We start from the raw sequence: 57,093 nt of genomic DNA on the forward strand, positions 1-57,093 counted from the left end.
AGGCTTTTCATCTTCGTCAACCCCTCGTGAAGAGGAAGTTGCCGCCGCTGCACCTCAATCTGCCGAAGCATCTTTCCGTGTAGCGAGCCGCCCATCATAGCCGGCTTTTTCGTTTCGTCAACACCTTGTGATGTTTCCGATTCGCCCCGTTCGTTGTTGCGGTGCTTCGAGAAGCGCCGCCGTCCTGAGCGAGGCCGCGCAGTTTATCGAGACTGTGCAGAAGTGCAAGCACTTTTTGACACTGGCATGACAGGGACCTTGTTGCGCCCAAGCGCGGCCCTGGTTTCACGTGCCATGCGGTGTATCGGATCTGCTCCCTCTATCCGGGACATGGCACCGGATTGACGCGATTGAGCCGCGCGGCACTTTCCATGCAGGACGAAAAACACCGTCGATAGAGCAACCACGCAAGCTGCCGCGGTATCGATCATCGGCGCGCTCGGTGAAAATGCGGGCACCAGAGATAGAGAGCTCACGATGCCTCCTTCCCGCAGCCTGCTTCGCGATCTGTCCCTGCCTGCGATTGCCGCGGGCTTTGTCACGGTACTGGTGGGCTTTGCCAGTTCTGCGGTGATCGTGTTCGAGGCGGCACGTCACCTGGGGGCGGACCAGGCGCAGATCGCCTCGTGGATGTGGGCACTCGGGATCGGCATGGGTGTGACCTGCATCGGCCTGTCGCTGCGTTACCGGGTGCCGGTGGTGACGGCCTGGTCCACGCCGGGCGCAGCGATGTTGATCGGCAGTGCGGCCGGGGTGCCGTTGCGCGAGGCGATCGGGGCGTTTGTGGTGGCGGCGGTGCTTGGCATGCTGGCCGGCTTTTCGGGGTTATTTGAGAAGGCAATCCGGCGCATTCCGATCTCGCTGGCCTCGGGCATGCTGGCCGGGGTGTTGTTGCGCTTCGGGCTGGACCTGTTCGTGGCGATGCAGAGCCAGGCGTTGCTGGCACTGGCGATGCTGGCGGCCTATCTGGCCGGGCGGCGCTGGTTTGCGCGCTATGCGGTGATTGCGACCTTGCTGGTCGGCGTGGCGATTGCGGCCGGTAGCGGGTTGATGCAGTGGAAGACCGTGCAGCTTGAACTGGCCCACCCGGTGCTGGTGGTGCCGTCATTGTCGTGGGCGGCGTTGTTCGGGCTGGCGATTCCATTGTTCGTGGTCACCATGGCCTCGCAGAACGTGCCGGGCGTGGCGGTGATCCACGCCTCCGGCTATACGGTGCCGATCTCGCCGACGATCGGCTGGATCGGGGTGGTCAATACGCTGCTGGCGCCGTTCGGTGGCTATGCCTTGAACCTGGCGGCCATCACCGCGGCGATCTGCATGGGCCGCGAGGCGCACGAGGATCCGGCGCGGCGTTACACCGCTGCGGTAAGCGCGGGCGTGTTCTATGTGCTGATCGGCGTGTTCGGCGCGACCGTGGCGGCGGTGTTTGCGGCCTTCCCGCGCGAGCTGGTGATGGCGATCGCCGGGATTGCCCTGCTGGGCACGATCGGCAACAGCCTGGCGGCGGCCCTGCAGCAGGACAGCGAGCGCGAAGCGGCCTTGATCACCTTCCTGGTGACCGCATCGGGGCTGACGCTGGGCGGGATCGGCGCCTCGTTCTGGGGCCTGGTGGCCGGAACGGTCACCTTGTTGGTGTTGCGGCGGCGGGCTTAGCGCGCCTGTCAAAACACCTGCGCCCATCGCCGGGCGGGCACGGCCGGTGCGCGGAATCGGCAGGAGGTGCCGCGCGTACACGGCGTCCTGCGCGCCGTCCGCACCACCTGGCGACTGCTCGCCACGATTTGTCAGCTGCCGTCGGCAGCGGCAGACCATACCGCCGTCAGCCGCGCCTATTCGGGGTCGCGTAGCTGCAGCAGCCAGTGGGCAGTGACGCCGTTGGGGCTGGGCAGGGGTTCGAGATGGAACTGACGGTAGACCGGCGCGCTGTCCTGCGAGCGCAGCGGCAGGGTGACGTATGCGGCGCGGCCTTGGCGCAATGCCTCCTCGAGCAGTTCCACCTGGGGCGGGGCGGCGTCGCTGGCCAGCAGGGACAGGATGTCGCAGCCGATCAGGTCGGCCACTTCGGTCTGGCTGAGTTCCGCAAAGGCCGGGTTGACGAACATCAGCCGGTGCGCGGCCGTGGTGCCACGCTCGATGATGGCCACGCCATCGCGCAGGCGTGAGAGCGAGGCCTCGAGCAGGGTGAAATCCTGCTGGAAGCGCTTGCGCTCCATCAGTTCGATCAGCACGCGCAGGCTGCGCGCCGATTCCAGGTGCAGCGGCGACCAGCGCCGCGCGCGACCGCGCACGGTCTCCTGCCAGAGGTCGAAGCTCTTGCGTGGCGACAACCGTGAGTTGGGGATGTCCGCCAGCTTGGCCAGCTGTGGATTGCCGGCCCATTTGACCTGCTGCACCTGCTCGCGGCGGGTCCACAGCAAGGCGCTGCGGGATTGCGGCATCAGCGGCACGAAGATGAAGCCGGCGGCCAGCGGAGCAAGGTCGGCCAGCTCGGGGAACACCTCGCCGATTGCATCCACATGCAGCGCGCCGACCGCGTCTTCGCGCAGGGCGTCGTGGTGTTCGGATTCGATGTGGTCGCGGATGCGGCGCAACGCGGCCGCGTCCGGGGTGCTGCCATGCCGGCTGATCTCGCCGCCGTGGAAGATCGCCACCCCATCGGCGTCGACCACGTCCATCAGGTCCGGCGCCATGTCGGCGAGCATTTCCACGGTCATCTGGTCGGCGTCGTTGAAGTCGGTGATCAACTTCTCGCGCACGGTGAGCAGCACCGATTCCATGTGCGCGCGCGCCACCGCCTGCAATCCGCCGATACGCCCGGCCAGCGCGCGGGTCACCGCATCGGTGGCATCGCGCATGGCATGGCTGGTGAAGTGCGGGCTGTAGTGGTGGCAGGAGATCAGCCCCCATAGCGCATCGTTGACGACGATCGACGACACCAGCGTGGCGGTCACGCCCATGTTGGCCAGGTATTCCAGGTGCACCGGCGAGACGCTGCGCAGGCTGACATCGCTCAAATCCACCGGGGTGCCCAGACGCGGATGCAGCGTGGGCTCGATCGGCGAGGCCCGATAGCCGACATCGGCGATCTGGCGGACGCGGTTGCGCAGGTACAGCGCGCGCGCCTGGGCCGGGATGTCGGTGGCCGGGTAATGCAGGCCGAGATAGGCGTCCAGCTCGGGCTGGCGCGCTTCGGCGATGACGTCGCCGTTCCACTCTTCATCGAAGCGATACACCATCACCCGGTCGAAGCCGATCATGCTGCGCAGCCCCTTGGCGGCGCGCACGGCGGCTTCGGCGATGCCGGGATCGCGCTCGATACTGCGCAACAACGGCAGTGCTTCGCGCAGGGTGACATCCATCAGGCGTGCGTCGCGCGGCTCGATCTCGACCAGCCATTGCTCCGGATACAGATGCCAGGCGGCCACCCACGGGTGGTCGGTGGCGGCCGCGCGCAGGGGGAAGCGCACGTCGGCATGCAGCAGATGCTGCGCTTGGTCCTCGACCACGAACGGCTGCTCGCCGGGCAGTTCCAGCACCTGGGTGTAGGTCATGCCCAGCAGCTCGGCCAGCGGCACGCCGAGCAGGTCGGCGGCGGTGGTGCTGGCCTGCACGATGCGACCATCGGCCGGCTCGATCACCAGCAAAACGCCGTACGGCTGGATCAGGCCGGGGATATGGATCGGCTCACGCGCACAGACATCCATGTCCAGGGGTTCGGTAGGCTGATTCACGCGCGCGGCTCCGCTGCAAGACAGGTGTGGAAGTGGGCAAACATGCGCTGCGCACCGTCGATGGCGGCCTCGCACGCGGATGCAGTGTCCAGGCGTTGGTCGAGCACCGCCTGGAAACGGCGCCAGCCGGCCGGATCGTCGTTGGCCAGTTCGAAATACCGCAAGGCGTCGGCCAGCGCCGGCTGCTGCTTGCGCAAGATGCGCGCGATCATCCGCCCACCCAGTTGCGAGCCTTCGATGACGTAGAGCATGCCCCAGCGCGCGGCATCGCTGCCGGCGGCGGGCGCTGCGATGGCCGTCTGCGGTTGCTGACCCAGCGTGTGCAGGTCCTCGCGCAAGGCCGGTACGCGGCGGCGATACGGCCAGCCACTGCAGGTCAGGGTGCTGAGCCAGTCGCTCAATTGCACTTCGAAGCCGGCCAGCAAGGCATGGTGCCGGCGCAGGATCAGCGCGTACGCGGCGCGATCGACCTGCCCCTGCCCCAGCGCCTGCATCAGCGGAACCATTTCGACCAGGCGATGGGTGTCCTGCGTGGCATGGCGCAACGCGAGCGCGGCCGAGGGCGGAACAGCCAGGGTGTCAGGACACATAGGGAGTCGAAGCGGTGCTGCGGTACGGAGTGCATCAGCCTAGCAGCGACTGCGCAAATCAGATAAAGCGGGCGCGAGCACAAGCTGAATAGGTTGGCATCAGCCTTGGACGGCGGGGGCCACGCCGGCGCCCCGCCCTGCCCGCTTCCAGGCCATGACCCAGCCTGCGGCCAGCAGGAGACCCGCCAGCAACCACGGGGCGCCAGGCAGATGCAGCGGTGCGCCGCGGCCGATGAACCAGGCGAACACATTGGCAAACAGCAACGGACCGGCGATGCCGGCCAGGCTGACCAGGCTGGTCAGCGCGCCTTGCACGCGGCCCTGCGCATCGGCGCCGACTTCGCGGGTGATCAGGGCCTGCGCGGCCGGTGCGGCGATCGCCCAGAACGCGCTGATCGGCACGCCGACCAGGAACGCGGCGCCGCTGTCGGCCAGCCCGTAGATGACGAAACCGACCACCCCGCAGCCCAGGCCCAGCAGCAGCGCACGGCGTTCGCCCAGCCAACGCACCAGCCGGCCGACCAGCAGCGCATTGACGATGATGCTGCACACGCCGACGCCGGCCAGCACCCAGCTCACCTCGCGCGGGCCCCAGTGATACTGATACCCGGCGAACAGCACGAAGATGCTGGGATAGACGTAGTGCGCCAGGTTGGCCAGGAACACCACCGAGGCCAGGCCGAGTACCTGCGGATAACGGCGCAGCAACTTGAGCGCGCCCAGCGGGTTGGCATGGGACCAGTCCAGGCGTGGCGTGCGGCGTTCGGCAGGCAACGATTCGGGTAGTACGAACCAGCCATACAGCACGTTCAACAGCGCCAGCCCGGCGGCAAACCAGAACGGCCAGCGCAGGCCGATGCTGCCCAGCCAGCCACCGATCAACGGACCGGCGACAAACCCGATACCGAATGCCGCGCCAAGCATGCCGAACGCGCCGGCGCGTTTGTCGGCCGGGGTGACGTCGGCGATGTAGGCATTGGCGGTGGAGAAGCTGGCCGAGCACACCCCGGAGATCACCCGCGCCAGCAGCAGCATCGGCAGGGAATGGGCGACCGCCATCAGGATGAAATCCAGGCCCAGCCCCAGGCACGAGAGCAGGATCACCGGGCGGCGGCCGTAGCGGTCGGACAGGGTGCCCTGCAGCGGCGAGCAGACGAACTGGATGGCGGCGAACAGGAAACCGAACCAGCCGATCCAGCCGGCCGCGACGGCGTAGTCGCCCCCGGTGAACTGGCGCACCAGATCCGGCAGCACCGGAATGATCACGCCGAAGGACAGCACGTCGATCAGCACGGTGATGAAGATGAAGATCAGCGCGGCGCGGCGCCGGCCCGTGGCGGGAGCGGAATCGGCGGAGGGAGACATCGCGCAGCCCAGGGTAGCGAGGCGGGAAGTGTAGCTGCGGATGGAGATCGGTTGCCCCGGGGGGCACTGATGGAGTGCGGACCCAAGCGCCGCCTGGCGGCTGATGCTGAGTGCCTGGATGGCCGCTGGCCCTCATCCGCCCTTCGGGCACCTTCTCCCGCGAGCGGGAGAAGGAATGACGTGGTGCCGGTGATCGGTTATTCGACGCTGATGGTCTGGCCCAGCGTGTGGCTGGCGCCGGGGGCGAATTCGATCACGTCCGGGCCGGCATTGGCTGCTGCCAGGGCCGGCATCTTCTTCCGCGAGCGGGAGAAGGGGTGGCGTGGTGCCGGTGATCGGTTACTCGACGCTGATGGTCTGGCTCGGCGTGTGATGGCGCCGGGGGCGAATTCGATCACGTCCGGGCCGGCATTGGCTGCTGCCAGGGCCGGCATCTTCTTCCGCGAGCGGGAGAAGGAGTGACGTGGTGCCGGTGATCGGTTATTCGACGCTGATGGTCTGGCTCAGCGTGTGATGGCGCCGGGGGCGAATTCGATCACGTCCGGGCCAGCATTGGCTGCTGCCAGGGCCGGCATCTTCTCCCGCGAGCGGGAGAAGGAATGGCATGGTGCCGGTGATCGGTTACTCGACGCTGATGGTCTGGCCCAGCGTGTGGCTGGCGCCGGGGGCCAGTTCGATCACGTCCGGGCCGGCATTGGCCGCTTCCAGGCAGACGTAGTCGCGCCAGCCATCGCCCACGTCGGCCATCTTGGCGGCGGCCTCTTCGCCCGGGTTCCAGGCCACCAGCGAGCGGCTGCCCTGGGTGGCGATGACGATGCGGCGGCCGAGCACCGGGTCGGTCAGGGTGTAGCGGCCGCCGGCGTTGGTGTAGATGCGGTCGCTGCGGCCGGGGTCGCGCGGATCGCGCAGGCTCCAGTCGCCTTGCTGGCGGTGGGCGGTGGCGTAGTTCTCGTACTTGTCCAGGTAGTCCAGCCCGTCCAGGCCCTGCACGCTGACGGTGAGCGCGTCGCCGACCCGGAAATAGTTGTGCAGCGCCTGGGTGAAGCGCACCGGGGCCGGGCTGGTGTTTTCGGTGATCAGGCGTTGTTCGAGGGTGCGGCCGATGCGCAGGGTCATGCGCAGGCGCAGCGCCAGGTCATCGAAACTGGGCGGGGTCAGCGTGAGCACCAGCGTGCCGTCGTCCTCGCGCCGGCTCTCGGTGAGCTGCCAGGGCACGGTGCGCACGAAGCCGTGCGCGGGGACCTCGCCGGTCTGGTCCTGGCGGCCGAAGTATGGCCAGCACACCGGGGCGCCGCCGCGGATCGGGGTGGGCGGCTGCTTGGCGGTGGGCGACAGCCACATCACGTCCTGCCCGCCCTTGGGCACGAACGACAGCAGCTGGCCGCCGAACAGGCTGATGGCCGCGGTGGAGAACGGGGTGTCGATCAACAGCGAGGGGAAACCGTGGAAATCGCCTGTGCGCAGGCCGGTGAGGTCGGACATGGGAGGTGCCTTCTGGACGATGGGGGATTGGGCAAATGCGGGATACGCGGCCGGCAGCGTGAACGCGGTGGCGCGGACAGCAGCCGCGCCGGTCGCCGGCGGGACGGCGCGCAGGGCGGTGAGGATACGTTGGCCGGGGCGGCCGTCGGCCGGCTGCAGGCCCAGGCGGGTCTGTTCGACCTGGATGGCGCGCCGGCTGGCGGTGCCGATCATGCCGTCGGCCTCGCCGATCAGGTGGCCGCGGGCCAGCAGCAATTGCTGCAGTTCGCGCCGTTCGGGGCGGCCCAGGCCGGGGTCGTCGGTGGGCCAGGCGGCGACCAGGCCGGGGCCGCCGCGCAGGCGGTCGGCGAGCAAGGCGATCGACAGCGCGTAGCTTTCGGCGGCGTTGTAGGCGTAGATCGCGTCGTAGTTGCGGAACACCAGGAATGCCGGGCCGGTGGCGCCGGCCGGCAGCAACAGGGCGGCCGGGGCATCGGCGGGCAGGCCGCTCGGCGCCAGGGCCTTGCCGTCGCTGCCGAGCAGCCCTGCGTTCTGCCAGGCCTGCAGCGGCTGGCGCCGGGTGCGGCCGGCCTTGCTGGCGTCGAAGCCGGTCGGCAGGCGCACTTCCATGCCCCAGGGACGGGCGCGCTCCCAGCCGGCCTTGACCAGGTAGTTGGCGGTGGAGGCCAGCGCGTCGGGAATGCTGGCGACCAGGTCGCGGCGGCCGTCGCCGTCGCCATCCACCGCGATGCGGGCATAGGTCGAGGGCATGAACTGGGTCTGCCCGAAGGCACCGGCCCAGGAGCCGGTCAAGCCATCCGGCGACAGGTCGCCTTGCTGCAGCAGGCCGAGCAAGGCGAGAAATTCGCCACGGAAAAACGGCTGGCGGCGGCCGGCGCACGACAGCGTGGCAAGCGAGACCAGCAGCGGGCGCTTGCCGGTGACGCGGCCGTAGTCGCTCTCCACGCCCCAGACCGCCACGATGGTGGCCGGATCGACGCCGGTCCGTTCGGACAGACGCGTGAGCAGGTCGCGATGGGTGACCAGCATCGCCCGGCCGTCGGCCACACGCTGGCTGTCGACCAGGCTGGCGAGGTAGTCCCAGATCGGGGTGGTGAATTCGGGCTGGGCATCGAGCAGCGGCAACACGCTGGGATCGGGCGCCAGGCCGCCGGTGAAACGCTGGAAGTCGGCGGCCTGCACGCCCTTGGCGGCGGCCTGGGTCTGCAGGCCGGCCAGGCAGCGGTCGAACGCCGGATCGGCGCAGGCGATCAGCGGCAGCAGCGCCAACAGCGCGGGCAGGACGCGCCGGGACGGCGTCACGGCGCGGTGGCCGGCGTGTGGACGGAGGTCATGCGGTGGAGCGCTCCTGCGGCAAGTCGAGCCGAGGAGGATAGCCAACCTGGCTGGTTGCAGGCGTGCAGGCGTGCAGGTGGCAATTGTCGCGGTGTCGCCGCGTCAGCGTGCGCTGCGCTCGCTGGTGGCAACGTGCCGGGGTGAGGGTGCGGCGCATGCTTTCCAGGCCGAGGCGCGCCACCAAGCCGCTGGAATGACCGGATGAGGTGATGACCTTCCAGCGAGCGATGTCGCGTGCCGAGGCGAGATGCCGAACCGGCGCGCCTGGTGGATGCGCTGCGCCAGCCCAGCGGCGTCGATCGCCGCGCCTAGCTGCCGTCGCCGGTGATGCCGGTCAGCAGCGACAAGGCCGGGCTGGAGGGGCCGGCGTCGGACACACGACGGGCACGGGCCCTGCGCGGGGCGTCGTGGCGGGGACCGAACCAGATCAGTGCAGTGGCCAGGCAGGCCGGCAGCACGATCGCAAACACCACGATGGCCGCAAGCACCCACTGCCAGAGATTGAAGGTTGCCATGATCGTGTCTGCCCCGCGGCGCGCTCCGCCGAGGCGGCAAGCTTCCGGGATCGGCTGCGAACGTGGCGTCGACAAAGCATGCCGGTCCGTGCCGTTCGTCGGGCTGAACGGCTTCACGGCCTGCGGCCAGGGCGTAAGACGCATCCAGGCCTGCGCCTGCTCAGCGCGCGTCGAGGTAATACCACTGGCCGTCTTCGCGCACGAAGCGGCTGTGTTCGGTCATGCGCACCGCGCTGCCGCCGCCGACACGGTAGCGGGCCAGAAACGCCACCTCGGCCGTGTCGGCGCCGGTGACGAGGGCGCGTTGCACGGTCAGGCCAAGCCAGGTGGTGCGGCCGCCCTCGTCCAGCGACAACGCGGGTGGGCGCGTGGACGGATGCCAGCTGGCGAGCAGGTACGCCACATCACGGCGGACGTAGGCGCTGTAGCGCGCACGCATCAGGGTCTCGGCGTCGGGTGCGGCGGCGCCGGCGTGGTATTGCCCGCAGCACTGCGCGTAGGTGGCGGCGCGGCCGCAGGGACAGGGATCGGTGGGTGTGGAGGTCGGCATCGGGCGATTGTGCGGGAATTGGGAATTGGGAATTGGGAATTGGGAAGTGGAAGTGGAAGTGGAAGTAGGGAAGTGAGAAGTGGGGAACCGGGTTTCTGCGCGTTTATGCTGTCGCCCCCGTCGTGCGGAGCGCCGCCTTGCTGGACCTGATTCCCACCGAGTTGCCGTGGCTGCTGTGCATCGCCTTCGTCGCCGGGCTGGTGGATGCGGCGGTCGGCGGCGGTGGCTTGATCCAGCTGCCGGGATTGTTTGCGACCCTGCCGCAGCAGGCGCCGTCGCTGATTCTGGGCACCAACAAGTTCAGTGCGATGTTCGGCACCGCTGCATCGGCCTGGCGCTATGCGCGCAACGTGCGCTTTCCGTGGCGGCCGGTGCTGTACGCCACGGTGGCGGCGTTCACGTTCTCGTTTCTCGGCGCGACCGCAGTCAGCCTGATGCCCAGGCAGGCGGTGCGGCCGCTGATCCTGGCGCTGCTGATCGCGATGCTGATCTACACGCTGATCAAGAAGGACTTCGGTGCGCTGCATCGCCCACGCCAGATCGGCCGGCGCGAACTGGCAACTGCATTGGTGATGGGCGCGGCGATCGGGTTCTACGACGGGTTCTTCGGCCCCGGCACCGGCAGTTTCCTGATCTTCCTGTTCATCCGCTTTTTCGGGCTGGACTTTCTGCGCGCCTCGGCCGCGGCCAAGGTGGTGAACCTGGCCACCAACCTGGCGGCACTGTCGTTCTTCCTGCCCAGCGGCCAGGTGATGCTGGCGATCGGCATTCCGATGGCGGTGGCCAACGTGGCCGGTGCGGTCGCCGGCACACGGATGGCACTACGCGGTGGCACGCCGCTGATCCGCACCTTGTTCCTGGTGCTGGTGATCGTGCTGATCGGCAAGATGGGCTGGGATCTGCTGCACGGCGTTTAGAAATCCACGCTCAGCGTCGCCGACAAGGTGCGCGGCGCGCCTGGATAGTTGGTGGTCTGCGTCACCGGCTGCTCGATGTAGAACCGGTTGGCGACATTGCGCAGCATCAGCGCCAGTTGGTAACGGCCGCCAAAGCGGTACGCCGCCGACGCATCGAAACGCGTGTAGCCGGCAATGCGGTAACTGTTGGCGAGATTGCCTTCGCGCTCGCCCACATGCACCGCGCCGGCGCCCAGGGTCAGGCCATACAGCGGCCCGCTGGCGACGTGGTAGGTGCTCCATAGGCTGGCACTGACGCGCGGCACGCCGCGCAGGCGGTTGCTGACCGGGATGACGGTGTCGCGGGTGACCTGCGCGTCCAGATAGCCGGCGCCCAGGATCAGGCGCCAGTTCTGGGTGAGCTCGCCGGTGATGTCCAGCTCCAGCCCGCGCACGCGTTGCTGACCGGTGACCAGCACGAAGCCGCTGTTGTCCGGATCGTTGCTGGCGACGTTGTCCTTGGTGATCTGGAACGCGGCGGCGGTGGCAAGCACCCGGTTGTCCAACAGCGCGCCCTTCAGGCCGACCTCGTACTGGCGGCCGGTCTCCGGTGGCGCGCTGCCGCCGGAAAACAGCGTGGCGCTGCGCGGGCGAAACGAGGTGGAGGTGTTGGCGTACAGCGACAACTGCGGCGCCGCCTTCCACACCACCCCGATGCGCGGCGAGGCGCGTCGGCCGTCCTCGCGGGTGCGCGCGCCGTTGTCGATGGTGGTCTGCTGCACATCGTCCCAGCGCACGCCGGCCAGCACGTCCCAGCGCTCGCCGATGCTGATCTGGTCCTGCAGGTAAAGCGCGGCATAGCGCGCATCGACGTCGATGTCGCGGGCCGGCACATAGGTGCCCGGCAAGGCGCCCTGCACCGGAGTGCGCACGCTGATGCGGGCCAGCGGCGCGCGCGCTTCGTCGGTGTGGCGATGCGCATCGACGTACTCGGCACCGGCCAGCACCTGATGGCGCAGCGGGCCGGTGGCAAAACGCGCCAGCGCTTCGGTCTGCGAGGTCGTGGCGCGCACCTGCTGGTCCTGGCGCACGGCGCGGCGCTGCAAAAAGGCGCGGTCGGCGCTGAAGCCGGTGAAGTCGGCCACGTTGCGGCCGCTGTCGCCGTCCTGGTGATTGAGGATCTGGCGCAGCGTCAGCCAGTCGGTGGCGTCGTACTCGATGCGGCCGCGTGCCGTGGTCGCGCTGCCGTGATTGCGCGACCACGGCTCGCCGAAGCTGCGCTGTGCCGGCCCACGCACCACCCCGTCGATGGCGACCAGGCCGCGATCGCCCGGGCTGGTCTGGCGGGTGTATTCCAGATCCAGGTCGGCCCGCAGCTGCGCGGACGGCCGCCACGCCAACGAGGGCGAGACGAACACGCGATCGCCATCGGCCTGCGCGTGCCGGAAGCTGCCGGTCTCCTGCGCGGCGGCGCTGAGCCGTGCCGACACGGTCGGGCCCAGCGGGCCGGTGACGCTGGACTGCACGCGGCGCAGGCCGTGTTCGGCCACCTGCACCGATGCATTGCCGCCGAACACCGCGTCCGGGCGCAGCGTGACCAGATTGATCACCCCGCCGGGTTCGCCGCGCCCGTACAGCACCGCCGCCGGGCCCTTGAGCACTTCCACCTGGGCGACATTGGCCAGATCGCGCACGGTCTCGGTGAAGTTCTGCGCCGGGTTGAGCAGGATGCCGTCGACCGCATACGAAGACGCCTCGAAACCGCGGATGACGAAGGTTTCCGAGCGATTGCCCTGGGTGCCGCCGGGCTGCACGTTGGAGACATTGGCCACCACATCCACCAGCCGGGTGAGTTGCTGTTCGTCGATCACCGAGCGCGGCACCACCTGGATCGCCTGCGGAATGCGCTCCACCGGCGTCTGCGTGCGGGTGGCGCCGGCGGCCTTTTCCGGCCGGTACAGGGCGCGCTTTTCGCTGACCACGATGGCATCGAGCAGGCTGGCCTCCTGGGCGGAGGCCGGCAATGCAGCAAACAGGGACACGAACAACAAATGGCGAGGCGCAGGCAGTGGGGTCATCGGGATCTTCAGCGGGGCGATGCGCACATTGGCGAGCACATCCGGACCGTTAATGATAACGATTCTTATCTGCATGTGCCGTCTTGCGATGCGCCTGCCCCGCGACGCCTGCGACCGCAGTGCGGCGACGCAGGCATCCAGGTGTTGCGCTCAGCGTTTTCCGCGCGGCTTGCCTGCAGACCCGCGCGTTGGCGCAGGGCGCGCCTTGGCCACTGCCGTTTTGGCTGGCGCGGGCCTGGCGGCGCCGCGCGCCGCGGTTGCCTTGGTTGCACCACGCAGCCCCGTGCTGGCGCGTTTGCTCGCTACCGCGGGCCTCGAAGCAGGCGTCTTCGGCGCTGCCGTGGGCGTCGCGGTTTTCCCAGGCTTGGTGGTCGGCTGGACGGACGTGCTCGTGCGCCGGGAGGCCGCCCTGGTGGTTGCCGGCGTCTTGGCGGCTTTGGTCGGGGTTGCCGGCTTGCGCGGCGTGCTCGCGGCAGGCGAGGCACGCCGGGCTGATGCAGGTTTGGCTGATGCAGGTTTGGCTGAGGCGGCCTTGGCCGCTGCGGTCTTTGCAGATGCCGACCGGGGTGATCCCGCACGTTCGCTGGACGCCACAGTTTTCGAAGACGTCGGCGCGGCTTGCACCGCCGGCGCCGATGCCGGCGTGACCTTGCTGGCGCGTTTGCTCGCCTTGGCGGCCAGGTCGTCCTGCGCAGGGGCTTCCTGAAGTGGCACACCCGCATCGCCAGAATCCGCACCGGAGCCGCCCACCTGCGCCTGGCCCTGCGTCGCATGCGCTGCATCCTCGCGCTGCGTAACGCTTGCAGCCTGCTCCTCGCTTGCAGGACCAGCCTCGTCCCCACGCGAGCGCTCGGGCAACTGGAGTCGCTGCGCCTGCGCGTCGTATTCGATCAACAGCACGCCGGAGTTGTGCCGGCCACTGATCTCCACGAAGCAAGCACCGCCGATAAAGGGCTCCAGCGTCATCACCGATTTCAGCGGTGTGGCCACCACCATCTGGAACCCGAAGTTCTCGAAGATGTTCATTGCCAGCGCAGTGAATTCGTTGTCGGCCTTGTCGAAGGCCTCGTCCAGCACCACGGCGCAGTAGCGCGGCAGCTCGCCGTCTTCGCCACCGAGCTGGTAGCGCAACGCAGCGGCCAGGCAGGTGGTTGCCAGCTTCTGGCGTTGACCGCCGGATTTGCCGGCGCCGCTGCGGTAGATCTCCACCTGCGCGCGGGTCTGTGCGTCCAGTTCGACACCGATGAATTCCACATGCAGGCGCACGTCCAGCACCTGCTCGCGCCAGCGGCGTGCGTCCGGTTCCTGCGCGCCCAGGCGTGCCACCAATGCGCGCAAGGTGGAAAACTGCGCTTCGGCCAGTGCGCGGTCTTCGGTCTGTTGATGCGACAGCACCGCACGCAGCTGTTGCTGGAAGTCCTGCACTTCGCTCAGGCGACGGTCGCTGACCTCGATGGTCAGCAGCGTGCCGCGATTGAACGGCACCTGCTCCAGGCTGGCGTTGACCTCGTCCATGCGCTGCTTGATGCCCTTGTGGGCCTCGGCGGTGTGGCGCTGCAGGGCGAGCAGATTGTTCTTGCTCTGGGTCTGCAGCAGGTCGAAGAAGCGGTGCTCGTGGCGCGGCAGGCCATCGCTTTCCAGCCGGTCCAGCCGCGCGAGGAAATCGTCGGCACTGGCCAGGCTCACGGTGAAATCGCCGCTGTCTTCCGGCCACTGCTGGCAGTACTTGCGGAAGCAATCGAGCAGCTGCGCGCTGAGCCGGCTGTCGCGGCCCTGGCTCTCGGCCAGTTGCTCGGCCAGGCCACGCTCGACCACCCGGAAATGCGCTTCCAGGTTGTCCAGCGACAGCGGGGCCAGCGCCGCCAGGCGTTCGCGCAGGCCCTGCAGCTGGGTGGGCGTGAGCGCGGCGGTGCCGGCACGGCTGGCGCAGGCGGCGTGCTGCTGTTCGAGCCGGACCCGCTCGCGCGCCAGCTGCGCGCGCTCCAGCCGCACGTCCTCGTAGGTGCGCTTGGCCTGGTCGCGCAGGGTGCGTGCGGTCTCGATCGCCTGGCCGAGTGCGCGCAGGCCGCTGTTGCCTTCGCGCAGCTGCTGCAGCTGTTCGTCGATATCGCTCAGGCGCTGCAGCTTGGGGCCGACATCGATCTCGTCCCAGTCGCGCTCCACCAGCGTGTGCGCGGCCAGCTGCCGTTCCTGGTCCTGCTCGCGTTGCCTGCGCAGCGCGGCCACGTCGGCATCGCAACCGGCGATGCGCTGGGCCAGCGTCTGCGCTTCGCGCTCGAACACCTTGAGCTTGTCGCGGTTGTCGTGACCCAGCAACCAGCGCTTGCGGTCGTTGACCGCGTGGCGGTCGTCCTTCTCATAGCGATCGCCCGGATGCTTGACCTGCCCTTCGCGAGTGATGGCGCGGTCGGCATTGCGCAACGCGGCGGCGTTGTCGACGCATTCGTAGTCGAAGCGGCGCATCAGCTCGTTGCGCAGCCACTCGGTGAAGGCATGCTCGCGCAGCTGCAGCTTGCCAGGCAATGCACGTGCATCCGGCGCGCGCACATGCAGCGCATCGTTGCGACGCACCCGGAAGTACACCAAGCGCGTGCCGATGTGGGTGCGGTTGACCCACTCGCTGACCTGCGCGTAATGCCGGTCATCCACCAGCAGCGACTGCGCGAAACCGCTCAGCACGCGCTCGATCGCACCGCGCCAGGCTGCCTGATCCTCGCGCACCTGCACCAGTTCGCCGACGAACGGCAGCGCGGCTTCGGCAATACCGGTGTCCTCGCACAGGCGCGCCCGCAAGGCCTGCATCGGTGCCGGCATGCTCGACGGCGCGCGCTTCAACGCCTCCAGTTCGGCGCGGATCTCGGCAAAGCGCCGCTCGTCGTCGCGGCGCGCACCCATGCGCTCGGCAATCGCCTCGTCCAGCGCGCTGGCGTCGTGCTTGCCGTTCTCGAGCACGGTCTGGGCATGCTCTACCTGGGCGGCAAAGCCGCTGGCGCCTGCGGCCAGGGCCGTGCCGAGCTGGCGGCAGGCCTGCTCGATCTGCGCGCGCCGCCGCAGACGCTCGTCGCGCTCGCGTTCGACCCGTGCGCGCTCGCGCTCCAGTTCCTCGATCTGCTCGCCACCGGCGGCGCGTTGTTCGCGTTCCAGCCCGGCCAGCTTCTGTTCGTGATTGTCCAGCGATTCGCGCCGCTGGCCTTCCTCGCCGGCTAATCCGCGGTCCTGGCTGTCGAGCTCCTGCAGGCGCGTCTCCAGCAAGGCCAGACGCTGCTGTTCGCGATAGCTGTCCACACCCAGCTGCAGCTCGCGCAGCTCGCCGACGCTGTGGCGCAAGGCCATCAGCGCCGCATGGTGTTCGCGTGCCGGGCTCAGCGTTTCCACCTGGCGCCGTGCGGTGACCACCGCATGATGGGCGCCATCGAGTTCGGCGAAGTCTTCCACTAGCCGGTCGGCGGCCTCGAACGTGCGCGGCTCGTCCAGCATGAAGCCGCGCAGGAACACGTTGAGATCGCCCAGGTTCTTGGCCGATTGGGTCTTGTGCAGCAACCGCAACGCCATCTCGTTGCCGATGCCCAGCACATGCCGGAAACGCTCCGCGTAGCCGGCGAAGCCGTCGAAATGCGCAACCTCCTCGCCCAGACGCGCCTTGAGCTTGCGCAGGTCCAGGTCGAAGCCATCCAGCTCGCTGGCCACATCGAAGCTGCGCGGCGCCACCATGTAATGACGGCGCACATCGGCCGCGGCATTGCCGCTGCCGGCGATCCAGAACAGGCGAATCAGGCTGACCGTCTCGCCATGCGCGTTGCGGTACTCCAGCACCAGCGCAGACCAGGTGGCGCCCTTGCGCAGGTACTGGGTGGCGATTTCGCCCGAGGCGCTGTCCTGCTGATCGGCCCAGGCACCACGCACATACGACACCAGGCTGCGATCGCGCCCACTGCGCTCGGCCTCGCGTGCGGCGGCGTTGAAGTCGACGATGCTGGGCGGGGTCAGCAGTGCCGACATCGCATCCAGCAGGGTCGACTTGCCCGACCCGGAACGCCCGACGAACAGGAAGCCCTTCTCGGCGATCGGTACCTCGGTCAAGCCATTGAACGTGCCCCAGTTGTGCACCTGCAAGCGCCGCATGCGGAACTGCTGCGCGCGCTGCTCGGCAAGCGAATCAGTGAACAGGGACGCGCCCGGCTGCGCCGGCGACAGGTTGGACTGGGAATTCATGGCTCACTCACCAAAACGGGATGACGGGTAACGCTGAAGACGAATCACATCACGCATGTTTGAAGCGGGGTGTTGCTGGACAAGCATGGACTGCGGCGGCTGACGGTGATCGGGTACGTCCCTTCGCGGCCTGGCCGCTCCTACGCGGCGCGGTGATCTGGATGGACACGGATGCGTGACGAGAGCGGGTGCTGACCGATGCGCGGGAAGCTGATGGCTCCGTGCCGCCCATGAAGAAAGTCACTTGCGCTGGACGGGGCGTGAGAGCTGACTTTCATCGCGCCATGCATGACGCACGGCTACACACACACTCCAGAAGTCACATCCAGGCATCGCGATCGGCCGTCCCCTCATCCGCCCTTCGGGCACCTTCTCCCGGCGGGAGAAGCGATGGCCGTGCGGGGTGCAGACGCCATCACTCCAACGCAACCTCCCCCTCTCGCAACTCCCGATACGCCACCACCAGGGCCTGCACGTCCTCGGCCGAGAACAACAGCTTCAGCACCGGCGAAACCTCGTAGCGCTCCTCGCTGCCGCGCAGGCGCGACAGCAACTGGTTGTCGCGCATCTTGCCGATCGCCGTCATCACCCGTCGCGCGAATCCCGCGCGGTCGGTGGACACGTTCTTCTCGTAGACCGACAAGGCCTCCACCAGCTGTGCCTCGTCCACCACTGCACGCTCGCCACGCGTATCGGCCTCGGCCAGTTGCTGGCGCAGGAACAGCAGCAGCACCGACTCGATAAAGGTCAGCGGCGCGCTGCGCAGCAGGGTCGGCGATTCCAGCTCGGCGGTATCGGCCTGGCGGGTGAAGGCCACCCCGCCCTCGCGGTCCAGCACCAGTTCCAGGAACAGCTCGCACAACACCTGGCGGATCGGCGCTTCGTTGCGCAACAGCGCAGGCCACAACGCACCGTGGCGTTGCGCGTCGATGCTGGGGCCGGCCAGCAGCTGGCACAGCGCGCGCCGCGCGTCGAACGGCAGCGTGCCGGTGTCGCCCAGGAACAGCTCGCCTTGCGGCTGTGCAGGCGCTGTCTCCGTCAGCGGCGTGCGGCCGGCATCGGCCGACGCGCCCGTGTCCTCGTCCGCATCCAGGCGGGTGTCCTCAGACCAGTTCATTGCGTTTCTCCCGGGTGAACCACACCAGCGGAATGCGTGCGCGCCGCAGCGCGCCGTCGCCGCCTTCCCATTGCACCGTTTCCATCTGTCCGTCGATCACCACGCCGTGGCGGGTGCCCAGCGACAGGTAGCCGATCACGCTGCCCAGGCCCTGCACGGCCGGGCGCTGCTGCAGCGCATCGCCGATGGTCAGGCGCGGGCGTTGACCGAGCAGCTCGTGCAGATCGCGGCGCAGGCTGCGCACGTCGATCTCCGATTGCGCGACCAGGTCGCCCACGCTGTCGAGCGAGATGTCCGCCGCATCGGCGGCCTGCACGCGGCCATCGACCTGGGTCAGGCGCGGGTCGTGCAGGCGCCATTGCGACAGCGACCGCAGGCGGGCAGCGCTCAACGCCTGCGTGTAGCCGGTGGCGGCGGTGGCGTGCAGGCTGTCGCGCAGCTGCAGGGCTTCGCCCTGCGCCTGTCTGAGCAATTGATTGAGCCGGCGCTGTTCCAGATAGCCGCGGCTCTGCACGAAACCGCGCAGGCTGCGCGCGAAGTGCTGCATCACCGTGTGCACCTCGCCGCCGCGCTCCAGCAGCGTGCCGGTCAAGCCGCGCAGGAAGGCGCGCTCGCGCCGGTCCAGCTTGCGGGCGAAGCCGCGTGCCAGCAGCGCATCCAGCGCCTGATCGAGCTGGCTGCTTTGCTGGGTGTCGTTGAGCAGGCTCCAGAACGCCTCGAAGGTGCGCCCGGCCTCGCTCTCGGCGATCACGTCCACGCCGTTGAACAGCTGCTCCAGCACATCGCCGCGCGCGCCTTCGTCGTCGATGATGCGCTCGCGGAACTGGCGGTTGAGCTGTTCGAAATCGTCGCGGACGCGATGGAAATCCTCGGCCAGCTCGTCGGACAGATGGATCAGGTCGCGGGCGCGCTCTAGCGCGCGCTTGCCGTCGAGTGCGGCCACGCGGCCCGACGCCACGCGTTCGATCTCGGCATCGATGCGCGCACGTTCGTCGCGCAGGGCGGCCAGGCGCAGCTCCGGATCGGCTTCGGTCTGCCCAGCCAGCTGCACCAGCTGCTGGATCACCAGCGACAGGCGGCTTTCGGTGGCGCTGCTGCTGCTCTCGCGCAGGCCGACGATGAAGCGGATGGCCTGGGTGGCCGCGCGCGACAGCTCGTATTCTTCTTCGGCTGCGCCTTCGGGCAGGCGGCGTTCCAGCCAGCCCTGTGCCAGCCAATGCGCCAGATAGGCCTGCGCGGTGCGCGGCAACTCGCGCGAGAGTTCGTCGGCGCGCAGCACGTCGAGCTGGCGCTGCAGGCGCTCGTGCAGCACGCCCGCGGGCAGGCGGCGTTCGCCGTCCAGCAACACCGTCTGCAGCAGGCCGATCAGCTCCGGCGCGTGGTCGGCGGCCAGCAGTTTCCACACCGGCTGCTCGCGCAATTGGCGATAGCCGGCGATACGTGCCTGGTGCTTCATGGCGACGGCAACGGCTGCCTCAACGCTTGCCGCCCACTTCGATGAACTGCAGGAATTCGGCGCGGGTACGCGCGTCTTCGCGGAAGCTGCCCAGCATCTTGGAGGTCACCATGCTGACGCCGCGCTTGTGGATGCCGCGGGTGGTCATGCACTCGTGCGCGCCTTCCACCACCACGCCGACGCCGCGCGGCTGCAGCACGTCCTGGATGCACTGGGCGATCTGCGCGGTCATCTTTTCCTGCACCTGGAAGCGCCGCGCATAGCTTTCCACCACGCGCGCCAGCTTGCTGATGCCGACCACCTTGCCGCGCGGCAGATAGCCCACGTGCACCTTGCCGATGATCGGCGCCATGTGGTGCTCGCAGTGGCTTTCGTAGGAGATGTCGCGCAGCACGATCAGCTCGTCGTAGCCGGCCACCTCTTCGAAGGTGCGTTCCAGGTATTCGCGCGGTTCCTCGCGGTAGCCGCTGAACCAGTCGCCATAGGCCTCGGCAACCCGGCGCGGGGTATCCAGCAGGCCTTCGCGGGCCGGGTCTTCGCCGGCCCAGCGCAGCAGGGTGCGCACGGCATCTTCGGCCTGGGCCTGGGTGACGGGGGAATCGGGCTGGTCGGACTGGCTCATGCGCAGGTGCACCCAAAGGGGGCGAGCATGGTACCCGAGGACGGGCCGGCCACCCCAGTGGCGGTTGCGCCGGCGTGCGCGGGCTTTAGTGACTATTGATTCATTGTTGAATTGATAGCATCCTATCTATTATGACGAACAGCGTTCTCTCCTCCCGTGCCCAGCTCAGTTCCGGTCTGCTGGTCGCCGCCCGCCAATGGCAGCGGCTGGCCGACCAGGCATTTGCCGACTTCGGGCTGTCCAGCGCCTGCACCGGGCCGTTGCTGATGATCGGCCGCTCCGGCGGCGGTATCCGCCAGGTGGCGCTGGCCCAGCAACTGGGCATGGAAGGCCCCTCCCTGGTGCGGCTGCTGGACAAGCTGTGCGCGCAGGCATTGGTACGCCGGCAGGCCGACAGCAGCGACCGCCGCGCCAACCAGCTGTGGCTCACCGACGCAGGCCAGGCGTTGGTCGGGCGCATCGAGATCCGCCTGGATGCGCTGCGTGCGGAGGTGTTCGGCACGCTCAGCGAAGCGCAGGTGCAGGTGGTGCTGACCCTGTGGGAGCAGATCGCGCAGGCGCATGCGCGGCTGAGTGGGTCCGACTGAGTCAGTTGTAGGGCGTCGTGCTGCGACGCGTGTAGTGCCTTGCCGATGTCCTGGCGCGCGCGGCGCCGGGGCGTCGTTGTTTTCCTTACCCAGGATGTGCCCGATGTACGGCGAATTCAGTCTCTACGGTGTGTTCGTTCCCACCTTGCTGGCGTTGATGACGCTGGCCTACCTGCTCAACAGCGCCATCGGTGCGCTGCTGACCCGGGCCGGCGCCTACCGGCACATCTGGCACCCGGCGCTGTTCAACCTGGCGCTGTACATCGCGCTGCTGGGTGGCCTGTTTTCCCTGACCCGTTGGATGCAATCGTGAAAAAGCTGATCAAGACCGCGGGGCCGGCGCTGCTGACCCTGGCGATGGTGGTGGTGGCCGCGGTGGTGCTGCAGCACCTGTGGCGTTATTACATGGAGGCGCCGTGGACGCGCGATGCGCACGTGGGCGCCGATGTGGTGCAGGTGGCGCCGGATGTGTCCGGGCTGGTAGAGCAGGTGGCGGTGGCCGACAACCAGGCGGTGACGCGCGGGCAGTTGCTGTTCGTGGTGGACCGTGCGCGCTATGCGATCGCGCTGGAACAGGCGCGCGCCGCGCTGGCCGAGCGCCAGGCCACCTTGAACCAGTTGCGCCGCGAGATCGCGCGTGACCGCAGCCTGCAGGACCTGGTCGCCGCCGAAGATGCCGAGGTGCGCCGCTCCAATGTGCAAAAGGCGCAGGCGGCGGTGGCCACTGCGCAAGCGGCGGTGGACCTGGCCCAGCTCAATCTGGACCGCACCCAGGTGCGCAGCCCCGCCGACGGCCACATCAGCGACCGCACCGTGCGCGTGGGCGATTACGTCAGTGCCGGGCGCCCGGTGGTGGCGGTGCTGGATACCGGCTCGTTCCGCGTCGATGGCTATTTCGAGGAGACCCGCCTGCAGGGCGTGCATGCCGGCCAGCGCGTGGACGTGCACCTGATGGGTGAGCCGGCCACCTTGCACGGGCATGTGCAGAGCATCGCCGCCGGGATCGAGGACCGTTACCGCAGCGGCAGCGCCGGCGCCTTGCCCAACGTCACCCCGGCGTTCGACTGGGTGCGGCTGGCGCAGCGCATCCCGGTACGCATCGTGCTGGACCAGGTGCCGGCGCATGTGCAGCTGATCGCCGGGCGCACCGCCACCGTGAGCATCCTGCCGGACGCCGTGCGTGACGCTGCCGCCAGCGCGCCTGCCCGCGTGCAGGCCAAGGCCGCGCCATGAACCGCAGCGTCTTGCGTCCTGTGGGATTGGCCGCAGTGCTGAGCGCCCTGAGCGCTTGCAGCACGGTCGGCCCGAACTACGCCGTGCCGGACGATTCGGCCTACCAGCGTCCGGCCGCCAACGCGGCGTTTGTCGACACCGGCAACGCCCAGGTGCAGGCCGGCGCGCCGCTGCCGGCACGCTGGTGGGCGCTGTATCAGGACCCGATGCTGGACCGCCTGATCGAACAGGCCTTGCGCGACAACGTCGAGTTGAAGGTGGCCGGTGCCAACCTGCGCCGCGCCGCCGCGGTGTACGAACAGGCGCTGGACGCGGGCGGTTTCGATTACGAGGTGGACGCCGGCGTCAGCCGCGCGCAGGTCTCGGCCGAGGCGTTCCTGCAGCAGGAAAAGCTGCCGGTGTTCAACCTGGCCGATGGCAAGCTCGGGGTGTCGTATCAGTTCGATCTGTTCGGCAAGCTGCAACGCGGCGCCGAGGCCGCGCAGGCCGATACGCAGGTCGCCCAGGCCGCGATCGATCTGGCGCGCGTCAACGTGGCCGCGCAGGTCGCCGGCAGTTACGTGGAGATCTGCCACGCCAACCACGAGCTGCACGTGGCCGAGCATTCGCTGCAATTGCAGCAGCGCAGCCGCGACATCACCCAGCGCCTGATCGCTGCCGGCCGTGGCACCCCGCCCGATCTGGCACGCGCCACCGCACAGGTGGCGATGCTGGAAGCGGCGCTGCCGCCGCTACGCGCGCGCCGCCAGGCCGCCGGGTATCAACTGGCCGCGCTGCTCGGCAAGACGCCCGGCGAGGTGCCGGCCGGCGTGGACGGCTGTGCGCACGCGCCGGCCTTGCAGCGCCCGATTCCGATCGGCGACGGCCGCGCGCTGCTGGCGCGTCGCCCGGATGTGCGCCAGGCCGAACGCCGGCTGGCGGCGGCCACCGCGCGCATCGGCGTGGCCACCGCCGAGCTGTATCCGGAGATCCGCCTGGGCGGCTCGATCGGTGCCACCGGCCTGCTGGCCGATGTCGGCGAGCCGGCCACGCATGCCTGGTCATTCGGCCCGCTGATCTCCTGGACGCTGCCCTCCAGCGGTGCGCGTGCGCGCGTGCGCGCCACCGAGGCCGGCGCCGACGCGGCGCTGGCGCAGTTCGACCACACCGTGCTGCAGGCGCTGCGCGAAGTGCAGACCAGCTTGTCGCGCTATGCGCAGGACCTGGACCGCCTGCACCTGCTGGAGCAGGCGCAGCAACAGGCCGAGCTGGCGTCGGCGCAGAACCGGCGCCTGTATCAGGGCGGGCGCACGCCGTATCTGTCCAGCCTGGATGCCGAGCGCACGCTGGCCACCGCCGACATGACGCTGGCCAATGCGCAGGCGCAGGTCTCGCAGGATCAACTGCAGCTGTTCCTGGCGCTGGGCGGCGGTTGGGAAGCGACCGCCGGCCGCACCGACGCCACGGCCGCACGATGAGTGCGCTGCTGCGCGATCGCCAGGCCTGGCTGTTTTCGGCCAAGACCTTCGCCGCCTCGATCGCGGCGTTGTACGTGGGGCTGGCCGGCAATCTGTCGCGGCCGTACTGGGCGATGGCCACGGTCTACATCGTCTCCCAGCCGCTGCTCGGCCCCACCCGCGCCAAGGGCGTGTACCGCGTGCTCGGCACCTTGCTGGCCGGCGCGGCGACCCTGGTGATGCTGCCGAACCTGGTGGAGACGCCGCTGCTGCTCAGTGCGGCGATGGCGCTGTGGCTGTCGGCCTGCCTGTTCCTGGCGCTGCTCAATCGCGGCCCGCGCGGCTATGCGTTTCTGCTGGCCGGCTACACCACCGCCTTCATCGGCTTCCCGGCGGTGACCGCGCCGGAAGGCATCTTCGACACCGTGGTGGCGCGCAGCGAGGAGATCATCCTGGGCACGGTGATGGCGGTGCTGTTCGCCGCGCTGGTGTTCCCCGCCTCGGTCAAGCCGATGCTGACCGGGCGCATCGGCAACTGGATGCGCGACGCCGCGCAATGGTGCCGGCAGGTGCTGCAGCGCGGCCCAGCGCAGGCACCGCGCAACCGGCTGGCCGCCGATCTGGTGCAGTTCGAGGCGCTGATCGCCTTCGTGCGCCACGACGACCCGCGCCATGCCGGCACCGCCCCCACACTGGAGCAACTGCGCGCACGCATGCTGATGCTGCTGCCGGTGCTGTCGTCGGTGGCCGACCGGCTGGATGCATTGCAGCGCGATGGGTCGGCGTTGCCGCCCGAGACGGCAACGCTGCTGGAGGATGTCGCGGCCTGGGTGGACCAGGGCGAGGACGCCCGCAGCGATGCGGACGTGGACGCCTTGCGTGCACGCATCGCCGCCCTGCGCCCGGTGGTGGATCAGGACATCGAACATCTGCTGCTGGCGAGCCTGCTGTTGCGGCTGGAAGAGCTGCTCGACCTGTGGCAGGACTGCCGCGCGCTGCAGCAGGCAGTGGTGCACGGCACCGCGATGCCGGTACTGCGGGCCATGCCGGGGACTGCGCGACAGCCTGCAACGGCCCAATCACCCGGGCAAGCCGCGGCGGTGCAGGGCGTACCCGCCACGCGTTCGCGCATGCAAGCGTCATTGCGACAGCGCCTGGGTTGGTCACGATCCGACACACCCGTACCTGCCAGCAGCAGCCGCCATATCGATTTCGGCATGGTCGCGTTTTCCGCCCTGAGCGCGGGCGTCGCGCTGATGGCGTACTGCGTGCTGTGGATCGGCATCGGCTGGGAAGGCGGCGGCAACGGCGCGATGATGGCCGCGGTGACCGCCGCATTCTTCGCCGCGCAGGACGACCCGGCGCCGAGCATGCTGTCGTTCCTGGCCTGGGCGGTGGTGGCCAGCGTGGTTGCCGGCATCTATCTGTTCGGCATCTTCCCGGCCATCCACGATTTCCCGATGCTGGTACTGGTGCTGGCGGCGGTGTTCCTGCCGATCGGCGCATTGCTGCACCGCCCCAAGACCATGCTGATCGCGCTGCCGCTGGTGGTGAACCTCACCGCGCTGTTGAGCCTGCAGAACACCTACAACGCCAATATCCAGAGCTTCGTCAACGCGGCGGTGGCGATGGTGCTGGGCATTGGATTTGCGGTGGTGCTGACGCGGCTGTTCCGCTCGGTGGGTGCCGAATGGAGCGCGCGCCGGCTGGTGCGCCAGGGCTGGCGCACGCTGGCCGAGGCCGCCGACGGCCGCGGCGCACAGGACCGGCAGCACTTTGCCGCCCGCATGCTGGACCTGCTTGGCCTGCTCGCACCACGGCTGGCCCTGACGCCGGAAGGCAGCGACCTGGCCTCGGTGGACATGCTCAACGAAGTGCGCGTGGGCTTGAACATCCTGCAACTGCGCAGCGCGCGGCACGGTTTGCCGCAGCCGAGCATCGAGGCGGTGAACGCGATCCTGGTCGATGTTGCCGCGCACTACCGGCAACAGATCGCGCACAAGCGCCCGCTGCCTGCGCCGGATGCCTTGCGTGCGCGGCTGGATGCCTCGCTGGCGCACGTCGGCAAGGTGCCGGCGGGTGCGCATCGCGATGAAGCGCTGCTGGGGTTGATCGGGCTGCGTTACAGCTTGTTTGCGCAGACGGCGCCGCACACCCAGAGAAACACCGGTACCGCGCCGCCATTGGCCCCTCTCCCTGCGGGGCGATAAGGCACTGCCTGCGCGCCACGGGTGCGCGTGCCCTGGAGCGCCCGCGCGGCTGGCGCGGGCCGGGGCGCGGGGGTTGCGGTGAGGGGACGAGGCGAAGCCACTCGCGGTAGGTAAATGACACGAGGCGTCGCACGTCCCCTCATCCGCCCTTCGGGCACCTTCTCCCGCAGGGAGAAGGAAGCTCAACTCCAGCAGGGAGAAGGGCGCTCAACGCCCGACGGGAGAAGGGCAGAGCATCAGCGCTTGCGCTGATGCATCGCCGCTTCATCGTCCAGCCAGTTGCTGCCCTTGTTGGTCAGGAAGAACATGTACACCACCAACGACACCGCGATCACCGCCGTCGCGTAGATCACGAACTCGCTGACGTGGCCGGTCTTCAACGAGGCCTGGTACAGCAACGGCGCGGTGCCGCCAAAGGCGGAGTTGGCCAGCGCATAGCCCAGGCCCACGCCCAGCGCGCGCACATGGGTGGGGAACAGTTCGGCCTTCACCACCGCATTGATCGAGGTGTAGCCGGTCAGGATCACAAAGCCCACGGTGAGGATCGCGAACGCGGTCAGCCAGTCGGTCTGCTTGGGCAGTTCCATCACCAGGAACCAGGTGTAGAGCACCCCGCCGATACCGAAGAACACCAGCAGGCTCTTGCGCCCGACGATGTCCGACAGCCAGCCGCCCACCGGCTGCATCAGCATCAGCACCGTCAGCGCGACCAGGTTGATGATGGTGCCGGCCATCACGTCGCCACCGGCGAACGCGGTCTGGATCATCTTCGGCCCGGTGACCGAATAGGTGTAGAACGCGATGGTGCCGCCGGCGGTGATCAGGAAGCACAGCAGCAACGGGCGCCATTGGTTGACGAACAGCTCGCGCATCGAACCCGACGCCTTGGCCTTGCCGGTGCGCGAATCGGCGATGGATTCGGAGCTCAGCGACTCGTCCATGGTCTGGCGCAGCCAGAACACCACCAGCGCACCGATGCCGCCCAGGCCGAACGCCACGCGCCAGCCCCACTCGGACACCTGCGGCGCATCGAAGAAATGCAGCATCACCAGCAGCGTGGTCTGCGCCAGCACGTGGCCGCCGACCAGCGTGACGTAATGGAACGAGGACAGGAACCCGCGCCGGCCCGGAATGGCCGCCTCGGACATATAGGTGGCACTGGTGCCGTACTCGCCGCCGGTGGCAAAGCCCTGCAGCAGGCGCGCCAGCAACAGGATGATCGGCGCGGCGATGCCGATCGTGGCCACCGTCGGCGTCACCGCGATGACGAACGAGCACAGCGCCATCATCGACACCGAGATGGTCAACGCCAGGCGACGGCCGTAGCGGTCGGCGAAGCGGCCGAAGTACCACGCACCGATCGGGCGCATCAGGAAGGTCATCGCAAAGATCGCCCACACGAACATCGTGGCGTTCTTGTCTTCCTTGGAGAAGAACTGCGATTCGAAATAGGTGGCAAACACCGAGTAGACGTAGACGTCGTACCACTCGACCAGATTGCCGGCCGACCCCTTGAGCGTGTTGGACACCGAACGGCGAAGGCTACCGGGGGCTGCGCCAGAACCGGCGGCGATCGGAGACGTTGGGGGTGCGCTCATGCAGTCAGAACCTCGTGGGTGGGACACCCGGGAAGTATAGGTGCGTGCTTGTGTGACGCATGTAAGCATTTCGGCGCATATACAGGCGCCGCAACCGGCGTCGGTGCGCGCGCTTCAGCCCGCTCGGAGTCGGCCGCGACGCCTGCGGCCCATCATGGGCGTGACCGCCCTGGATGCCGATCGACGGCTACGGCAACACCTGCCTGAGCGTCTCGATGAATGCGCGCAGCCCCGGCGGAACCTGTCGATGCCCCGGGTAGTACAGCACCAGTCCCGGAATCGCCGGGCACCACTGCTCCAGCACGCGCACCAGCGTGCCGCGTGCCAGTGCCGCCATCGCCGCATGCTCGGGCACATAGGCGATGCCAAGGCCGGCCTCGGCGGCTTCGCTCATCATCAGGAGCTGGTCCAGCGTCAGCCGCCCCGGCACATCGATCGCCACCTCCTGGCCGCGCCGCTCGAACTCCCAGCGGTACAGCCTGCCGCTGGGCATGCGATGCCGGATGCAGGCGTGGCGATGCAGATCGTCCGGCGTGTCCGGGTAGCCGGCACGCTGCAGATACGCAGGTGCGGCCACTGCGATGAAACGCGTCTGCCCACCAAAGGGCACTGCAATCATGTCCTGCGGTACCGACTCGCTCAGGCGAATGCCGGCATCGAAGCCGGCCGCCACGATGTCCACCAGCCGCCCTTCGCTCACCAGGTCCACCGACAGCGCCGGATGACGCGCCAGCACCTGCGGCACCACCTGCTGCAACAACAGCCGCACCACCACTTCGGGGGCATTGATGCGCACCGTGCCGGTGGGCCCGCTCCGGAAGGCATCCAGTTCGCCCAGCGCCTGTTCGACGTCCTGCAATGCGGGCACCAACTTGGCGTAGAGCCGTTCGCCTGCTTCGGTCAGCGACACGCTGCGCGTGGTTCGATGCAGCAGGCGCACGCCGAGGTTGCGTTCCAGTGCGCTGATCAGATGGCTGAGCGAGGACGGTGCCAGCCCCAGCTCGGCGGCCGCACGCCGAAAGCTGCGATGCACCGCGACGCTGGTGAACGCGGCCAGGTCATTGAAGGTCGGCTTGGGCATTGGTGGCTATTTCACATCAACTCATTCGGATTCTATGGCATAGACCCATCAATTCCCCGCGCCTAGAGTGGAATTCCCTTCCACGCAAAGGCCACCCCCATGTCCCGGACCTGGCTCATCACAGGCGCATCCTCCGGCTTCGGCCGCGGCCTGGTCGAAACATTGCTGGCGCGCGGCGATCGCGTCGCAGCCACCGTGCGGCGCGCAGAAGCGCTTGCCGATCTGCAGGCCGCGCACGGCGACGCATTGACCGTCCTGCAGCTGGATCTGCGCGACAGCGCAGCGGTGCGCGAGACCGTCACCCGGGCCTTCCAGGCCCTGGGCAGGATCGACGTGCTGGTCAGCAACGCCGGCTACGGCACGCTCGGTGCCGCTGAGGCCGCCACCGACGCGCAGGTGCGCGATCTCATCGACACCAACCTCATCGGCTCCATCACGCTGATCCAGGCCGCGCTGCCGCACCTGCGTCGCCAAGGTGGCGGGCACGTGGTGCAGGTGTCGTCAGAAGGCGGCCAGATCGCCTACCCCGGCTTCAGCCTGTATCACGCCAGCAAATGGGGCATCGAAGGCTTCATCGAAGCCGCCGCGCAGGAAGTGGCCGGCTTCGGCATCCACTTCACCCTGGCCGAACCCGGCCCGGCACGCACCAACTTCGGCGCCTCGCTGGTCAGGACCGACATCCCGTCCGACTACCGCGGCACACCGGTCGACACACTCGGCCGCGCGCTGGACGACGGCAGCTGGGTCATCGTCGGCGACCCGCAGCGCATGGTCGCGGCCATGATCGCCTGCACCGAGGCATCCCCCCCGCCGTTTCGGCTGGTCATGGGCACGGCGGCCTACCACGCGATCCGCGAAGCGTTGACCACGCGGCTGGCTGCGCTGGAAGACCAGCGCGACATCGCGTTGTCCACCGACAGCCCGGCTGCCGCCGGATGAGGCAGCGACGCTGCAGCGCGCGCGTTCTGCAGCGTCACCAGCGCCGATCCGCGGCTGGCGCCCCACCCTTCACGGCCCCCATGCCGCCCGGCTTGCCAGAATGCCGGCCGCTTGGGGCCGTCGATGGCAGGGGAACAGGGGTTGGATGCATGACATGGATCATCGTGGCCACGGTCGTCACCACGCTGGTGGTGGGGCTGCTGCTGCTCAACTTCGCCACGCCCGAGAAAAAGCTCGAGCACATCCCCAGCCATTGCTACGACGTGTCCGACCCGCAGTTCAAGCGCGAGATGTCGGTGTTGCTGGGTCCGGCGATCCTGCCCGGCAACAAGATCCAGGTACTGCATAACGGCAGCGAGATCTTTCCGGCGATGCTGGCCGCCATCCGCAGCGCGCAGCGCACCATCACCTTCGAAACCTATATCTACTGGTCGGGCGAGATCGGCCGCGAGTTCAGCCAGGCGCTGTCCGAGCGCGCGCGCGCCGGGGTCAAGGTGCGTGTCACCATCGACTGGGGCGGCAGCCTGAAGATGGATGCGGCGCTGGTCGAGGACATGACCAAGGCCGGGGTGGAAGTGCATCGCTACCGCCCGCTGACCTGGTACAACCTGCACCGCGTCAATAACCGCACCCATCGCAAGCTGCTGGTGATCGACGGCCGCATCGGCTTCACCGGCGGCGTGGGCGTGGCCGACCAGTGGATGGGCGATGCGCAGGACCCGGAGCACTGGCGCGACTCGCATTACCGCATCGAAGGCCCGGTGGTGGCGCAGGTGCAGGCCGCCTTCAACGACAACTGGATCAAGAGCACCGGCCGCGTGCTCAACGGCGCCGAGTACTACCCGGAGCTGGCACCGGCCGGCGACAGCGACGCGCAGCTGTTCGTGGCCTCGCCGGCCGGCGGCAGCGAGAGCATGCACCTGATGTACCTGATCGCCATCGCCGCGGCGCGCAGCTCCATCGACCTGGCCGCGGCCTACTTCGTCCCCGATGCGCTGATCACCCGCTCGCTGCTGGAAGCGCGTGCGCGTGGCGTACGCATCCGCGTGCTGCTGCCGGGCAAGCATATCGATGCGGTCTCGGTGCGGCTGGCCTCCAAGGCCAGCTGGGAACCGCTGCTGCAGGCCGGCATCGCCATCCACGAATTCCTGCCCACCATGCTGCACACCAAGCTGCTGATCATCGACGGCCTGCTGGTCTCGGTGGGCTCGACCAACTTCGACATCCGCTCGTTCCGCCTCAACGACGAGGCCAGCCTGAATGTCTACGACCGTGACCTGGCCGCGCAGATGACCGAGGTGTTCGAGCGCGACCTGCAACGGGCCGAACCGTACACACTGGAGCGCTGGCGCAAGCGGCCGCTGCGGCAGAAGCTGGGCGAGAAGCTGGTCCTTCCGTTCCGCTCGCAGGTGTGATGCAGCGCGGACGCCGCAAGCAGCTGCGGCGCCCGACAACCCTCACGACAGTGGCGGCGGCACCGCGATCGGCGCAGCCTGCAGCCGCAGCTGGCGCAGCAGCCACCACAGCCCGCCCAGATGCACCAGCGAATACAGCACCAGCGCCGCGGCGATGCCCAGCGTCAACGGGCTGGCCTGCGTGCCGGCCGCCGCCGCGCCCGCGCTGAAGGCGCCATCGGCCCAGCGCCAGGCCAGGCGCCCGAGCAGCACCAGCATCAAGCCACCGCCGATCCACGGATTGGGCGTATACCAGCCGCGTCCCTCCACCCATTCGGCATGCGTGTAGCGCAGCGATGCGGCGCCCAGCCCGATGCCGACCAGCGCTCCCGCGGCGATCCCTGGCCGGACCTGCGGCAGGCCATAAACCGCGTATGCCAGCGCCGCCGCGGCAACCACCAGCACCACGGCGCGCAGCGCCGTGCTCACCGGCTTCCAGCGCTGGCGGCCGAAGCTGCGGCGGATGCGCCGGTAGTAGAGGAAGGCGATGGCCGCCATCGACAGATACGGCGTCAGCGGTGCGATGGCAGCAGCGGGCATGGCGATTCCTTTGCGGGGTGAGGTGACCACCGCAGAATGAAACCGCCCCCAGTAGCGAACAAGGTGCCAAGTGTCACTTTCTGCGCGCGCAGGCGGCCGGCCGGGCCGCCGCCGCCACGTCCGGCCATCGCGACGGACCAGAGGCCCTCGCGCAGGACCGCTTCCCTGCCACTGCCAATAAACGCCTCAACCGCGCGCCAGCCATTGCCACACGCGAACCAGAGCCGCACGGGTAGACTTGCCGGCAGAGCTCCCCACCGCAGTGCCATGTCCGCCATCAAGCAAGAAGCCCATACGCTGATCGACACGCTGCCCGAGACGGCAGGATGGGACGACGTGGTTCGCGTCGTGGACACCGCCAGCTTCGAGGCCGCCGTGCTGGAGGGCATGGCCGCAGCGGATCGGGGCGCGGTTGTCGCACCGGCACAGGTGGCGGCAATGTTTGCCAGATGGGGCGTTGATGTTGCGGCGTGACTGGACCGTCCCGGCCGCCAGGCAACTCGCACACGCCCAGGATCACTACCACGCGCTCAGCCCGACCGCCGCCGCCGCGATGGCGCGGCGGGTGCTGGACGCCACCCGCACCCTGGCCGAGCAGCCCGGGCGCGGCCGCGCCGGCCGCGTCGCCGGCACCCGCGAATGGGTGGTCAGGCAAACGCCCTACGTGCTGGTCTACCGCGTGCGCGACGACGCGCTGCAGCTGCTGCACGTCCGCCTGGAGACGCAGGACTGGCTGCCGCGCACCGAGCCGCTGATCGAGCGCATCGAACCGTGGATCGCCGCGCTGATCAGCGCCCTGCTGCATGTGCTGATGCTGCTGATCCTGCTGTCGGCCTCCACGCCCACCATGACCCCGCCGCAGGGCTCGGCCAGCGGTGGCCGCACCAAGGTGGATTTCGTCGGCGACACCTCCACGCCCGACCAGCCGGTTCCGTCGCCGACGCCCACCCCGCCGTCGCCAACGCCCGCGCCCGTGCAGCCGCCACCGGCCGCCTCGCCGGTGCAGTCCACCCTGGTCAAGACCGCCAAGAACCCGATCCCGCCGGCAGGCAACACCCGCCGCGGCGGCCTGGTCGAGCAGCGCCAGACCCAACCGGTGCGGCGCCCCACCCCGCCGCAGCCGCCGGCAGAACCCTCGTCACCGCCGCAGCGCCGCCCCGAGACCTGGACCGGCCGCCCACCGGGCATGCTCGAAGAAGAAGCCGATGCCGCCGAAGACGGCATGTCCAACACGCCCACCATCAGCGAAGGCCGCCGCCGCGACCGCAGCAACGCCCAACCCAGCATGGATGTGGGCGGCTACCAGGTCTATTACGAAGTGCGCAGCGAAACCCAGCTGCGCAACTGGCGCGACCAGGGCATGAAGGAGTTGGCGATCATCCTGCCCGGCACCCAGTACCGCATGGTCTGCCCGCTGGAAGTCGCGCTCAAGCGCGGCTCCAGCAAATGCCGCCTGCTGCCGCCGGACTCGCCGGAGCTGAAAGACATCGGCGATGCCCGCGAGGTCATCAACATGATGGAGGTCTACAAGCAGGGCGAGCCGGTGTGGCGCGGGCCGGGGCCGTATCGGTGAGTGGTGGGGCCAGGTTGGCCCCGGATGCCACTACGGCTGGTGCAGGGATGACTGCTTCGATACCGGGTGTGGTGAAGTTGTCTAAGTGCTTGCACTTCTCTAAAGTGCAAGCAACCTGACTCCACCGGGAGGGCGACATGCCTTCTTTCACCGTCCGCAATATCCCCGATGAGGTGCATCGCGCGATCCGCGCGAGGGCCGCACTCCACGGCCGCAGCACCGAGGCGGAGATCCGCGCAATCCTTGAATCAGCGGCCAAACCGGCAGACCGGGTCAAACTCGGCTCCCTGCTGGTGGACATTGGCCGCGACGCTGGCCTGACAGCAAAACAGGCCGACGCGTTCGACACCTTACGCGACAAGACCGCAATCAAGCCGATCAGCCTGAAGTGATCCTGCTCGATACCAATGTCATCTCCGAGCTTTGGCGGCCTCAGCCCAACCCGAAGGTCGTTGCCTGGATCGATGCGCAGGCTGTCGAGACACTGTTCCTGTCGGTGGTAACGGTGGCCGAATTGCGTTTTGGCATTGCCGTGATGCCCGAGGGCCGCAAGCGATCCACGTTGCATGCACGGTTGGAAAGCGATGTATTGCCACTGTTCAATGGGCGCCTGCTGGCGTTTGATCTGGACGCATCGCACGCATTCGCGACACTCGCATCGAAAGCCAGAGCCGCAGGACTCACACTCGGTCGCGCCGATGCCTACATCGCTGCAACGGCAGCCGCGCAAGGCCTGACCGTTGCCACTCGCGACACGGCACCGTTCGCGGCGATGGCGCTGGACGTCATTGACCCGTGGAGTTGATCCGGCGCGTGCGGTGATAAACCGCCGTTTCGCCCGCTCCTCCAACGTGCTGCTTTGAAAACAGCAGCCGAACGAGCCGACGCTGTCTTCGGCTCGTTCGCCGATTACCCGGCGGTTGCAGACATCAGCGGCCCTGGTCTTTGCCCAGTTTGGTAGCCAGTGCTCCCTTGAACGGCGCCGGATTGCTGGTCACCAGGCAGTTGTAGGGTTTGTCGCTGTTGAGAACCAGTACGGACGACTGCGGCCCCTTGAAATCCAGCCCGACCGAAAACAGCACATAGGTGTCGGGCAGCGCGCTCGGCCGAAACGCGCCGAAGGCATACTCGCCAGACAAACCCAACGGGGATAGCGGCACCGTCAGCATCAGCGGCTGTGTCGCGACAGGTGAGGGAAGCGACGACGAGGCGCTCATGATCAGGGACCGCGCGTCGATGGAATACTTGGTGGTGACCACCATTCCCAGATATTTGGAACTAGCTGCCGCAACCTGCTTGCGACACGCCGCAATGTCTTCGGGCTTCTTGTCCTCCTGGCCGGTTTGCAACGTGGCGAAGACATGGGTCAGCGTGACCTTGTCCGTCCCGGTGACTGGTGCTGCAATGGCAGCATCCATACACAACGCGGCCACGACGAGCGAGAGGCAGCCTGCCGCAAGGGCACCGCGAGAGTTGATTTTACGTGTCATTTCGATCACTCCTTAATGTGTGGTGCAAGATTCCGACAGCGGCTGCTCGCCGGCTGCCGCTTGCGCCTTGGATGGGCAGTCGCAACGGAACCTCTGCATAACGCCAAGCGGCAGATGATCGATTGCGTTAGATGACGACATGCGTGTGTGTGGGAAGCACCACACCTACGCCACCCGGCTGGCCGCGCCGCTTGGTGTAGTCATCGTTGAAGACACACACCTCGCAAACCCGGCAAATCGTCTCAACGACGTCGTTGCGTGATGCAGTGTGGAGTTTGGACGCGAATACGGCTGATCACATACCTTGAATTAGATGTTTGACCGTTATCAGCAAAGGCCGCCGCAGTGGTAGCAACAACGCCTAACCCCGAAATGGAGGTGGGCGGCCACCAGGCCCTTCCAGAAATTGAAAGACATCTTCAACACACGCAACGCTATCAAAATGACGGAGACCCGCAAGCAAGGTGAGTCGATTTAGGATGGATTATGGGTCATATTTTTTAGGGCGTGACCATAAATTATTCATGATTATCCTGGCAACTTTGGCAAAATTCGGATCCATTCGAGCACTCCTCTTAAATATTTAACTCTATATAAATCATCATCCTGACTTACAACGGAACTCGCGTCATCGAATTTTTATTGCACTCTCTTTTACGTGTGCGGCCGGGGCAAAAGCATTTACAGCTTCACGCACAGCGTCTTTGTCTGCGGCTGATATTTTTGGGCCAAGTATAATTTCCATTTCCTCAATAGCCTTATCAGAGATTGGAATGTCAATGTAAAGAGATTCTGGTGGGTTTGAATGTCCAGCCCCCCTCTCCTGCATCATCTTGAGCACCGCATCTCTATATTTTGAAGGATCTTTGGCAAAAATTAGCTTTGGCCCTTCGAACGCCATTAATACGTATCGGTACTCCTCTTGATCTTCCCATTCTCTGGATTTGATACGCGCAATATCAGAGGCACGTCCAAATAATGTTGTTGAAGTTGGATCGCCGCGAGAAAATTTAGAAGCTTCTGCTTCTGGATCATCCACGTAAGAAATTTCCCCTCCGAATTTCTCGGCATTCGCAGACGGATCTGGAACAAGTATGTGCCCATTTCCAAACAGTGTTTTTACCTCAAATGGCGCTTCTACAGCATGGATCATGAATCCATAGCTCTGCGGCACAGATCTCATGCTCCCGTTTGGATGCGTGAAAGATTTTGTTCCAAACCATTCCGTTATTGTTGACCACACAAATGGGGACTTTGAAAACCCAATCCGAACACCTCGACTCATATCACCGTAACGATGCCATAGACCCGAGTGCTCTTTACTCTTTAATGACCAAGAACTTACATAGAAAAATCGAGCGTCTATGTGTTTACTAGAAAATGGGACCTCAGCCGCATCGTCTAAACAATCAGCACGAGTGAAGCGCAGCGTTTTATTTTTTAATATGAGCGGCAATGTACTTGCATTAGTATAGTGATAAACAATCATAGAAGCGCTTTTTTTTTAGAAGATATTGCTCGCAACTTTATCAGAAGTCTCTTTATGACCACAAAGAGACTAGTAACCGGCAAGTAAGAAATGATGGAATCGGTGCTAGCTTGTCAAAGCTGCAGTCGAGGAATTAGACAAGCAAGGCATCCTTAGGTACCTCAAGTCGGATGGGTAGAATTTCCCCGCACTTGAGGTCCAAAGGCACCCGAAAGCAGTTACAGTCTGCGCTAGGCCGTGTGCGCCTGCCCCATCCGGCTACGTTCCAAAGGATCCGCATGTCCCTGCACCCTCTCGCCCCTCGCATGAGTCTGGCCGTTGGCCTGCTGTGCGCCTGCGCTGCGCACGCTGCCGAGCCGGTGGCTGCCCATCGCTTGCTGCGTGTGACGCTGGGTGGGGCGACCGACCAGCCCACCTCCGGCCGGCTGCTGGTGTTTGCCACGCTGGCCAAGGATGCCCAGGCCGAGGCCAAGCAAGGCAGTAAGGACGGCAAGGTGGAGACGGTGGACGCCAACCCGTTCCGCCCCACCGCCACCGCGGTGGCGGCGCAGGAGGTGACCGGGCTCGTGCCGGGCGGCAGCGTGCAGATCGACCTGGACAATATCGCTTTCCCCAGCGGGTTCTCCGCACTGCCGGCCGGCGACTACCTGTTTCAGGCGGTGCTGGATCCGAACCACAGCTACGGCTATCTCGGTCGCGATGGCGGCGATCTGCTGAGCGTGGTCACTCCGGTGACACTGGGCAACAAGACGCCGCTGCCTGCGCTCACCCTCAGCACCCAGCTGCCGGCCTCCGACGACCCGTGGCAGGTCTCGCCGCGCGCGCCGCAAGCCGTACGCGATGCCGTCCCCGACGCCAGGCTGCACAGTGCCGATGCCTCGATGGTGAGCCCTGCGTTGAGCGCGTTCTGGGGCCGGCCGGTCTCGCTGCGCGCCCGCGTGCTGACACCGCCCGGCTACGACGCCAAGGCCGCCACGCGCTATCCCACCGTGTATGTCACCCACGGCTTCGGCGGCAACTACAACCGCTTTGCCGGCAGCATCGCCGCCGCCTGGAGCGCGATGGCGGCCAGGCAGATGCCGCCGATGATCTGGGTGTTCCTGGACCAGTCCACGCCCACCGGCACCCACGAGTTCGCCGACTCGGTCAACAACGGCCCCTGGGGCACCGCGCTGACCGAAGAGCTGATCCCCGCGCTGGAACGCCAGTACAAGATGGACGGCAACGCCCGGGGCCGTTTCTTGAACGGGCATTCGTCCGGCGGCTGGGCCACGCTGTGGCTGCAGACGCGCTACCCAAAGCTGTTCGGCGGCACCTGGTCCACCTCGCCCGACTCGAGCGACTTCCACGACTTCACCGGGCCGGACCTGTACGCGCCCAATGCCAACGTCTACCGCCGCCCGGACGGCAGCCAGTTCCCGCTGATCCGCGACCAGGGCAAGGTGGTGGCCGACCTGGAGACCTTCGCCAGGCTCGAACGCGTGCTCGGCCCGTACGGCGGCCAGCTCACCTCGTTCGAGTGGGTGTTTTCCCCGCGCGGGCCCGACGGCCGCCCGCTGCCGATGTTCGACCGCGACACCGGCACGGTGGACCCGGCCGTGGTGGCCTACTGGCGCACGCACTACGACATCGCCGCGCGCGTGGCCGCGCAATGGCCCACGCTCAAGCCGGACCTGGACGGCAAGATCCACCTGATCGTCGGCACCGCCGACACGTTCTACCTGGATGGGGCGGCGCGCAAGTTCCAGGCGGTGCTGGACGGCCTGGGCGCCAAAAGCGACTTCCGCTACCTGGAAGGCCGCAGCCACTTCGACCTGTACAAGGAGGGCGAGGACAGCAACGCCTTGATGAAGAAGATTGCCTGGGAGATGTACGCCGTAGCGCGACCCAAGCAGTAAGCGCGCCCACGCACGGCCGGCGCTGTCGATCGACGGGCCGGCCACCGGCGCGCCAAGGCGCGCCGTGCAACGCTGTCGATCCTCAGGCCGAGCGCTTGGACAACTCCCACTCCAGCTGCTGCCTGAGCACCAGCAGCAGCACCTGCAGGCGGCCACCGCGCACCAGCGCGGCCGGCGTCTGCCCGTCCAGGGCGTTCATGGGCTTGCGGAACCAGCCGATCAGCGCCTCGTTGTTGCCGCCGTTCAAGGCCCAGGCGTGGCAGACGATCTCGCCCAGGTTCTCGATGCCGGTGCTGCCCAGCAGCTTGAGGTGCTCCGGCGTGAAGGCGAACAGCGTCAGCACCAGCTCGGCATCGGCCGCCTTGCCGTAATCGGCCTCCATCTGCTGGCTGTGCGCGGTGCTGTAGATCAACGCCTGTGCGCGGAAGTCTTCGGCACGCCGCATGCCGGTGAGCAGTGATGCAATGAGGTCGGCGCGTTCCATGGGGCAGTCCAGCGGTGTGATAGCGCGCACGCTATCGACGTTGCCGCCGCCGCTCAATCAGGAGCCTCCTGACAGGCGGTATCGGCGTCAGCGGCCGTTATAGTCCGCGCCGGCCGGCGTGGGCGGCGTCGGTGGCCTGGCGGCAGCGTTGGCGGCCGATTGCTGCTTGCGCGCGGCCGCCGCAGCGGCGTCACCCATTGGCCGTGCTTGACGTGCACATTGCTAGGATTCGGGCGCGTTACTGGCAGCAGCCCGCGCCTGCAAGGCTGCAAGGCTGCAGTATTGGAGTGTCATCTCATGAGGAGTTGTCAGATGCCCTGGAAATCCGCCCTCGCCGTGCTTGCCCTGTCCACCGCCGCACTGCCGGCGCTGGCCCAGTCCGACCGCCAAGTGGTCGAGGACATGCTCACCCGCTCGGCCACTGTCTGCCCCGGCCACAGCACCGACCGCACCGCGCCCACCGTCAAGGCCGTGCCCGTGGGCGCACTGCGGGTGATGCTGGAACGCGGCCTGGTCATGTGCCCCGACCGCCGCCTGGATGCCGCCGCGCCGGCGGTGTTCTACGGCCGCCTGGGCGTGTTCGCCTGGAACCCGGAAGTGCCCGCCGGCAAGACGGTGATCGTCAAGCAGATCGACACCATGACCCGCAACGAGGAATACCCCGCCGAGACGCTGGCGTGGGACGCCAAGGGCACCGCGCTCAAGCAGCAGACCGTGCCGATGTTCGAGCCCAGGCCGGGCGCGGCGGTGTTGTACAAGGTGCGCTAAGTCCAAGGCTCACAGAAGCACTCAGTCCCCTGGCTGCAACGGCTGCGTCCTCTCATTCCAGCTTGCAGCCGCGGCTCGCCTACAAGGATGCCCGCCGGCTGCCGTACCTGACATCGCGCCAGGTGGGGCGGCCGGCGGTCTGCAGGAAAACCGGCCGTGGGCACGGACCGTATTGTCGGCGCATGCGGCGCGCCGTTCTGTCCACTGCCTATACTCGACTTCGGCACCCAGCATAGGAGGATGCATGAGACACCCACTGGCCCTGGCGGGCCTCGCATGCATCGCATTGGGCCTTGCCGTTCCCGGCTGCAGCGCAACACAAACAGGCGCCAACACCATGACCAACGAACAAGGATGCGTCCGGCAACGCGGCGGTCCGCAAGACCCCGGCACCAGCCCGCCACCGGTCATGGAGGCGTGCCTGGGTCCGTACAAGCTGCATATTCCAGCCAACTATTTCGACGACCAGATGGGTCCGAACTTCGATGGTAGCTTCGGGCTATATCTGGAATACCCGGATTTAAATGCGTTTGCTCCTGGCGAACGTGCCCACCTGAAGCTGGACGTGGCCACCCGCACCGTCAATATCGGCTATCGCTATCTCGACCGCGTTGATCCCGATGTGTTTCTTCGGCGGCAGTACACGCCGGACGGCACAGCGCAGGACACCCCAGAAGCGGATATCAACACGCGCATCAAGGGAGCTGAAAAAAACGGGCTCACGCCTTACTACGCCAACATCGCTGCGTACCGCGAGCACTACCTGGCGCAAGGGCTGAAACCATCCAATTCCATCATGGACGCAAGCTACTACAAGGATTGGTATGTCCGCCGCGACGCACAAGGAAACATCGACACCATCATCAAGTGCACGTCCCGCGAGGTCGAACAGTCGGGCGTGGAGGTCCGCGAGGGCAAGCTAGTGCGCAGCAAGGAGCGGGAACTTCCCCGCTGCGAGCACATCTTCGTCATTCCGGAACTGAAGGTCGCAGTGGAGATCGACTATGTGCGCGTTGCGTTGAAGGACTGGAATAAGATCCAGGACCGCGCACGAAGCGCACTGAAAGACTTCATGCCGGCCCGCACCGGCACCTGAGTGCTTTCTAACGACAAGGAGGTGATGCGTGCCAGGACTGACACAAGACGATCTTAGGATTCTTTCGGCCTATGCGCGGCAGGAAAACCGCGAGCTGTATTGGAACTACCTCGCCCACAAGGACGGCAACGATGGCTACGGCCTGCTTGCCTTGGGTGTGGTGCGCAACGACAACGCTCCCGGAGCGACCGCAAACATCTTCGCCGACAACCGCGCACGCGATGGCGGCGTCCGGATGAGCGAGCGCGAATGGAACCAGTTTGGCGTCGACCTCATGCGGCGCGATCTGGACGAACGCCGGGGCCAACTGGATGCCGGGCACCCGGACCTGGCGCTCAATCTCCCGGTCCGGGACGTGCAGGACGTGCATGACCGTACCTTCCAAGCCCACCAGATCGATCCCAATGCCTGGACGCCACGCGAGTTTCTGCAAGCCGCACGGCGCCATGGCGGTGAAGGTGAAGCAGAACAGGCCTGGACCATGATGCTGGACAACAAGGCCCTTGGCTTGTCGCGCATGCGCGCGACCAGTTGGGACACCATGCATACCTACAACGACCAGAACCTGGATGCGGCGGCATACATGGGCCGCATGGCTGGGGCAAGGACATTGGCGACCCAGGCACTGCCCAATACGGATCCAGACCGGATTGGAGCGGTCAGTTCTTATGCGCTATACGACGCGCGCTCAAAACAGTGGACCCAGGTGACCACAAGCGGGGAGGTGCCCACATCTCAACCCATTCGAGATGCCCACCAACTGCAGGAGCTCAACGACACGCGCCAACTCAGGTTGGACCGGCAGGAGCTGAGGCGCGAGTTCCATCCCGATGACCCGTACCGGAACCTGCCGATCGTCCGCAGCCCTTACCTGTTGTCCGACAACACGCCGTCCAATGCGCAGGAACAGGCAACGCAAGTGGCGGCCGCCGCGTCCGTCACCACGCCCGATCAACCCGGTCACCCACGATTCGCATTGCACCAGCAGTGCAGCGCTGGAGTCGATGCACTGGACCGCCAACTCGGGCGCCAAGCTGACCAGCGCAGCGCATGCATGACCGCCAGCCTGACCGCCCTGGCGGCTGCCAATGGGCTCGACCGTGTGGACCACGTGTTGCTGAGCAAGGCCGGGAGCGAAGCACAGGCGGGTCAACATGTGTTCGTCGTCCAGGGCGATCCAGGCAACCCGGCGCATCTGCGCGCGCATATGCCAACGGATCAAGCGGTCACGACGCCAGTGGAAACCTCGTTCCGCGAACTGGCGCAGATCGATCAGCGCCAACAGTTGCAGCAGCAAAACGCGCAGACGCTGGCTCAGCAGCAAGACGCACCAACGCACGGTGCGCGCACACTCGGCATTTGATGCCGGTCGTTGAAATGGATCACCGTAGCGAGCAAACGCACATGAGCGACAACGCCGATTTGGAAAAGCGACTCTTTGCCGCAGCGCTTTACGAGCTGCGACTGCTTCTATCCAGCTACGTCGACCCCAACGATCAAAGCGCATTGGGAAGCGCCGCGTGGATTGCGTACCGGCTGCATAACCAGGCACTTGCTACGCTCGCAGGGCAACCATTCGATGTAGAAAGCGCGCTAGATGGACTAGAGAAACTGGAGCCAGCGCTTGGCAAAGAGCGCATGGAGCAGTTCCGCTGCGCAGTCTTCAATCAGGTCTGACACTTCGGCAACTGCTGGATCGACGCGAGCGGATCAGTGATCGACCTGAGGTGCTTTAGGGCCTAGCCTGCGCTTCGCGCAGCGGAACCGTTTTTCAGCCGGCGTCGATGCGGAAGTCGGCGCCTCGCACGTTCCGGCGCACAATGCCGACGATCCCGTCCCCCATTATGTGAATCAGCAACGGCACCGCCCAACTGGCCCATAGCAGCGCCGCGATCGTATCGGGCGATGGCGTCACCCCGGCACCGACCGCTGCATAGAGCACCACACGGAACATGACCGGCGCCAGGGTCACCAGATACGCCCGTACCATCCAGCGCCGGTGCCGGACCACCTGCCCGCGGCGGATGGCCACCAGGCCGACGGACGCCACTACCAGCCACGCCGCTTCCGTCGCCGCGAAGGCTACGCGGATGACCATCGGCGCTGGCGAGGTGGCAATCAACCCGGTGGCGCCCACCATCGCCACCAGCATGCCGGCGAAATAGGCCCGCCCCACCCAACGGTGCACCCATGCGTGCCTGCGCCAGCGTTGCGTGACGAACTGCAGCGTGCCCAGTGCAATGCCGGCGGCGCCGCCACCCAGATGGCACCACAGCCAGCCGCGCCGGGTCAGGAACATGGCGTATGCCGGCGAGTCCAGCGCGGCGTACTTCAGGTACACGTGGCGCACGAACTCGGCCGTTAACGCGGCCAGCGCAAGCCACAGCAGCGCCCACGCCATGCGGGCGACCAGCCTGCCACCAGCAACCGCAACACCGTCGCGCATTGGATCGACCCGCATGCCCCGCTCCTTCGGCCAGCCGGCTCTCGGCAGCGGCACGCTAGCATGGACACGTGACAGGAGCGCTGGCGCAGATCCTGGGAGCGATGCGGGACGAAGGCTTAGGCGTGCCGCTGCACGCCATGCGGCACCGGGTCCCGCCACTCGCTGCCGAGCCGCTGCTCATAGATTTCGTCCACGACACCACGCGCTGCACGGGCGGCATTGAAGATGCTCTCGCCCAGCACCGACAGACTGGTGGCATCCAGCGGCTTGCCGCTGCACACCGCCACCATGTCGCTCTGCGCGGTGATCGTGCGCAGCAGCGTGTGGAACTGGTCGATCTGCTGCAGGGTGACGCCGAAGGTGAAGGGCTTTTGGTGCGGTTGCAGCTTCGCCGCTGGCGTGGCGCGTCGCCGAGCGGTAGTCGAAGGGGCTTTCGAAGCAGTCATGGCGTCCATCCTCGACGTGAGCGGACGGGATGTCCGCAAAGCCAGCGTAACGCGCTCTTTCGGATATCTGAAAACCAGATATTTCGCCTGGATTTCTAGCGAAACGGAGGCTCGCGTCTCAAGCCAATTTTGTCGGTTCGACTGTCGCGGTGAAGAGCCGAGGATCACCGGTGATCGGATCATCGAACGCCAACGTATGCGCGAACAACTGCAGCGGCCGTTCCGGATCATCGGGCCGCTGATCTTCCAGCTCTGGATAGAAGCGGTCATGCAGGATCGGCGCGCCCAGGGCGGCCATATGCACACGCAATTGATGCTTGCGCCCGGTGACCGGCTCCAGCCGATACGTCCACATGTCTGCGCCGCGCACGACCACATCGATCACCGTCTCGCTGTTCGGCTCGCCCTCACCCTCGCGCATGCGGAAGAACGGCTCGCCCGGCTCCAGCCGGCTGCGATGCACATACGGAAACGCCAACCCCGGCAACGGCGGCGCCACAGCCAGATAGTGTTTGCGGATACGCCGCTCCCGGAACAGCGCCTGGTAGATCCCTCGCGTGGACGGGTTGGCCGAGAACAACACCAATCCCGCGGTGTCGCGATCGATACGGTGCAGCGGCACCAATGCGGGGTTATCGAAACGCCGCGCCAAACGGGTCAACAGCGTCTGGTACACGTACGCACCAGCTGGCACCACGGGCAGGAAATGCGGCTTGCAGGCCACGACAACATGCGCGTCAGCATGCACCACGGTTTCCGTCGCCGTGATGATCGGCTCATCCGCCACTTCGCGGAAGTAATAGATCTCCGCACCAAGCCGATACGGCGCAGCGATATCCAACGCCTGCTGCTGCGCATCCAGTACGCGCCCACGCGCGAAGCGATCACGCCACGTGTCAGCACCAACGACCGGAAAGCACGCACACAGCGCCTCCCACACCGTGTGCCAGGGGCCGGACGGGAGCTGGAACTGGCTGGCAGGAGTGCCATCGAGGGTCGGGCGAGGAGCAGACATGGCGACAGCAGAAGCGCATTCAAGCAGATGGGCTGGGATCGTACCTTGTGGCGTCGATTCTCTGCGCAGTGATGTAGCGGCTCTCAATACGAGAAAGAGAATTTTGAGCGCTGCGCATTGCATGCATTACTGGAGAGCGCGCACAGCGACCACTACCGCAGCCCGCTTTATCGCGTTGATTGGCATGCGGTCGCGCTAAACAACGCACAAGCGAACTCAAGCTTTGGCGTAAAGAACACACCTGTTTGCGTGCGCACGCGTCGTGCCGAGCGTTGATGAGCTATTGATCGCAACGGCGCGCATGGTCTGCTGACAAAACTCGTTTCAACGGCTATGTTCAAACCGGGAACGGGGGTTCTGGCATGGGACGCAGAAAGAAACAGGGTGGGTTCGAAGCGCTAGCCGCATTGCCGTGGCCGGTTGGCTTCGTGATGGGAATCGCTGCGTATCTGGTGGTGCGCTACGGCATCGGCTGGTGGTTCTCTCACCAGGGCGGAATGTTGTCGCAAGGCTTCGCACAGCAATCGAGTGGAATGTTGGCGCCATTGGCGTGGACGCTGCTCGGCGTCTGCTGGCTTGCCGCGCTGTTCTCCTACCTGGGCACACGCAGCCGGCGGCGCTTTCTGGAAACGCGCACAACGCTGGAGAGCTTGGCCGCCGGCGGCTGGCGCCAGTTCGAACTATTGGTGGGCGAAGCATTTCGCCGCCAGGGCTACAGCGTCGAAGAAACCGGCCTGGGCGGCGCCGACGGCGGCATCGACCTGATCCTGCGCAAGGACGGCCGCCGCACGCTGGTGCAATGCAAGCAATGGAAGCGCCAGCAGGTTGGCGTCAGCGTGGTGCGGGAGATGTACGGCCTGCTCGCGCACCATCAAGCCCACGCGGTCAAGATCGTCTGCATCGGTACCTGCACGAAGGACGCAGAGCGGTTTGCTGAAGGTAAGCCGATTGAGTTGATTGGCGGCGAGCAACTGCTGGGAATGATTCGAGCCGTGCACCTACACGCTGCAGAGCAGCTGACACCAGAAGCTGCGCGCTTCGAACCCGTCCTTGCTTTCACAGAGTCGAATGCCTCTACAACTATTGCCACCCCAAGCTGCCCTCGCTGCGGCAGTGCTCTTGTGCATAGAAGGAACCGGCGTACTAGTGTGGATTTTCTAGGTTGCAGCCAGTTCCCAAAGTGCAGAGGAACAGCGTAAGTAAACCTGACTATTTTTTCAAATCCCGTTTTTCTCTGCAGTTAAATCCACAGGCATTTTGAATGACTAAGATTATTTCACTTTATAATAACAAAGGTGGCGTTGCCAAGACTACCACTCTGTTCAATCTGGCAGTCTATGCCGCCAAAGAGAGAAACAAGAAAGTACTTCTAGTGGACTGCGATCCACAGTGTAATACCACGGAATTATTCTTCTGCTCTTCCGATCAAGTCGATGAGCCAGATATAAGGTTGCCCGGGACGTCAATTTATGACGCCTTGCGTCCACGATTCGAAGGCGACTCGTCGAAGATTGACGCCTCACGGGTTGAGCTAGCTAGCTCCCCAATTTACGAAAGCTTGTACTTACTCAGGGGCGACATCAATTTCTCAAGGGCTGAACAGTTTTTTGCCACGGCAGTTGCGCAAGCCATTACTGAATCAATTCACGAGAAAAACACATATGCAGTGATGGGGCGCTTACTGCGCGACCTTGGAAAACTACATGACTTTGATTACATCTTATGCGATGTCGGGCCTAGTGCAGGATCCATAACTCGAATGGTTATTCTTTCCTGCGACGGTATCTTTATACCGACCGCACCCGACCGCTTTTCTTATCAGGCTATCCAAGGAATGGGAGCGATTATGAATGAATGGCTCGAACGACATCGTGCAATAATTTCGACTTTCGCACCCTTTGGCCTCCAAGCGAGTCACATTGAGCCGTCTTTCTATGGGGCTATAATTAATAACTACAAGATTCATCGTGCGGGAAAAAAGAAGGGCTCCTATCTAAAATGGGAGGGCCTAATCAAAGATGGCATCATTTCCAATCTTCTCGGAAATAAAGGCTTGAAACCTGCGAATCAAAGTGCTTTATCGCAGCCTTTTGTCGCATCCATTCGCGATGTGGGACCAATGGCGCCGGTGGCACAAATGGTCGGTAAAGCAATTTTTGATATAGGGCAGAGAGATACAGAACTAGCATCTTCAGATGGTGACTACTATAGAGGTGCGGTGTGGGCTGATTGGGTTGACCGAATGAGAGAATACAAAGAAGAGATTTGTAAAATTTTCGACGCGATCGGATAACCTTCATGACAATCCCTTATACATTCGTCGCCTTGCTTGATGTACTAGGTTATCGAAATAAAATCGAAGCTGACAGGCAAAGTGCCTCAGAGAATTTTAAGACCAGCCTTGAGGCAGCCCTAGCCTTCCTGAGTGGACTTAACGAAACTGAGATTAGCTATCAGGCAATCAGCGATACGTTGATAATAGCGAATCACCCTAGCGCCCCTTTTGGGGATTTGCTCACAACATTAAAACGCGTTCATTTGGCATTTTTACAACAGGGTCTTTTCTTGCGTGGCGGAGTTGCATTTGCTCCTCATTTCAAGTCAGGCCCAATAACTTACAGCCACGCGCTACCAGTTGCTTATCAGCTAGAGCAGAAGCAAGCCATCTACCCTCGAATTGTGATTGATTCAAACATAATCCAAATGTTTTCGGAGGGAGGAAAGCTTTCTGGAGAAGCGCAGAACATTCAAAACGAAATGATGATTTGCGTCGAAAACGGCGTGTATTTTGTTAACGTAGCGAGTGGTCATACAGAAGATTACTACAACTTGGCAAAAGCCATTTACTGTAATGAGGAGATATTACTGCATGGCCACGAACACGAACTAGCCAAGCATCGCTGGCTCCAAAATTACATTTCGTCCGTTTCACCTGAGCCGAGGGATCCATACATCAAGGGACTCGAAATTTTCTCACTTGCACATGTGTAGTGGTAACAGGGTCAAGTTGACTTTTCTCATCAGCGCTCACGTTCGAAGGCCTGTTCGGGCACACCTTGACCTCCCATACATCCCCCACCCGCCATCCTCGTTCCAGACTCAACTGGAGAACACACGATGATGAAGTGGATGGGTACCGCGCTGGCCGCGGCATTGCTGGTGAGCGGTTGCGCCAAGGTGGAGGGCGAGAAGTTCGTCGGCCACTGGGTCAATGTGCAGACGCAGGAAGAGACGATGGACATCGAGCGCAATGGCGAGACCTTCATGGTCCGCAGCACCACGCCGAAGTTCTTCAGCCGCAAGCCCAAGACCGAGAGCTACCCGGCGGTCTACAAGGACGGCGCGCTGCAGGTCACCAACGATGGCGAGACGGTGAACTTCGCCATCGACGCGGCCAACGGCCACCTCAACACCGGTGGCGAGCAGTACCAGCGCGTGCCGGCCAAGTAAGCCCGCCGCTGTCGCCAGCGCCCGCGTGCAGACCTTCCCCGTCGCACGCGGGCGTTTGCGTTTGTGGCCCTGCCGGCCGCGCCGGGGGGCTACTGGTGCACGCTGCGTCGCGCAGACGCCGGGCCGGACACACCGCCCGTCGCCCGGCCTTGCGCTGCCGCTGCCATTCCACCCCGCGCAAGCCGTACAGTGCGCAGGCACGCCAGGGTCATGGCGCTGCCCGACCGATCAATCCAGCAACTACGAGGGTGTCATGAGCAAGGGGATGGACCAGAAGAAGAGCCAGAAGAAAGAGCCGACCAAGACGCTGAAGGAAAAGCGCGCGGCCAAGCAGGAAAAGAAGGGCAAGTAAGCCGCCCGGCCTGCCAGACGGCAGACGAGGTCAGGCGCAGGCCTGACCTCGCGTTTTTTAGGCGTGGCGCGTGGCGCTGAACGTTGGCCTGTGAACCCAGCCTGTCAGATTCTCTCAATCGCTACTGACATGGCCTGCGTAGCGCCCCGACGCGCTGTTGACCGAACAACGGGCCGGCCAGACCGGCTGTGCTAATGTGGGTTTGTGCGGAATTCGGAGCGCGTCATGAGCCGTTTGACCATCGACCTAAGCGATCAGCAGCACCAGAGCCTGAAGGCGCTGGCGGCTTTGCAAGGCAAGACCATCAAGCAATACGCCCTTGAACGCCTGTTCCCTGGCGATATAAACGCTGATCAGGCATGGCATGAGTTGAAAAGCCTGCTTGGGGGGCGTGTCGAGGAGGGCCTTGTCGGCAACGTGTCTACCAAGAGCATCAGCACCATCCTGGATGAAGAATTGGCCGAGGGCCGTCGCGGCTGATGCACGGCTACGTCCTCACCGACGCAGCCGAAGCCGATCTGCGCAGGATCATCCGCTACACCTCGGCACGCTGGGGCCAGCCGCAGGCTCGCCGATACATCGCAGACCTATCGAGGCGTGATCTCGATGATGTTGGATGTAGCAGTCTTCAGCGACGTCATATCGGCTGAGGTGGTTTTACTCTTTGATTCCTGCTGCTCCCGATAACGTATAAATGGGTGTACTCCGACCGAGTAATTGCGCCCAGGCATGATCTGGTAACTCAATGACAGATTGATCGTCCTGACGATTGACTGCCCCGGCTTCAAGACAAGAGATGGCGTGGAACCTCGGACGTTATGCACATAGATGCCGCGATAGTCGACAGGGCTGCCGTCCTCTTGCATGACCTTGAACAGATTGGTCTGCAACACCCCGCCTTTGTCTACGTCTGGAACATACGAGGCAGGTAGCTCGATGGGCTGGTCACCTGCGTTGGCCATCGTGACTGAGACGGATGCTCCAGCTGTCGCTGTATGCGCTGCCTGTCTGTTTTGGAGTCTGATCTCCAGCCTCCCAGCCGCAGTCGCGCTGGAGCAGGCTGACAGCGCGAGATTCCCAAGAACCCATATCGCCTTCATCATTCACCTCTTACGCGCAAGCGCTTCTTTGTCGTCAGTTCTCATGCCATCTCTCCGGCTTGGGGTACGAGCCCTGGACGGGCGGAACCACCGTGGCGGGCGACTCCTGGGCAGACGCTAGTCGCGATTCATCCTCGGAGCGATCTTTCAATCCAACGTGCACTATCGCGCGCGGTTGGGGACCTGACGCTTTGGCGCTTCCCACATCACCGTCTAGCGCAAGTCCTCGTCGGCACCGTCCACCCGGTCTCCTGCATCAAGCTGCTGCAACACGCGATCGAAATCGCTCACGAACAGCTGGTCCTGCACGATGCGGTACTTTTCGAACTCGCTTTCCGCATGCGCTTTGGCGATCTCGGCGGTGACGCGCCCTGCGTCCTGCAACACCTGCCGGTCGGTTGCTTCGATGAAACGATTCAGACGTGTTTCCCAATCCTGCATGGTCATCGGAATCTGCCGCAGTGCCATGTCCTCGGCCAGGTCCAGATAGGCCGATACGAGGCGTTGCAACTGCGCCATCTCGCCGGTGGTCAGGTAGTTCTTGGCAACCGCCACGTCGAACTTCTGGATCTTCCCGCGCGGTGCATCGGCCCAGGTGGTCAGGCCCATGTGCTGCTTGCCGGCATCGGCTCGGTGGTAGACGACTTCTGCTGCGGTTTGCCCGTGGATGGCCCAGTGCAGCTTGTTCTGCACTGTGGCGAAGAACCGCTGGGTTGCCTGCGCGGTGGCATCGTAGTCCAGGGCGGTGGCGTAGATGTCGGTGATCTTCTGGTAGAACTTGCGCTCGGAGAGACGGATCTCGCGGATGCGCTGCAACTGCTCTTCGAAGTAGCGCTTGCCGAGCACCGTGCCGTCATTCTTCAGGCGCTCATCGTCCATCGCGAAGCCCTTGATCGTGAAGGACTCGATGATGGTGGTGGCCCACTTGCGGAACTGCACCGCGCGCTCGGAATTGACCTTGTAGCCCACGGCAATGATGGCCGCGAGGTTGTAGTGCTTGGTGTCGTAGCTCTTGCCGTCGGCGGCAGTTATTCGAAAATTTCGAATAACTGCATCTGGCTGTAACTCGTTGTCAGCGAACACCTTTTTCAGGTGGTAGTTGATGGTGTGGGTTTCGACATCGTAGAGCTGGGCCAGCATCTTCTGCGTCAGCCAGACGTTTTCGTCGGCATACGCCGCCTGCACGCCGCCCTCGCCTGCGGCGGCCACGAAGGTCAGGTATTCGGCCGCCGACGAGCGGACGAGCGAAATTTCATGCTTTTTCGCCATTGATGCCTCCCATGCTGGCGATACCGCACAACCAGTTTTTCTTCGTCCATGATGCTATCCGGGCATGCCCGGTGATGGTGATAGGCGAAAGTGCCGTTCTGCCGTAAGTGATGTTGCCATTGCGCCGGCTCGCGTCCATCAGAACAACGACCCCTGCACAGGCAACGCAGTGGATGGTTCTGTTGCTTGCTTGGCGGGTGCCGCCTGCTGCTGCGCACCCAACCGCCACGCCAAACCCGAGATGCGCGCGGCGTGCCGGGCGAGCGCGCTGCGGATGACCGCTTCGCTGCCGGCCAGGTGCAGGGCGCGGCGGGCGCGGGTGATGCCGGTGTAGAGCAGTTCGCGGCTGAGCACGCGGGCGTCGCGGGTGGGCAGTTGCAGCCAGACGGTGTCGAACTCGCTGCCCTGGGCCTTGTGCACGGTCATGGCGAAGGCGCTTTCGTGCGCGGGCAGTGCGGCGGGGTGGAAGCCACGCACCTGACCGTCGCCGTCGCCTTCGAACCAGGCGACCAATGGGCCCTGGGCACGACTGTCGGTGCCTGGGGCGTGGCGGTTGGCGGTGGCGGCGGACTGGCCTGGCGGTGAAGACGGGCCTTCGTCGCTGCGCCCCGAAAAGGGACTCGCATCGCTTCGCAGGCAGATGCCGACGTCGCCGTTGAACAGGCCGTGGCGGTAGCTGTTTTCGGTGATCAGCAGCAAACGGCCCTGGAACCAGGGCGAGGCGCTGCCGAGACGGCGGGCGCCGGAGCCGGTTTCGGCCAGCAGTTGTTCGATACGGGCGTTGAGGCCGCGTGCGCCCTGCGGGCCGGCGCGCACGGCGGTGAGCAGGCGCAGGCGCGCGGCATCGCGCAGGGCGGCGGCCGGGTCGTGCGCGTCGGCCAGCGCGCGCCAGTGGGCGAGCAGTGCGTCGCGGCCCAGGGTGAGCGGGTCTTCGCCGTCTTCGTGGAAGTGCACGCCGGCCAGCTCGCCGCTGCGCAGCAGGGCCAGGGCGGTGTCGGCATCGCCGGCGCGCACGGCGTCGGCCAACGGGGCCAGTGCGAAGTCGTGCGCCTGGCGGTAGCCGCGCAGCAGGTGCACGCGGTGGCCGGCCAGGCCGCCGCTGTGGGTGGCGGCGGGCGTGGTGTCGCCGGGCGCGTTGCCGAGCAGCGGTTGCAGCGCCTGTGCATCCTGCGGCTGCAGGGTATCGCCGGGGCCGGCAGCCTGCAGGATGGCGGCGAGCACGTCGCCGGCTTCCACCGAGGGCAGCTGGTCGGCATCGCCGAGCAGGATCAGCTGGGTGCCGTCGGCCACGGCTTCCACCAGCTTGCACATCAGCGGCAGGTCGACCATGGAGGCCTCGTCGACCACGATCAGGTCGAACGGCAGCGGGTTGTCCGCGTTATGGCGAAAGTTCGGGGAATCGGGAATGACACCGAGCAGGCGGTGGAGGGTGCTGGCGCCGGTGGGGAGGAGGGAGTTCCAGGTTGACGGCTGGCCCTCACCCGCCCTTCGGGCACCCTCTCCCGCTTGCGGGAGAGGGGAAACAGCGGGGTTTGCTGGCTCTGGCGTTTGATGGAGAGAGGAAGCGAAGGGGTTCGGTGGCTCTGTCGCTTGATGGGGAGGGGAGGCGACGGGGTGCGGTGACGGCTTCGCTTGCCCGGGCGCGGCTGCCGCGGGAGTGGGTGCGAGCTGGATGCCGTCGGCGATGGCGCGGGCAACGGCCAGGCGCAGGCTCTCGGCCATGCGCTCGGCGGCGCGGCCGGTGGGCGCGGCCAGGGCGATGCGCGGTGCCGGGGTGTTGGAGGCGTGTGCCTGAGCGATGCGCAGCAACAGCAGGCGGGCGATGGTGGTGGTCTTGCCGGTGCCGGGGCCGCCGGTGACCAGCAGCAGGGTGCGGCGCAGCGCCAGGGCGGCGGCCTGGGCCTGGCGGTCCTGGTGGTGGGATGGGGCCGGTGGGTGCGTGCCGTCTTGGTAGACGGATGGCGCGGGCGGGGCCGTGCCCTCTTGGTGGACAGATGGCGCGGGCAGGCCCGTACCCTCACCCGCCCTTCGGGCACCCTCTCCCGGGGGGAGAGGGGTTGGGTCCACGGGGTGAGTGGCTGGGGTCGGGTTTGGGAATAGTTGTGCGAATAGCGGGGCCAGCGTGGCGGCGTCGAAGGGCGGCGGCGACTGGGCGGCGATGCGTTGCAGGCCCAGCGCCAGGCGGCGTTCGTACTCGCGGTAGCGGCGCAGGTAGAGCAGGCCGTGTTCCAGGACCAACGGGCAGTCGGCGGCGGCGGGGTCTTCCGGAGCCGGCTGGTCGACCCAGCGCGAGGCGGCCAGGGTGCGCTGCCAGTCGGCGAGGTCCGGCAGTGCGGGCGATGGGCCCTCGCGCGCGTCCAGCAGCATGGCGGCGCGGGCGGGGTCCAGCCCTGCGTGGCCGCTGGTGACGGCCAGCGAGGCGAGCGCGGCGCCGGCCAGGACCTGGGGGTCGGTGTCCGGGGCCAGGCGTTGCAGGCTTTGCGCGAGCGCCAGATCCAGCGGGCGTAGCGCGTCGGCCTTGATCAGGGCGCTGAAGAGGTTTGGCTGGTTCATGGGGTGGACGCCTGCAGGGCGGAGGCGCCGCGGGCGAGTTGTCGATCGGCACATTTCTGACCCTGCACGACACCCTCACCCCGGTCTCCGCTGCGCATCCCGGCCCGCGCGGCGTGGCGCAGGCACTGCCCGGCACGCGCGCCATGGCGCGCAAGCGGTGTGTGCTCGCCCCGAGGGGCGCGCGGCTTGCGCACAGCGCTGGGCGGGAGTGCGGTCTGTTGGGTCATGGCTCGGATGCTTCGGCGGCGGACCTGCCCTCACCCCAACCCCTCTCCCGGGGGGAGAGGGGCGCTTGCCCGTCGGGGGAAAGGGGCGCTGCTGCGTTGCTGGACAGGGGCTCGTTGGGATTGCCGGCGAACAGGGCATCCAGGGCCTGGACCAGGGCCGGCTCGAAGCGCCAGGCGTGGATGCCGGGCGCAACGCAGACGGATGCCGCTTGGATGCCGGGTGCGGGCGTCTCGGACATGGCGTCGCTGGCGACGGCGTCGCGCGCAGGGTCGGAGCCGGAGCCGGAATTGGCTGCGGCATTGCGGGCGCGGTCGGCGCCGGGGTTGGCCTCGGCGTCGCGGGCGCGGTCGAAGCCGGGGTTGGCCTCGGCATTGCGGGCACGGTCGGCGCCAGGGTCGGCTGCGGCGTTGCTGGAAGGGTCGGAGCCGGGGTCGGTTGCGGCGCCGCGGGCAGGGTCGGCGCAGGGGTTGGCCTCGGCGCTGCGGGCAGGCTCGAGGCCGGGGCCTGATGCCGGGTTACGGCTGGCGTCCAGGCCGCGGCAGAACAGATAGCGCACGCCGCCGAAGTCGCGGGCGTAGTCGTAGCCATCGCCCAGGCGGAAGCGCAGCCAGCGGTGCAGCGCGACGGTATAGATCAGCGCCTGCAACTCGTACTCGCTGTGCGCCATGGCGCGGGCCAGGGCGTCGGCGTCGTAGCTGGGCAGGCGGTTGGACTTGTAGTCGAGCACGTACCAGCGCCCGTCCACAGTGTAGGTGAGGTCGATCAGGCCGGTCATCAGGCCTTCCAGCCGCTGGCGCGCGCCGAAGGCCTGGCGCTCGCCGACCACGCCAAACCGGTGCAGCAGTGCCAGCAGTGCCTCGACGCGGGTGGGCCGCATGGCGAAGTGGAATTCCATCTCGTTACGGCGCTGCGGCGCGGGCACGGCGGCCAGGGGGGTGCCTTCGGGCAACATCACGGTGAGGGTGTGGCCGATCAGGGCGGTGAGCATGGCCAGGCCGTCGTCCCATTCCTTCTCGACGTAGCCGCCGCGTTGCAGCGCCTCGAGGATGGCGGCGGCCTGCCCTTCGGGTGCGGGTTGGCCGGGCTGCCACGCCTGCCAGGCGGCAAAGTCGCAGCGCTCGAACACGTCGTGCATTACCACGCCGAAGCGGTTGCCGGCAAAGCGCGGGTCGAAGGCGTCGACCTCGGTGGCCACCGCAATCGCCTCGCTGCCGGCCGGCTCGTCGCTGCCACCGCTGCCGACCACGGTGGCGCTGGCCATCGGGTCGCTGGCGGCGCCGGCATCGGCATTGGCCAGCTGGGTGAAGCTGTAGACCCACCAGTCCGGGGCGATATGCCGCTGCGGGGTGCGCGCGGGCGGCACCTGCGCCTCGACCGGCGGCGGCAGCCGCGGCAGGTTGGCCGGCGGCGTGGACGTGTCCACCACCACCGCGCCCTCGCCGGCCGCGCCCCGCAGCGCGTCGAGCGCGCGCAGCATGCCGGACAGTGCGGTGCGCTCGTGCTGGTGGAACGGGCCGCTGGCGATCCACAGCGCGTGCTCGGCGCGGGTCAGGCCGACGTAGAGCAGGCGCGCGTCTTCGGCGCGTTGTTCCTGCTTCCAGGCCGCTTCGGCGGCACTCCAGCTTGGGTCCTCTTTGTCAGTCTTCCAGTGCAGCTGGCGGCCGAGCTCCGGCGCATGCACCACGCAATGGCGGCCGGCGCCCTTGTCGCTGCGGCCGATACCGATGTACGGCAGGAACACCAGCGGATACTCCAGGCCCTTGCTCTTGTGCAGGGTGACGATCTGCACGCGGCGCGCGTCCGATTCCAGCCGCAGTTGCTGGGCTTCGTCGTTGTCGTCGGCATTGGCGATGCGGCGCGACAGCCAGTCGACCAGGCCATGCGGGCCGAGCGCGCGGGCGTCGGCTTCCTGCAGCAGTTCGGCCAGTTGCAGGTAGTTGGTGAGGCGGCGTTCGCCATCGACCAGGGCCAGCAGGCGTTGCCCGTGCGCGGCGCCCAGCTCGCCGACCAGAGCGAGCGGGCCGCCGCGCTGCCAGCGCTCGCGCCAGTCCAGCGCCTGTTGCTGCCAGCGGCGGTGGCGCTCGCCATCGTGTGCAAGCGCGGCGATGGCGGCGGCGTCCGCGCCAATCAGCACGGTGGCCAGGGCGGCGCGCAGGCGGCTGTCGTCACCCGGGTCGAGCAAGGCCTGCAGCAGGGCCAGCAGTTCCAGCGCTTCGTCGGTGGCGAACAGGCTCTGTTTGCCGGCCGCCACGGCGGGGATGCCCACCGCGCCCAGCGCCTGTTGCATGCGCGTGGCCTCGCCGTGGCTGCGCACCAGCACGGCGATATCGCCGGCCTGCACCGGGCGGCCATTGATGGTGGCGGTGCCGTCGCGGCCGCCGGCCAGCCAGCCGCGGATCGCCGCCACGCAGGCGGCGGTGGCCAGCTCGCGGGCGCGGCCGGCGCTCCAGGGTTTGGGCTTGCCTTTCGCAGGCGGCGGCGGTTCCGGCGCACGCCACAGCGTCAGCGCCGGGGCGGCGGCGCCATCGCGTTGCAGGTCGGCATCCGCCCGCTTGGTGCCGGGCTGCACCGGGTGGAAGGCGATGCCGTCGGTGAGGAAGGCGTCGGTGTAGCCGGCCTGTGCGTACAACGCGTCGATGGCCGCCAGCACGCCGGGGCGCGAGCGGAAGTTGTGGCTGAGCGGCGGGGCGAGTTCGGCAGTGACCGCGGCGGCCAGATAGGTGCGCACGTCGCCGCCACGGAAGCCGTAGATGGCCTGCTTGGGGTCGCCGATCAGAAACAGCGCCGGCGCCAGGCCGGCCGCGCGCGCGAGCGGGCCTTCGCCGAACACGTTGGAGAAGATCGCCCACTGGCGGTCGTCGGTGTCCTGGAATTCGTCCACCAGCGCGATGGCGTATTGCGCGCGCAGCCGCGTGACCAGGGCGCCGGCCTGCGCGCCTTCCAGCGCGTGCGCAACGCCATCGACCAGGTCGTCGTAGGTCTGCACGCGGCGCTGGCGCTTGAGCAGTGCCAGCCGCGCGATGGCGTCCTCGCGCAGGGCGTGCAGCAGGCGGATGCGGCGACGCGTGCGCCATTGTTCGACACGCGCCAGCGCGGTGAGATAGCCGTCGATCTCGTGGCTCAGCGGCGAGGCCGGGGTGCGCTCGACGAACTTCTTGTTGGTACCGGCGGCCAGTTCCGCGGCGGTCAGCTTGATCAGCTTGGGATGCGGGGCGGTGTTGACCGATGGCGCGGCGGCGAAGCTGTCGAACCAATGCCACAGCGAGGCCAGCCACTCCGGTTTGTAGCTGACCTTGCTCAGGATGCCGCCGTCGATGGCGGCCATCAGGGCGTCGAAAAACGCGGTGCCATGCGCCTGGAATGCGGCGGCCAGAGCGGTACTGGCGTCCTGCACGGCCTGCAGCAGCGCAGCGGAATCGTCGTTTGTCGTGGCGGCCGCCGGCAGCAGCGTTGGATGGCGCACCAGTGCGCGCAGATCGCTGGCCAATGCCTCCGGGCCGCCCGACCACAACGCGATCAGGTCTTCGGCCATCGCCGCATCGGCGGCGCGCTGGCGCCACAGGTCGGCGGCGACTTCGCCGAGCAGTTCGCGGTCGTTGGCGAGCAGTTCCGGTGCGGCGAAGGCCTGGCCGCTTTCCAGCGCATGCTCGCGCAGCACGCGCGCGCAGAAGCCATGGATGGTGAACACCGCGGCCAGGTCGATTTCTTCCACCGCCTGTTGCAGGCGGCGGCGCAAGGCAGCCGGTGTCTCGGTGCCGGTGGCCAGATGAGTGGCAAGGATGGCCCGGGTGAGCAGGACATCAGGCGCGTCCTGTAGGAGCGGACCTGGCCGCGACGGGTCGTTGGCGAAGTCGGTCGCGGCCGGGGCCGCTCCTACAAGAGCCGATGCGCCATTGGGCGCCGGTGTTGTGGGCAGGTCGGTCGCGGCCGGGGCCGCTCCTACAGAGGCGTTGGGGACCAGGGTTGCGGCCAGGACCAGGCGCTCGCGGATGCGGCGGCGCAGTTCCTGGGTGGCGGCCTCGGTGAAGGTGACGGCGAGGATCTGGCCGATGCGCAGGCCGCGCTCGACCACCAGCCGGGTGAACAGCGTGGCCAGGGTGAAGGTCTTGCCGGTGCCGGCGCTGGCCTCGATCAGGCGCACGCCATGCAGCGGCAGGTGCAGATACGGGTCGGTGACGGGGCTGGCGCTCATTCGGCCTCCTCCTGCGCGCCGTGCCAGTGGCGCCAGCTCTCGACCAGGCGCTGCGGATCCAGCGTGGCGTCGGCGTTGCCGCGCTCGAGCAGGTCGTACACGCGGTGGCTGGTGGTGGCGAACTCGGCGAAGCGCTGTGCATCGGCGAACGGGTCGCGGCCGCGGTTGACCAGGCGCAGTTCCGGGCTGTGCGATTCGCTCCAGCCGAAGCTGGATT

At 66.5% G+C, this 57,093-nt stretch carries 49 protein-coding genes, 1 other RNA gene and 1 pseudogene (1 of these 51 only partly in view); 26 read left to right on the forward strand and 25 right to left on the reverse strand.

What is annotated here, in order from left to right:
- The first annotated feature begins 477 nt into the window (after positions 1 to 477).
- Together EO141_RS19390 and EO141_RS19395 are read left to right on the forward strand one after the other, a co-directional pair.
- Positions 478 to 1,653, forward strand: coding sequence for a benzoate/H(+) symporter BenE family transporter (locus EO141_RS19390; protein ID WP_127170016.1), 1,176 nt, complete (start codon positions 478 to 480; stop codon positions 1,651 to 1,653).
- A 64-nt stretch (positions 1,654 to 1,717) separates the two neighbouring features.
- Positions 1,718 to 1,790, forward strand: a non-coding RNA gene (locus EO141_RS19395) — sX9 sRNA.
- 39 nt (positions 1,791 to 1,829) lie between these two features.
- Here EO141_RS19395 and bphP read toward each other — a convergent pair.
- The 3 genes from bphP to EO141_RS19410 form a co-directional block, all read right to left on the reverse strand.
- Positions 1,830 to 3,731, reverse strand: a complete 1,902-nt coding sequence (gene bphP, locus EO141_RS19400; protein WP_127170017.1) for a bacteriophytochrome BphP — start codon at positions 3,729 to 3,731, stop codon at positions 1,830 to 1,832.
- On the reverse strand, positions 3,728 to 4,321 hold the full coding sequence (locus tag EO141_RS19405; RefSeq protein WP_127170018.1) for a biliverdin-producing heme oxygenase: 594 nt from the start codon (positions 4,319 to 4,321) through the stop codon (positions 3,728 to 3,730). Before EO141_RS19405 ends, bphP begins: the two co-directional genes overlap by 4 nt.
- Positions 4,322 to 4,420: 99 nt before the next feature.
- Positions 4,421 to 5,686 carry a TCR/Tet family MFS transporter gene (locus tag EO141_RS19410; RefSeq protein WP_115678165.1) on the reverse strand — a complete coding sequence of 422 codons (1,266 nt, stop codon included), beginning with the start codon at positions 5,684 to 5,686 and terminating at the stop codon, positions 4,421 to 4,423.
- A gap of 183 nt (positions 5,687 to 5,869) precedes the next feature.
- Here EO141_RS19410 and EO141_RS21455 point away from each other — a divergent pair, with 183 nt between their 5' ends.
- On the forward strand, positions 5,870 to 6,148 hold the full coding sequence (locus EO141_RS21455; RefSeq protein WP_164739330.1) for a hypothetical protein: 279 nt from the start codon (positions 5,870 to 5,872) through the stop codon (positions 6,146 to 6,148).
- A gap of 159 nt (positions 6,149 to 6,307) precedes the next feature.
- On the opposite strand, the gene EO141_RS19415 is transcribed toward EO141_RS21455, so the two are convergent.
- The 3 genes from EO141_RS19415 to EO141_RS19425 form a co-directional block, all read right to left on the reverse strand.
- Positions 6,308 to 8,470 carry a lytic murein transglycosylase gene (locus tag EO141_RS19415; RefSeq protein WP_127170019.1) on the reverse strand — a complete coding sequence of 721 codons (2,163 nt, stop codon included), beginning with the start codon at positions 8,468 to 8,470 and terminating at the stop codon, positions 6,308 to 6,310.
- A gap of 341 nt (positions 8,471 to 8,811) precedes the next feature.
- Complete coding sequence (locus tag EO141_RS19420) at positions 8,812 to 9,018, reverse strand: hypothetical protein (RefSeq protein WP_127170020.1); 207 nt, start codon at positions 9,016 to 9,018, stop codon at positions 8,812 to 8,814.
- Positions 9,019 to 9,178: 160 nt separating this feature from the next.
- Entirely contained in the window at positions 9,179 to 9,568 is a 390-nt protein-coding gene (locus EO141_RS19425; protein ID WP_127170021.1) for a YchJ family protein, read from the reverse strand.
- 137 nt (positions 9,569 to 9,705) lie between these two features.
- Here EO141_RS19425 and EO141_RS19430 point away from each other — a divergent pair, with 137 nt between their 5' ends.
- Positions 9,706 to 10,485 carry a TSUP family transporter gene (locus EO141_RS19430; protein ID WP_180496819.1) on the forward strand — a complete coding sequence of 260 codons (780 nt, stop codon included), beginning with the start codon at positions 9,706 to 9,708 and terminating at the stop codon, positions 10,483 to 10,485.
- On the opposite strand, the gene EO141_RS19435 is transcribed toward EO141_RS19430, so the two are convergent.
- The 5 genes from EO141_RS19435 to folE form a co-directional block, all read right to left on the reverse strand.
- Positions 10,482 to 12,542 (reverse strand): TonB-dependent siderophore receptor, encoded by a 2,061-nt coding sequence (locus EO141_RS19435; protein WP_164739331.1) that lies wholly within the window; start codon positions 12,540 to 12,542, stop codon positions 10,482 to 10,484. The two genes, EO141_RS19430 and EO141_RS19435, sit on opposite strands and share 4 nt — an antisense overlap.
- Positions 12,543 to 12,692: 150 nt before the next feature.
- A complete protein-coding gene (locus EO141_RS19440) occupies positions 12,693 to 16,754 on the reverse strand; it encodes an SbcC/MukB-like Walker B domain-containing protein (RefSeq protein ID WP_127170023.1) in 4,062 nt (1,353 codons plus the stop codon).
- A gap of 415 nt (positions 16,755 to 17,169) precedes the next feature.
- Positions 17,170 to 17,871 carry a DUF4194 domain-containing protein gene (locus EO141_RS19445; RefSeq protein ID WP_104586045.1) on the reverse strand — a complete coding sequence of 234 codons (702 nt, stop codon included), beginning with the start codon at positions 17,869 to 17,871 and terminating at the stop codon, positions 17,170 to 17,172.
- A complete protein-coding gene (locus EO141_RS19450; protein WP_115678171.1) occupies positions 17,858 to 19,327 on the reverse strand; it encodes a DUF3375 domain-containing protein in 1,470 nt (489 codons plus the stop codon). The genes EO141_RS19445 and EO141_RS19450 overlap by 14 nt, the downstream gene beginning before the upstream one ends.
- 19 nt (positions 19,328 to 19,346) lie before the next feature.
- On the reverse strand, positions 19,347 to 19,949 hold the full coding sequence (folE, locus tag EO141_RS19455) for a GTP cyclohydrolase I FolE (protein ID WP_104543982.1): 603 nt from the start codon (positions 19,947 to 19,949) through the stop codon (positions 19,347 to 19,349).
- Positions 19,950 to 20,080: 131 nt separating this feature from the next.
- On the opposite strand from folE, the gene EO141_RS19460 reads away from it, so the two are divergent.
- The 5 genes from EO141_RS19460 to EO141_RS19480 all read left to right on the forward strand — a co-directional run bounded on the left by EO141_RS19460 (position 20,081) and on the right by EO141_RS19480 (position 25,415).
- Positions 20,081 to 20,536, forward strand: a complete 456-nt coding sequence (locus tag EO141_RS19460; protein WP_104586048.1) for a MarR family transcriptional regulator — start codon at positions 20,081 to 20,083, stop codon at positions 20,534 to 20,536.
- Positions 20,537 to 20,630: 94 nt separating this feature from the next.
- A complete protein-coding gene (locus EO141_RS19465) occupies positions 20,631 to 20,849 on the forward strand; it encodes a DUF1656 domain-containing protein (protein WP_024939640.1) in 219 nt (72 codons plus the stop codon).
- Positions 20,846 to 21,769, forward strand: coding sequence for an efflux RND transporter periplasmic adaptor subunit (locus EO141_RS19470; protein WP_164739332.1), 924 nt, complete (start codon positions 20,846 to 20,848; stop codon positions 21,767 to 21,769). The genes EO141_RS19465 and EO141_RS19470 overlap by 4 nt, the downstream gene beginning before the upstream one ends.
- Positions 21,766 to 23,226: an efflux transporter outer membrane subunit gene (locus EO141_RS19475; protein ID WP_127170024.1), complete on the forward strand. Its 1,461-nt coding sequence runs from the start codon at positions 21,766 to 21,768 to the stop codon at positions 23,224 to 23,226. Before EO141_RS19470 ends, EO141_RS19475 begins: the two co-directional genes overlap by 4 nt.
- Positions 23,223 to 25,415: an FUSC family protein gene (locus EO141_RS19480; RefSeq protein WP_127170025.1), complete on the forward strand. Its 2,193-nt coding sequence runs from the start codon at positions 23,223 to 23,225 to the stop codon at positions 25,413 to 25,415. Before EO141_RS19475 ends, EO141_RS19480 begins: the two co-directional genes overlap by 4 nt.
- Positions 25,416 to 25,651: 236 nt before the next feature.
- On the opposite strand, the gene EO141_RS19485 is transcribed toward EO141_RS19480, so the two are convergent.
- On the reverse strand, positions 25,652 to 27,013 hold the full coding sequence (locus tag EO141_RS19485; RefSeq protein WP_024939637.1) for an MFS transporter: 1,362 nt from the start codon (positions 27,011 to 27,013) through the stop codon (positions 25,652 to 25,654).
- Between the two features lie 187 nt (positions 27,014 to 27,200).
- On the reverse strand, positions 27,201 to 28,094 hold the full coding sequence (locus tag EO141_RS19495) for a LysR family transcriptional regulator (protein WP_127170026.1): 894 nt from the start codon (positions 28,092 to 28,094) through the stop codon (positions 27,201 to 27,203).
- A gap of 99 nt (positions 28,095 to 28,193) precedes the next feature.
- On the opposite strand from EO141_RS19495, the gene EO141_RS19500 reads away from it, so the two are divergent.
- A complete protein-coding gene (locus tag EO141_RS19500) occupies positions 28,194 to 29,033 on the forward strand; it encodes an SDR family oxidoreductase (protein WP_127170027.1) in 840 nt (279 codons plus the stop codon).
- 149 nt (positions 29,034 to 29,182) lie between these two features.
- Positions 29,183 to 30,448 carry a phospholipase D-like domain-containing protein gene (locus tag EO141_RS19505; RefSeq protein ID WP_164739333.1) on the forward strand — a complete coding sequence of 422 codons (1,266 nt, stop codon included), beginning with the start codon at positions 29,183 to 29,185 and terminating at the stop codon, positions 30,446 to 30,448.
- Positions 30,449 to 30,490: 42 nt separating this feature from the next.
- On the opposite strand, the gene EO141_RS19510 is transcribed toward EO141_RS19505, so the two are convergent.
- Positions 30,491 to 31,027 carry a hypothetical protein gene (locus EO141_RS19510; protein ID WP_127170028.1) on the reverse strand — a complete coding sequence of 179 codons (537 nt, stop codon included), beginning with the start codon at positions 31,025 to 31,027 and terminating at the stop codon, positions 30,491 to 30,493.
- 267 nt (positions 31,028 to 31,294) lie between these two features.
- Here EO141_RS19510 and EO141_RS19515 point away from each other — a divergent pair, with 267 nt between their 5' ends.
- The 4 genes from EO141_RS19515 (at position 31,295) to EO141_RS19530 (ending at position 33,405) form a co-directional block, all read left to right on the forward strand.
- Positions 31,295 to 31,501 carry a hypothetical protein gene (locus tag EO141_RS19515; protein WP_126945522.1) on the forward strand — a complete coding sequence of 69 codons (207 nt, stop codon included), beginning with the start codon at positions 31,295 to 31,297 and terminating at the stop codon, positions 31,499 to 31,501.
- Positions 31,488 to 32,600, forward strand: a complete 1,113-nt coding sequence (locus EO141_RS19520; protein ID WP_127170029.1) for a type II toxin-antitoxin system RelE/ParE family toxin — start codon at positions 31,488 to 31,490, stop codon at positions 32,598 to 32,600. The genes EO141_RS19515 and EO141_RS19520 overlap by 14 nt, the downstream gene beginning before the upstream one ends.
- A gap of 137 nt (positions 32,601 to 32,737) precedes the next feature.
- A complete protein-coding gene (locus EO141_RS19525) occupies positions 32,738 to 32,992 on the forward strand; it encodes an Arc family DNA-binding protein (RefSeq protein ID WP_102582218.1) in 255 nt (84 codons plus the stop codon).
- Complete coding sequence (locus EO141_RS19530; protein ID WP_102582219.1) at positions 32,989 to 33,405, forward strand: type II toxin-antitoxin system VapC family toxin; 417 nt, start codon at positions 32,989 to 32,991, stop codon at positions 33,403 to 33,405. Before EO141_RS19525 ends, EO141_RS19530 begins: the two co-directional genes overlap by 4 nt.
- 124 nt (positions 33,406 to 33,529) lie before the next feature.
- Here the strand turns inward: EO141_RS19530 and EO141_RS19535 are convergent, their stop codons facing one another.
- Positions 33,530 to 34,018, reverse strand: a complete 489-nt coding sequence (locus EO141_RS19535) for a hypothetical protein (RefSeq protein WP_127170169.1) — start codon at positions 34,016 to 34,018, stop codon at positions 33,530 to 33,532.
- Positions 34,019 to 34,718: 700 nt separating this feature from the next.
- On the reverse strand, positions 34,719 to 35,579 hold the full coding sequence (locus EO141_RS19540) for a DUF2971 domain-containing protein (RefSeq protein WP_127170030.1): 861 nt from the start codon (positions 35,577 to 35,579) through the stop codon (positions 34,719 to 34,721).
- Between the two features lie 278 nt (positions 35,580 to 35,857).
- Between EO141_RS19540 and EO141_RS19545 the strand changes: the two genes are divergently transcribed.
- Positions 35,858 to 37,477, forward strand: a complete 1,620-nt coding sequence (locus tag EO141_RS19545; RefSeq protein ID WP_127170031.1) for an alpha/beta hydrolase-fold protein — start codon at positions 35,858 to 35,860, stop codon at positions 37,475 to 37,477.
- A gap of 82 nt (positions 37,478 to 37,559) precedes the next feature.
- Here the strand turns inward: EO141_RS19545 and EO141_RS19550 are convergent, their stop codons facing one another.
- Positions 37,560 to 37,961: an antitoxin Xre/MbcA/ParS toxin-binding domain-containing protein gene (locus tag EO141_RS19550; protein WP_126968946.1), complete on the reverse strand. Its 402-nt coding sequence runs from the start codon at positions 37,959 to 37,961 to the stop codon at positions 37,560 to 37,562.
- 312 nt (positions 37,962 to 38,273) lie between these two features.
- Here EO141_RS19550 and EO141_RS19555 point away from each other — a divergent pair, with 312 nt between their 5' ends.
- The 4 genes from EO141_RS19555 to EO141_RS19570 all read left to right on the forward strand — a co-directional run bounded on the left by EO141_RS19555 (position 38,274) and on the right by EO141_RS19570 (position 41,502).
- Positions 38,274 to 38,729, forward strand: coding sequence for a hypothetical protein (locus tag EO141_RS19555; protein WP_164739334.1), 456 nt, complete (start codon positions 38,274 to 38,276; stop codon positions 38,727 to 38,729).
- Positions 38,730 to 39,066: 337 nt separating this feature from the next.
- Positions 39,067 to 39,825: a hypothetical protein gene (locus EO141_RS19560; protein WP_127170170.1), complete on the forward strand. Its 759-nt coding sequence runs from the start codon at positions 39,067 to 39,069 to the stop codon at positions 39,823 to 39,825.
- Positions 39,826 to 39,853: 28 nt separating this feature from the next.
- Positions 39,854 to 41,188, forward strand: a complete 1,335-nt coding sequence (locus EO141_RS19565) for an XVIPCD domain-containing protein (protein ID WP_127170033.1) — start codon at positions 39,854 to 39,856, stop codon at positions 41,186 to 41,188.
- Between the two features lie 41 nt (positions 41,189 to 41,229).
- Positions 41,230 to 41,502 carry a hypothetical protein gene (locus EO141_RS19570; RefSeq protein ID WP_127170034.1) on the forward strand — a complete coding sequence of 91 codons (273 nt, stop codon included), beginning with the start codon at positions 41,230 to 41,232 and terminating at the stop codon, positions 41,500 to 41,502.
- Positions 41,503 to 41,596: 94 nt separating this feature from the next.
- On the opposite strand, the gene EO141_RS19575 is transcribed toward EO141_RS19570, so the two are convergent.
- The 3 genes from EO141_RS19575 to EO141_RS19585 all read right to left on the reverse strand — a co-directional run bounded on the left by EO141_RS19575 (position 41,597) and on the right by EO141_RS19585 (position 43,732).
- Entirely contained in the window at positions 41,597 to 42,226 is a 630-nt protein-coding gene (locus EO141_RS19575; protein WP_241236709.1) for a DUF2306 domain-containing protein, read from the reverse strand.
- Positions 42,227 to 42,387: 161 nt separating this feature from the next.
- Positions 42,388 to 42,717, reverse strand: coding sequence for a hypothetical protein (locus EO141_RS19580; protein WP_164739335.1), 330 nt, complete (start codon positions 42,715 to 42,717; stop codon positions 42,388 to 42,390).
- 118 nt (positions 42,718 to 42,835) lie between these two features.
- Positions 42,836 to 43,732 carry a pseudouridine synthase gene (locus EO141_RS19585; protein WP_127170172.1) on the reverse strand — a complete coding sequence of 299 codons (897 nt, stop codon included), beginning with the start codon at positions 43,730 to 43,732 and terminating at the stop codon, positions 42,836 to 42,838.
- A gap of 362 nt (positions 43,733 to 44,094) precedes the next feature.
- On the opposite strand from EO141_RS19585, the gene EO141_RS19590 reads away from it, so the two are divergent.
- From EO141_RS19590 to EO141_RS21770, 6 genes and pseudogenes are all read left to right on the forward strand, one after another.
- Positions 44,095 to 44,931, forward strand: a complete 837-nt coding sequence (locus tag EO141_RS19590) for a restriction endonuclease (RefSeq protein WP_127170036.1) — start codon at positions 44,095 to 44,097, stop codon at positions 44,929 to 44,931.
- A 62-nt stretch (positions 44,932 to 44,993) separates the two neighbouring features.
- Entirely contained in the window at positions 44,994 to 46,025 is a 1,032-nt protein-coding gene (locus EO141_RS19595) for a ParA family protein (protein ID WP_127170037.1), read from the forward strand.
- Positions 46,026 to 46,030: 5 nt separating this feature from the next.
- Entirely contained in the window at positions 46,031 to 46,723 is a 693-nt protein-coding gene (locus EO141_RS19600; protein WP_127170038.1) for a hypothetical protein, read from the forward strand.
- A 126-nt stretch (positions 46,724 to 46,849) separates the two neighbouring features.
- Entirely contained in the window at positions 46,850 to 47,182 is a 333-nt protein-coding gene (locus EO141_RS19605) for a hypothetical protein (RefSeq protein WP_102255212.1), read from the forward strand.
- A gap of 577 nt (positions 47,183 to 47,759) precedes the next feature.
- Positions 47,760 to 48,014 (forward strand): antitoxin, encoded by a 255-nt coding sequence (locus EO141_RS19615; protein ID WP_127170039.1) that lies wholly within the window; start codon positions 47,760 to 47,762, stop codon positions 48,012 to 48,014.
- Positions 48,014 to 48,124: pseudogene (locus EO141_RS21770) on the forward strand (type II toxin-antitoxin system RelE/ParE family toxin); the annotation flags it as partial. The gene EO141_RS19615 and the pseudogene EO141_RS21770, both read left to right, overlap by 1 nt.
- Here EO141_RS21770 and EO141_RS19625 read toward each other — a convergent pair.
- The 5 genes from EO141_RS19625 to recC all read right to left on the reverse strand — a co-directional run.
- Positions 48,122 to 48,496, reverse strand: coding sequence for a hypothetical protein (locus EO141_RS19625; RefSeq protein ID WP_232099354.1), 375 nt, complete (start codon positions 48,494 to 48,496; stop codon positions 48,122 to 48,124). The pseudogene EO141_RS21770 and the gene EO141_RS19625 sit on opposite strands and share 3 nt — an antisense overlap.
- Positions 48,497 to 48,847: 351 nt before the next feature.
- Positions 48,848 to 49,903 carry a virulence RhuM family protein gene (locus EO141_RS19630; RefSeq protein ID WP_127170041.1) on the reverse strand — a complete coding sequence of 352 codons (1,056 nt, stop codon included), beginning with the start codon at positions 49,901 to 49,903 and terminating at the stop codon, positions 48,848 to 48,850.
- Positions 49,904 to 50,041: 138 nt separating this feature from the next.
- The gene (recD, locus tag EO141_RS19635) at positions 50,042 to 52,456 is read right to left on the reverse strand and encodes an exodeoxyribonuclease V subunit alpha (RefSeq protein ID WP_127170042.1); all 2,415 of its coding nucleotides are present in this window, start codon (positions 52,454 to 52,456) and stop codon (positions 50,042 to 50,044) included.
- A 223-nt stretch (positions 52,457 to 52,679) separates the two neighbouring features.
- Positions 52,680 to 56,876: an exodeoxyribonuclease V subunit beta gene (gene recB, locus EO141_RS19645; RefSeq protein WP_241236699.1), complete on the reverse strand. Its 4,197-nt coding sequence runs from the start codon at positions 56,874 to 56,876 to the stop codon at positions 52,680 to 52,682.
- Positions 56,873 to 57,093: the final stretch of an exodeoxyribonuclease V subunit gamma gene (recC, locus tag EO141_RS19650; protein WP_127170043.1), read on the reverse strand. It continues 3,184 nt past the right edge of the window; 221 of the gene's 3,405 nt are visible here — the last part of the coding sequence; its start codon lies off the right edge, out of view — the gene reads right to left on this strand; it ends in the stop codon at positions 56,873 to 56,875. Before recC ends, recB begins: the two co-directional genes overlap by 4 nt.

This window comes from Xanthomonas sp. BRIP62415 (assembly GCF_003993515.1).
GTDB lineage: Bacteria > Pseudomonadota > Gammaproteobacteria > Xanthomonadales > Xanthomonadaceae > Xanthomonas > Xanthomonas euroxanthea.

Coding starts and splice junctions, on each gene's coding strand:
- EO141_RS19595 (WP_127170037.1), top strand. CDS start 44,994: ATGACTAAGATTATTTCACTTTATAATAACAAAGGTGGCGTTGCCAAG.
- EO141_RS19590 (WP_127170036.1), top strand. CDS start 44,095: ATGGGACGCAGAAAGAAACAGGGTGGGTTCGAAGCGCTAGCCGCATTG.
- recD (WP_127170042.1), bottom strand. CDS start 52,456: ATGAACCAGCCAAACCTCTTCAGCGCCCTGATCAAGGCCGACGCGCTA.
- EO141_RS19510 (WP_127170028.1), bottom strand. CDS start 31,027: ATGCCCGCTGCTGCCATCGCACCGCTGACGCCGTATCTGTCGATGGCG.
- EO141_RS19420 (WP_127170020.1), bottom strand. CDS start 9,018: ATGGCAACCTTCAATCTCTGGCAGTGGGTGCTTGCGGCCATCGTGGTG.
- EO141_RS19570 (WP_127170034.1), top strand. CDS start 41,230: ATGAGCGACAACGCCGATTTGGAAAAGCGACTCTTTGCCGCAGCGCTT.
- EO141_RS19630 (WP_127170041.1), bottom strand. CDS start 49,903: ATGGCGAAAAAGCATGAAATTTCGCTCGTCCGCTCGTCGGCGGCCGAA.
- EO141_RS19425 (WP_127170021.1), bottom strand. CDS start 9,568: ATGCCGACCTCCACACCCACCGATCCCTGTCCCTGCGGCCGCGCCGCC.
- EO141_RS19560 (WP_127170170.1), top strand. CDS start 39,067: ATGACCAACGAACAAGGATGCGTCCGGCAACGCGGCGGTCCGCAAGAC.
- EO141_RS19520 (WP_127170029.1), top strand. CDS start 31,488: ATGTTGCGGCGTGACTGGACCGTCCCGGCCGCCAGGCAACTCGCACAC.
- EO141_RS19555 (WP_164739334.1), top strand. CDS start 38,274: ATGCCCTGGAAATCCGCCCTCGCCGTGCTTGCCCTGTCCACCGCCGCA.
- EO141_RS19465 (WP_024939640.1), top strand. CDS start 20,631: ATGTGCCCGATGTACGGCGAATTCAGTCTCTACGGTGTGTTCGTTCCC.
- EO141_RS19515 (WP_126945522.1), top strand. CDS start 31,295: ATGTCCGCCATCAAGCAAGAAGCCCATACGCTGATCGACACGCTGCCC.
- EO141_RS19535 (WP_127170169.1), bottom strand. CDS start 34,018: ATGGATGCTGCCATTGCAGCACCAGTCACCGGGACGGACAAGGTCACG.
- EO141_RS19580 (WP_164739335.1), bottom strand. CDS start 42,717: ATGACTGCTTCGAAAGCCCCTTCGACTACCGCTCGGCGACGCGCCACG.
- EO141_RS19540 (WP_127170030.1), bottom strand. CDS start 35,579: ATGATTGTTTATCACTATACTAATGCAAGTACATTGCCGCTCATATTA.
- EO141_RS19585 (WP_127170172.1), bottom strand. CDS start 43,732: ATGTCTGCTCCTCGCCCGACCCTCGATGGCACTCCTGCCAGCCAGTTC.
- EO141_RS19460 (WP_104586048.1), top strand. CDS start 20,081: ATGACGAACAGCGTTCTCTCCTCCCGTGCCCAGCTCAGTTCCGGTCTG.
- EO141_RS19480 (WP_127170025.1), top strand. CDS start 23,223: ATGAGTGCGCTGCTGCGCGATCGCCAGGCCTGGCTGTTTTCGGCCAAG.
- EO141_RS19450 (WP_115678171.1), bottom strand. CDS start 19,327: ATGAAGCACCAGGCACGTATCGCCGGCTATCGCCAATTGCGCGAGCAG.
- EO141_RS19485 (WP_024939637.1), bottom strand. CDS start 27,013: ATGAGCGCACCCCCAACGTCTCCGATCGCCGCCGGTTCTGGCGCAGCC.
- EO141_RS19605 (WP_102255212.1), top strand. CDS start 46,850: ATGATGAAGTGGATGGGTACCGCGCTGGCCGCGGCATTGCTGGTGAGC.
- EO141_RS19405 (WP_127170018.1), bottom strand. CDS start 4,321: ATGTGTCCTGACACCCTGGCTGTTCCGCCCTCGGCCGCGCTCGCGTTG.
- EO141_RS19500 (WP_127170027.1), top strand. CDS start 28,194: ATGTCCCGGACCTGGCTCATCACAGGCGCATCCTCCGGCTTCGGCCGC.
- EO141_RS19390 (WP_127170016.1), top strand. CDS start 478: ATGCCTCCTTCCCGCAGCCTGCTTCGCGATCTGTCCCTGCCTGCGATT.
- EO141_RS19600 (WP_127170038.1), top strand. CDS start 46,031: ATGACAATCCCTTATACATTCGTCGCCTTGCTTGATGTACTAGGTTAT.
- EO141_RS19615 (WP_127170039.1), top strand. CDS start 47,760: ATGAGCCGTTTGACCATCGACCTAAGCGATCAGCAGCACCAGAGCCTG.
- EO141_RS19445 (WP_104586045.1), bottom strand. CDS start 17,871: ATGAACTGGTCTGAGGACACCCGCCTGGATGCGGACGAGGACACGGGC.
- EO141_RS19505 (WP_164739333.1), top strand. CDS start 29,183: ATGACATGGATCATCGTGGCCACGGTCGTCACCACGCTGGTGGTGGGG.
- recB (WP_241236699.1), bottom strand. CDS start 56,876: ATGAGCGCCAGCCCCGTCACCGACCCGTATCTGCACCTGCCGCTGCAT.
- EO141_RS19575 (WP_241236709.1), bottom strand. CDS start 42,226: ATGGCGTGGGCGCTGCTGTGGCTTGCGCTGGCCGCGTTAACGGCCGAG.
- EO141_RS19625 (WP_232099354.1), bottom strand. CDS start 48,496: ATGGCCAACGCAGGTGACCAGCCCATCGAGCTACCTGCCTCGTATGTT.
- EO141_RS19475 (WP_127170024.1), top strand. CDS start 21,766: ATGAACCGCAGCGTCTTGCGTCCTGTGGGATTGGCCGCAGTGCTGAGC.
- folE (WP_104543982.1), bottom strand. CDS start 19,949: ATGAGCCAGTCCGACCAGCCCGATTCCCCCGTCACCCAGGCCCAGGCC.
- EO141_RS19410 (WP_115678165.1), bottom strand. CDS start 5,686: ATGTCTCCCTCCGCCGATTCCGCTCCCGCCACGGGCCGGCGCCGCGCC.
- EO141_RS19550 (WP_126968946.1), bottom strand. CDS start 37,961: ATGGAACGCGCCGACCTCATTGCATCACTGCTCACCGGCATGCGGCGT.
- EO141_RS19435 (WP_164739331.1), bottom strand. CDS start 12,542: ATGACCCCACTGCCTGCGCCTCGCCATTTGTTGTTCGTGTCCCTGTTT.
- EO141_RS19525 (WP_102582218.1), top strand. CDS start 32,738: ATGCCTTCTTTCACCGTCCGCAATATCCCCGATGAGGTGCATCGCGCG.
- EO141_RS19545 (WP_127170031.1), top strand. CDS start 35,858: ATGTCCCTGCACCCTCTCGCCCCTCGCATGAGTCTGGCCGTTGGCCTG.
- EO141_RS19440 (WP_127170023.1), bottom strand. CDS start 16,754: ATGAATTCCCAGTCCAACCTGTCGCCGGCGCAGCCGGGCGCGTCCCTG.
- EO141_RS19495 (WP_127170026.1), bottom strand. CDS start 28,094: ATGCCCAAGCCGACCTTCAATGACCTGGCCGCGTTCACCAGCGTCGCG.